General features: G+C 65.9%; 53 protein-coding genes (1 of these 53 running past the window's edge). 40 read left to right on the top strand and 13 right to left on the bottom strand.

What is annotated here, in order from left to right:
- From M3I53_RS03905 to M3I53_RS03895, 3 genes are all read left to right on the top strand, one after another.
- On the top strand, positions 1-742 hold the 3' portion of the coding sequence (locus M3I53_RS03905; RefSeq protein ID WP_254314733.1) for a dicarboxylate/amino acid:cation symporter. It extends 545 nt beyond the left edge of the window; 742 of the gene's 1287 nt are visible here — the last part of the coding sequence; its start codon lies off the left edge, out of view; its stop codon occupies positions 740-742.
- Positions 743-902: 160 nt separating this feature from the next.
- Positions 903-2879 (top strand): ATP-binding protein, encoded by a 1977-nt coding sequence (locus M3I53_RS03900; RefSeq protein ID WP_254314638.1) that lies wholly within the window; start codon positions 903-905, stop codon positions 2877-2879.
- A 32-nt stretch (positions 2880-2911) separates the two neighbouring features.
- Positions 2912-4285, top strand: coding sequence for a sigma-54-dependent transcriptional regulator (locus M3I53_RS03895; protein WP_375542457.1), 1374 nt, complete (start codon positions 2912-2914; stop codon positions 4283-4285).
- A 72-nt stretch (positions 4286-4357) separates the two neighbouring features.
- On the opposite strand, the gene M3I53_RS03890 is transcribed toward M3I53_RS03895, so the two are convergent.
- Positions 4358-4843 carry a TlpA family protein disulfide reductase gene (locus M3I53_RS03890; protein ID WP_375542462.1) on the bottom strand — a complete coding sequence of 162 codons (486 nt, stop codon included), beginning with the start codon at positions 4841-4843 and terminating at the stop codon, positions 4358-4360.
- 244 nt (positions 4844-5087) lie between these two features.
- On the opposite strand from M3I53_RS03890, the gene M3I53_RS03885 reads away from it, so the two are divergent.
- Positions 5088-5636 (top strand): hypothetical protein, encoded by a 549-nt coding sequence (locus M3I53_RS03885; protein ID WP_254314636.1) that lies wholly within the window; start codon positions 5088-5090, stop codon positions 5634-5636.
- 422 nt (positions 5637-6058) lie between these two features.
- On the opposite strand, the gene M3I53_RS03880 is transcribed toward M3I53_RS03885, so the two are convergent.
- Complete coding sequence (locus M3I53_RS03880; protein WP_254314635.1) at positions 6059-7693, bottom strand: YifB family Mg chelatase-like AAA ATPase; 1635 nt, start codon at positions 7691-7693, stop codon at positions 6059-6061.
- A 215-nt stretch (positions 7694-7908) separates the two neighbouring features.
- Positions 7909-8166, bottom strand: a complete 258-nt coding sequence (locus M3I53_RS03875; RefSeq protein WP_028201802.1) for an accessory factor UbiK family protein — start codon at positions 8164-8166, stop codon at positions 7909-7911.
- 526 nt (positions 8167-8692) lie between these two features.
- On the opposite strand from M3I53_RS03875, the gene M3I53_RS03870 reads away from it, so the two are divergent.
- The 7 genes from M3I53_RS03870 to ptsP (M3I53_RS03840) all read left to right on the top strand — a co-directional run bounded on the left by M3I53_RS03870 (position 8693) and on the right by ptsP (M3I53_RS03840) (position 16692).
- Positions 8693-9031 (top strand): P-II family nitrogen regulator, encoded by a 339-nt coding sequence (locus M3I53_RS03870; RefSeq protein WP_028201804.1) that lies wholly within the window; start codon positions 8693-8695, stop codon positions 9029-9031.
- 40 nt (positions 9032-9071) lie between these two features.
- Complete coding sequence (locus tag M3I53_RS03865; RefSeq protein WP_254314634.1) at positions 9072-10589, top strand: ammonium transporter; 1518 nt, start codon at positions 9072-9074, stop codon at positions 10587-10589.
- A 389-nt stretch (positions 10590-10978) separates the two neighbouring features.
- Positions 10979-12268, top strand: coding sequence for a glutamate--cysteine ligase (gene gshA, locus M3I53_RS03860; RefSeq protein WP_254314633.1), 1290 nt, complete (start codon positions 10979-10981; stop codon positions 12266-12268).
- Positions 12269-12403: 135 nt separating this feature from the next.
- Positions 12404-13357 (top strand): glutathione synthase, encoded by a 954-nt coding sequence (gene gshB, locus M3I53_RS03855; protein ID WP_254314632.1) that lies wholly within the window; start codon positions 12404-12406, stop codon positions 13355-13357.
- Positions 13358-13800: 443 nt separating this feature from the next.
- Complete coding sequence (locus tag M3I53_RS03850) at positions 13801-14382, top strand: PTS sugar transporter subunit IIA (protein ID WP_254314631.1); 582 nt, start codon at positions 13801-13803, stop codon at positions 14380-14382.
- Between the two features lie 85 nt (positions 14383-14467).
- Positions 14468-14737: an HPr family phosphocarrier protein gene (locus M3I53_RS03845; protein ID WP_254314630.1), complete on the top strand. Its 270-nt coding sequence runs from the start codon at positions 14468-14470 to the stop codon at positions 14735-14737.
- A 215-nt stretch (positions 14738-14952) separates the two neighbouring features.
- Complete coding sequence (gene ptsP, locus M3I53_RS03840) at positions 14953-16692, top strand: phosphoenolpyruvate--protein phosphotransferase (protein WP_254314629.1); 1740 nt, start codon at positions 14953-14955, stop codon at positions 16690-16692.
- A 78-nt stretch (positions 16693-16770) separates the two neighbouring features.
- On the opposite strand, the gene M3I53_RS03835 is transcribed toward ptsP (M3I53_RS03840), so the two are convergent.
- The 3 genes from M3I53_RS03835 to gpmA form a co-directional block, all read right to left on the bottom strand.
- On the bottom strand, positions 16771-17532 hold the full coding sequence (locus M3I53_RS03835; RefSeq protein ID WP_254314628.1) for a molybdopterin-synthase adenylyltransferase MoeB: 762 nt from the start codon (positions 17530-17532) through the stop codon (positions 16771-16773).
- 174 nt (positions 17533-17706) lie between these two features.
- Entirely contained in the window at positions 17707-19290 is a 1584-nt protein-coding gene (locus M3I53_RS03830) for a S41 family peptidase (RefSeq protein WP_254314627.1), read from the bottom strand.
- A 371-nt stretch (positions 19291-19661) separates the two neighbouring features.
- Positions 19662-20411: a 2,3-diphosphoglycerate-dependent phosphoglycerate mutase gene (gene gpmA / locus M3I53_RS03825; RefSeq protein ID WP_254314626.1), complete on the bottom strand. Its 750-nt coding sequence runs from the start codon at positions 20409-20411 to the stop codon at positions 19662-19664.
- 211 nt (positions 20412-20622) lie between these two features.
- Between gpmA and M3I53_RS03820 the strand changes: the two genes are divergently transcribed.
- From M3I53_RS03820 to M3I53_RS03800, 5 genes are all read left to right on the top strand, one after another.
- Complete coding sequence (locus tag M3I53_RS03820) at positions 20623-21048, top strand: rhodanese-like domain-containing protein (RefSeq protein ID WP_042270087.1); 426 nt, start codon at positions 20623-20625, stop codon at positions 21046-21048.
- Positions 21045-21305 (top strand): glutaredoxin 3, encoded by a 261-nt coding sequence (gene grxC / locus M3I53_RS03815; protein ID WP_254314625.1) that lies wholly within the window; start codon positions 21045-21047, stop codon positions 21303-21305. Before M3I53_RS03820 ends, grxC begins: the two co-directional genes overlap by 4 nt.
- A 226-nt stretch (positions 21306-21531) precedes the next feature.
- Positions 21532-21996, top strand: a complete 465-nt coding sequence (gene secB / locus M3I53_RS03810; RefSeq protein ID WP_042270084.1) for a protein-export chaperone SecB — start codon at positions 21532-21534, stop codon at positions 21994-21996.
- Between the two features lie 46 nt (positions 21997-22042).
- Positions 22043-23041, top strand: a complete 999-nt coding sequence (locus M3I53_RS03805; protein WP_254314624.1) for an NAD(P)H-dependent glycerol-3-phosphate dehydrogenase — start codon at positions 22043-22045, stop codon at positions 23039-23041.
- A gap of 69 nt (positions 23042-23110) precedes the next feature.
- Positions 23111-23656: an O-acetyl-ADP-ribose deacetylase gene (locus M3I53_RS03800; RefSeq protein ID WP_254314623.1), complete on the top strand. Its 546-nt coding sequence runs from the start codon at positions 23111-23113 to the stop codon at positions 23654-23656.
- Between the two features lie 13 nt (positions 23657-23669).
- Here M3I53_RS03800 and trmL read toward each other — a convergent pair whose 3' ends face one another.
- The gene (gene trmL, locus M3I53_RS03795; protein ID WP_254314622.1) at positions 23670-24140 is read right to left on the bottom strand and encodes a tRNA (uridine(34)/cytosine(34)/5-carboxymethylaminomethyluridine(34)-2'-O)-methyltransferase TrmL; all 471 of its coding nucleotides are present in this window, start codon (positions 24138-24140) and stop codon (positions 23670-23672) included.
- Positions 24141-24182: 42 nt separating this feature from the next.
- Positions 24183-25013: a ComF family protein gene (locus M3I53_RS03790; protein WP_254314621.1), complete on the bottom strand. Its 831-nt coding sequence runs from the start codon at positions 25011-25013 to the stop codon at positions 24183-24185.
- Between the two features lie 87 nt (positions 25014-25100).
- Here M3I53_RS03790 and M3I53_RS03785 point away from each other — a divergent pair, with 87 nt between their 5' ends.
- From M3I53_RS03785 to M3I53_RS03750, 8 genes are all read left to right on the top strand, one after another.
- The gene (locus tag M3I53_RS03785) at positions 25101-26090 is read left to right on the top strand and encodes a methyltransferase domain-containing protein (protein WP_254314620.1); all 990 of its coding nucleotides are present in this window, start codon (positions 25101-25103) and stop codon (positions 26088-26090) included.
- 266 nt (positions 26091-26356) lie between these two features.
- Positions 26357-26833: a DUF2244 domain-containing protein gene (locus M3I53_RS03780; protein ID WP_254314731.1), complete on the top strand. Its 477-nt coding sequence runs from the start codon at positions 26357-26359 to the stop codon at positions 26831-26833.
- An 89-nt stretch (positions 26834-26922) separates the two neighbouring features.
- Positions 26923-28590 carry a cytochrome c oxidase subunit II gene (coxB, locus tag M3I53_RS03775; protein ID WP_254314619.1) on the top strand — a complete coding sequence of 556 codons (1668 nt, stop codon included), beginning with the start codon at positions 26923-26925 and terminating at the stop codon, positions 28588-28590.
- A gap of 122 nt (positions 28591-28712) precedes the next feature.
- The gene (ctaD, locus tag M3I53_RS03770) at positions 28713-30326 is read left to right on the top strand and encodes a cytochrome c oxidase subunit I (RefSeq protein WP_028201823.1); all 1614 of its coding nucleotides are present in this window, start codon (positions 28713-28715) and stop codon (positions 30324-30326) included.
- A gap of 137 nt (positions 30327-30463) precedes the next feature.
- Entirely contained in the window at positions 30464-30604 is a 141-nt protein-coding gene (locus M3I53_RS03765) for a cytochrome oxidase small assembly protein (RefSeq protein ID WP_208867222.1), read from the top strand.
- A gap of 40 nt (positions 30605-30644) precedes the next feature.
- Positions 30645-31223: a cytochrome c oxidase assembly protein gene (locus M3I53_RS03760; RefSeq protein WP_254314618.1), complete on the top strand. Its 579-nt coding sequence runs from the start codon at positions 30645-30647 to the stop codon at positions 31221-31223.
- Positions 31224-31266: 43 nt separating this feature from the next.
- Positions 31267-31488 (top strand): DUF2970 domain-containing protein, encoded by a 222-nt coding sequence (locus tag M3I53_RS03755; protein WP_254314617.1) that lies wholly within the window; start codon positions 31267-31269, stop codon positions 31486-31488.
- Between the two features lie 103 nt (positions 31489-31591).
- Entirely contained in the window at positions 31592-32449 is an 858-nt protein-coding gene (locus M3I53_RS03750; RefSeq protein ID WP_254314616.1) for a cytochrome c oxidase subunit 3, read from the top strand.
- A gap of 134 nt (positions 32450-32583) precedes the next feature.
- On the opposite strand, the gene M3I53_RS03745 is transcribed toward M3I53_RS03750, so the two are convergent.
- Positions 32584-32793 carry a twin transmembrane helix small protein gene (locus M3I53_RS03745; protein WP_028201826.1) on the bottom strand — a complete coding sequence of 70 codons (210 nt, stop codon included), beginning with the start codon at positions 32791-32793 and terminating at the stop codon, positions 32584-32586.
- 105 nt (positions 32794-32898) lie between these two features.
- Here M3I53_RS03745 and M3I53_RS03740 point away from each other — a divergent pair, with 105 nt between their 5' ends.
- The 11 genes from M3I53_RS03740 to nagE all read left to right on the top strand — a co-directional run bounded on the left by M3I53_RS03740 (position 32899) and on the right by nagE (position 46029).
- Positions 32899-33693 carry an SURF1 family protein gene (locus M3I53_RS03740; RefSeq protein ID WP_254314615.1) on the top strand — a complete coding sequence of 265 codons (795 nt, stop codon included), beginning with the start codon at positions 32899-32901 and terminating at the stop codon, positions 33691-33693.
- A 103-nt stretch (positions 33694-33796) separates the two neighbouring features.
- Positions 33797-34450 carry a cytochrome C oxidase subunit I gene (locus M3I53_RS03735; RefSeq protein ID WP_254314614.1) on the top strand — a complete coding sequence of 218 codons (654 nt, stop codon included), beginning with the start codon at positions 33797-33799 and terminating at the stop codon, positions 34448-34450.
- Positions 34451-34488: 38 nt separating this feature from the next.
- A complete protein-coding gene (locus M3I53_RS03730) occupies positions 34489-35598 on the top strand; it encodes a heme A synthase (RefSeq protein WP_254314613.1) in 1110 nt (369 codons plus the stop codon).
- Between the two features lie 9 nt (positions 35599-35607).
- Positions 35608-36513, top strand: a complete 906-nt coding sequence (cyoE, locus tag M3I53_RS03725) for a heme o synthase (RefSeq protein ID WP_254314612.1) — start codon at positions 35608-35610, stop codon at positions 36511-36513.
- 4 nt (positions 36514-36517) lie between these two features.
- Complete coding sequence (locus M3I53_RS03720) at positions 36518-37159, top strand: SCO family protein (protein WP_254314611.1); 642 nt, start codon at positions 36518-36520, stop codon at positions 37157-37159.
- A 189-nt stretch (positions 37160-37348) separates the two neighbouring features.
- The gene (locus M3I53_RS03715) at positions 37349-38161 is read left to right on the top strand and encodes a MetQ/NlpA family ABC transporter substrate-binding protein (RefSeq protein WP_254314610.1); all 813 of its coding nucleotides are present in this window, start codon (positions 37349-37351) and stop codon (positions 38159-38161) included.
- Between the two features lie 463 nt (positions 38162-38624).
- Positions 38625-39359: a GntR family transcriptional regulator gene (locus tag M3I53_RS03710; protein WP_133185305.1), complete on the top strand. Its 735-nt coding sequence runs from the start codon at positions 38625-38627 to the stop codon at positions 39357-39359.
- Between the two features lie 76 nt (positions 39360-39435).
- A complete protein-coding gene (nagA, locus tag M3I53_RS03705; RefSeq protein WP_254314609.1) occupies positions 39436-40539 on the top strand; it encodes an N-acetylglucosamine-6-phosphate deacetylase in 1104 nt (367 codons plus the stop codon).
- Complete coding sequence (locus tag M3I53_RS03700) at positions 40532-41539, top strand: SIS domain-containing protein (RefSeq protein ID WP_254314730.1); 1008 nt, start codon at positions 40532-40534, stop codon at positions 41537-41539. Before nagA ends, M3I53_RS03700 begins: the two co-directional genes overlap by 8 nt.
- A 12-nt stretch (positions 41540-41551) precedes the next feature.
- Positions 41552-44146 carry a phosphoenolpyruvate--protein phosphotransferase gene (gene ptsP, locus M3I53_RS03695; RefSeq protein WP_254314608.1) on the top strand — a complete coding sequence of 865 codons (2595 nt, stop codon included), beginning with the start codon at positions 41552-41554 and terminating at the stop codon, positions 44144-44146.
- A 119-nt stretch (positions 44147-44265) separates the two neighbouring features.
- Positions 44266-46029, top strand: a complete 1764-nt coding sequence (gene nagE / locus M3I53_RS03690; RefSeq protein WP_254314607.1) for an N-acetylglucosamine-specific PTS transporter subunit IIBC — start codon at positions 44266-44268, stop codon at positions 46027-46029.
- Positions 46030-46207: 178 nt separating this feature from the next.
- Here the strand turns inward: nagE and rpoH are convergent, their stop codons facing one another.
- Positions 46208-47143, bottom strand: coding sequence for an RNA polymerase sigma factor RpoH (gene rpoH, locus M3I53_RS03685; RefSeq protein ID WP_254314606.1), 936 nt, complete (start codon positions 47141-47143; stop codon positions 46208-46210).
- Between the two features lie 570 nt (positions 47144-47713).
- Between rpoH and M3I53_RS03680 the strand changes: the two genes are divergently transcribed.
- On the top strand, positions 47714-48097 hold the full coding sequence (locus M3I53_RS03680; RefSeq protein ID WP_254314605.1) for a nuclear transport factor 2 family protein: 384 nt from the start codon (positions 47714-47716) through the stop codon (positions 48095-48097).
- A 141-nt stretch (positions 48098-48238) separates the two neighbouring features.
- Here M3I53_RS03680 and leuA read toward each other — a convergent pair whose 3' ends face one another.
- Positions 48239-49885: a 2-isopropylmalate synthase gene (gene leuA, locus M3I53_RS03675; RefSeq protein ID WP_254314604.1), complete on the bottom strand. Its 1647-nt coding sequence runs from the start codon at positions 49883-49885 to the stop codon at positions 48239-48241.
- A 584-nt stretch (positions 49886-50469) separates the two neighbouring features.
- Positions 50470-51432, bottom strand: a complete 963-nt coding sequence (ybiB, locus tag M3I53_RS03670) for a DNA-binding protein YbiB (protein WP_254314603.1) — start codon at positions 51430-51432, stop codon at positions 50470-50472.
- Between the two features lie 255 nt (positions 51433-51687).
- Between ybiB and M3I53_RS03665 the strand changes: the two genes are divergently transcribed.
- Complete coding sequence (locus M3I53_RS03665) at positions 51688-52386, top strand: fumarylacetoacetate hydrolase family protein (protein WP_254314602.1); 699 nt, start codon at positions 51688-51690, stop codon at positions 52384-52386.
- Positions 52387-52429: 43 nt separating this feature from the next.
- Positions 52430-53077: a maleylacetoacetate isomerase gene (maiA, locus tag M3I53_RS03660; RefSeq protein WP_254314601.1), complete on the top strand. Its 648-nt coding sequence runs from the start codon at positions 52430-52432 to the stop codon at positions 53075-53077.
- Positions 53078-53172: 95 nt separating this feature from the next.
- Here maiA and ftsY read toward each other — a convergent pair whose 3' ends face one another.
- Positions 53173-54324, bottom strand: a complete 1152-nt coding sequence (gene ftsY / locus M3I53_RS03655) for a signal recognition particle-docking protein FtsY (RefSeq protein WP_254314600.1) — start codon at positions 54322-54324, stop codon at positions 53173-53175.
- Between the two features lie 282 nt (positions 54325-54606).
- On the opposite strand from ftsY, the gene rsmD reads away from it, so the two are divergent.
- Positions 54607-55251 carry a 16S rRNA (guanine(966)-N(2))-methyltransferase RsmD gene (gene rsmD, locus M3I53_RS03650; protein ID WP_254314599.1) on the top strand — a complete coding sequence of 215 codons (645 nt, stop codon included), beginning with the start codon at positions 54607-54609 and terminating at the stop codon, positions 55249-55251.
- A 108-nt stretch (positions 55252-55359) separates the two neighbouring features.
- Positions 55360-55863, top strand: a complete 504-nt coding sequence (coaD, locus tag M3I53_RS03645) for a pantetheine-phosphate adenylyltransferase (RefSeq protein WP_254314598.1) — start codon at positions 55360-55362, stop codon at positions 55861-55863.
- Positions 55864-55935: the final 72 nt, after the last annotated feature.

Genomic DNA, 55935 nt, shown 5'->3' with positions numbered 1-55935 from the left:
CTCGGGCGTGCTGTTCGGCGTCGTGAAGATCGTCACGAAGCTCGCACCGATCGGCGCGTTCGGCGCGATGGCGTTCACCATCGGCAAGTACGGCGTGGGCTCGCTGATCCCCATGCTCAAGCTCATCGGCACGTTCTACCTCACGTCGATCGTGTTCGTGCTCGTCGTGCTCGGCGCGATCGCGCGCTTCACGGGCTTCTCGATCATCCGCTTCGTTTCCTACATCAAGGAAGAGCTGCTGATCGTGCTCGGCACCAGCTCGTCGGAATCGGCCCTGCCGCAACTGATGCAGAAGCTCGAGCGCCTTGGCTGCTCGCGCTCGGTCGTGGGCCTCGTCGTGCCGACCGGCTACTCGTTCAACCTCGACGGCACCAACATCTACATGACGATGGCGGTGCTCTTCATCGCCCAGGCGACCAACACGGATCTCACGTGGACGCAGCAGCTCACGCTGCTCGCGGTGACGATGCTCACCTCGAAGGGCGCGAGCGGTGTGACCGGCGCGGGCTTCATCACGCTGGCGGCCACGCTCGCCGTCGTGCCGACCATTCCGCTGTCGGGCATGGTGCTGATTCTCGGCATCGACCGCTTCATGAGCGAGTGCCGCGCGCTGACCAATATCGTCGGCAACGGCGTGGCGACGGTCGTCGTCTCGGCATGGGAGAAGGAGCTCGACCGCAACAAGCTGCGCGCCGTGCTCTCGGGCGAGGTCGAAGAAATGAAGGAAAGCGCAGGCGCGTAAGCCGCGCTGGGCGGGCGTGTGCAGGCCGTGAGGCGCGCCGCCCCCCGATGTCTGTTCTCTCGATGTTTCGCGGCCATCGCCGCTGGGCGGCGCGAGCGTTTCCCCTGCGCGAGCGCCGCCCGTTTTTGTTTCTCGTCTGACTTCGCCGCAGTTTGGCTGAGTGGGTCCGAAGCGCATCGTCCGACCCGGACGCCCCGGCGCGGCGCGGCCGTGTGCCACAATCTCCCTCATCCCCCTCGACCGTCTGGAAGCCGCTCACGTGACGCGCCGCCTCATCATCCTTTTCGCGCTCGCAGCCGGCCTCGTCGCGGTCTGCGCGCTGACGTGGGCGCTCACGTGGCAGACCGGCATCGACGCGCTGCGCCGCAACGCCGCCGTGCGCGGCGACCGCACCGCGGCTTCGCTCAAGAGCACGCTCGAGCGCTACGACTCGCTGCCCTATATCGTCGGCGAGCATCCGCTCGTGCAGGACGTGCTGGTCGATCCGAGACCCGAGTGGGTGGCCGCCGCGAACCGCTATCTCGAAGACGTGAACCGTCACGCGCGCGCCACGACGACCTACATCATCCGCGCCGACGGCATGAGCATCGCGGCGAGCAACTGGCGCGACCCCGATAGCTTCGTGGGCGTGGACTACCGCTTCCGGCCGTATTTCATCGACGCGATGAACGGCCGCGTGGGGCGCTTCTTCGGCATCGGCACGATCTCGCACGATCCGGGCTACTACGTATCGCAGCCCGTGCGGCGCGACGGCAAGATCGTCGGCGTGGCCGTAGTGAAGCTCAATCTCGAATGGTTTCCGGGCACCGATGCCTCCGAGCCGCTGCTCGTCACCGACGACAACGGCGTGATCTTTCTGTCCTCGGTGCCCGCGTGGAAGTACCGCACGGTGCGCCCGCTGCCGCCGGCCGTGGTGGCCTCGATCGACGCCACGCGCCAGTACGCGAGCGAGCCGATCGCGCCGCTGCCGACGAGTGTCGAACGCGTGTTGCCGGGCGACGCCGACATCGTGCGCATGGGCGCGGGCATCCGCGCACCGCGTTACCTGGAAACGCGCCGCTCGCTTGGCGAGCCCGACTGGCATCTCGTCACCATGTCGTCGATCGACCCCGTGCTCGAGGCCTCGCGCAACGCGACCATCATGACGGGCTTCGGCTACGTTTCGCTGTGCCTGTTCGGATTCTACTGGCGCATGCGGCGCGCACGCGTGCGAGAAGTGATGCGCAGCCGCGCAATGCTGCAAAAGGCCTACGCGATGCTCAACGAGCGCGTGGCCGAGCGCACCGCCGATCTCTCGCAGGCCAACGAGCGCCTGCAGCGCGAGGTGGCGGAGCGCACGCGCGCTGAGGCGGAACTGCGCGCGACCCAGGACGAGCTGATCCAGGCGAGCAAGCTCGCCGCGCTCGGCCAGATGGCGGCGGGCATCACGCACGAGCTGAACCAGCCGCTCGCGGCGCTGCGCAGCTTCTCGGACAACACGCGGGTGTTTCTGGAGCGCGGCCAATACGCGGCGGCCACCGAAAACCTCGAGGCGATCGGCTCGCTCACCGAGCGCATGGGCAAGATCGTCAATCAGCTCAAGCTGTTCGTCGGGCGTGCGCGGCCGAGGGGCGCGCGTGCACCGGTGGCCCGCGCGCTGCGCAACTCGCTCGCGCTGCTCGGCAAGCGGCTCGACGGCGTGCGTGTCGATCTCACGTTGACGGAAGACGGCGCGCCGACCGTGCCGCTAGACGTGGACGCCGAGTACCCGGACCTGAGCGCGCAGAGCGACGACCTGCGGCTCGAACAGGTGCTCATCAACGTGCTCGGCAATGCGCTCGACGCCGTGGCGGGCCTGCCGTCGCCGCGCATCGCGATCGACGTGCAGGCGAGCGCAGCGACGCTCGTCATCGCCGTGAGCGACAATGGTCCGGGCGTTCCCGAAGATGTGCTGCCGCGCCTTTTCGAGCCGTTTTTCACGACCAAGGAAATGGGGCAGGGGCTCGGCCTCGGACTTGCGATTTCCTCCTCGATCGCACGCGACTGCGGCGGCACGCTCACGGCGAGCAACGTGCCGCAAGGCGGCGCACGCTTCGTGCTGACGTTGCGCCGCGCGCGTGCGGATGCCGAGAGCGCGGCGCGCGCCGCCGGGTTGTGACGCCGGGTTGGGTGGCTGGCTTTTGAATCAGGATGACGAACGAACATGGTGAATGCATGGTCAATACCGCGCCCGGCCGGGTGCTCTACGTAGAGGATGACGAACTCGTGCGCCGCGCGGGCGTGCAAAGCCTGCAGCTCGCGGGCTTCGACGCCGCCGGTTTCGCCAACGCGGAAGGCGCATTGCCGCTCATTGATGCCGACTTCGCGGGCGTCGTGGTGAGCGACATCCGCCTGCCGGGCATGAGCGGGCTCGATCTGCTCGCGCAATGCCACGAGCGCGCGCCCGAGGTGCCGATCATCCTCGTGACGGGCCACGGCGATATCTCGATGGCCGTACAGGCCATGCGCGACGGGGCCTATGATTTCATCGAGAAGCCGTTCGCCTCCGAGCGCCTCATCGAAACGGTGCGGCGCGCGCTGGAGCGGCGCCTGCTCGTGCTCGAAAACCTCGCGCTGCGCCGCGAACTGGCGGGGCATCACGCGCTCGCGCCGCGCATCATCGGCAAGAGTCCGGCGATCGAACAGGTGCGCAAGCTCATTGCGAATGTCGCGCCGACGGACGCGTCCGTGATCATCAACGGCGACACGGGCGCGGGCAAGGAGCTGATCGCGCGCAGCCTGCACGAGCTATCGCCGCGCCACGACAAACCGTTCGTCGCCGTGAACTGCGGCGCGCTGCCCGAACCGATGTTCGAGTCGGAGATGTTCGGCTATGAAGCGGGTGCTTTCACGGGCGCGGCCAAGCGCCGGATCGGCAAGCTCGAGCACGCGAGCGGCGGCACGCTCTTTCTCGACGAGATCGAGAGCATGCCGCTCTCGCTGCAGGTGAAGCTGCTGCGCGTGCTGCAGGACGGCGTGCTCGAGCGCCTCGGCTCGAACCAGCCGGTGCGCGCCGACTTGCGCGTGGTCGCGGCGGCGAAGGGCGACATGAGCGAGCACGTCGCGGCGGGGACCTTCCGGCGCGACCTGCTGTACCGGCTGAACGTCGTGACGATCGCGCTGCCGCCGCTGGCCGAGCGCCGCGAGGACATCGTGCCGCTCTTCGAACACTTCCTGCTCGACGCGGCAGTGCGCTACCAGCGTCCCGCGCCGCTGCTCACCGAGCGCGACCGCATGCGGCTCGCGCAGCGCGACTGGCCGGGCAACGTTCGCGAGTTGCGCAATGCGGCGGACCGCCGGGTCCTCGGGATTCCCGATGATCTGTCGGCCGGCACGGCGACCGGGGAGGACGATGCGTTGCCGCTCAAGGAGCGTGTGGAGCAGTACGAGCGCGCGCTGATCGCCGACGCCCTGCAGCAGAGCAACGGCGCGGTCGCCCAGGCCGCCGAGCGGCTGCAGATGGCGAAGGCCACGCTGTACGAGAAAATTCGCCGCTATGGGCTGGTGGCGCGCGGCGAGGCGTGAAGAAGCATCAAGAGACGTAAAAAAAGCAGCGGTTTTTTCCGCTGCTTTTTTATTGGCTACTCGTATCGCGTTTCAGGTCGCCAGCGCCTTCTGCAGCAACTGGTCGAGTTCCGCGAACTGCGGCTCGCCGACGTAGCGCTTGAGGATCTTGCCGTCGCGGCCGATCACGAACGTGGTCGGCGTGAGCTGGACATTGCCGAACTGCTTTGCCGCCGAGCCGTCGTCCATCGCCACCTTGAACGGCAGCTGGCGCGTTTGCGCGTAGTTGGCGACGTACATCGGCGCGTCGTAGTTCATCGCCACCGCGACGAACTCGAGGCCTTCGCCCTTGAAGCGGTTATAGGTCTGGACCATCTTCGGCATTTCCGCCATGCAGGTGGTGCAGCTCGTCGCCCAGAAGTTGACGAGGTAGACCTTGCCCTTGAGGTCGTGCGTGGAGACCTTCTGGCCGGACAGGAGAGTGAAGGTCGCGTCGGGCACGCGCTGCTGGCTGCCGAAGAACGCGAAGTAGCCGGCCACGGCGATGGCGACGACGACCACCGCCGCGCCAACGCGCATGAGCGCGCCGGAACGCCGGTTCGAGGAATTCGGGGATGCAGCGGTCATGGGCCTTGCCTCGTGCGCCGAAGGACGCGGGTGTTGAGCGCAAATATTGTAGCGCCGAATTTCCCGGCATAGCGGTTGCGAGACAACATCCGGGTATGCGTCGACGGATAATGTCGCGCACCTTTCACTTCCGTGACGAACCGCGCCCATGGTCCTGGACATCCTTCGCCGTGCCCGACTCCCATTGAATCTGCCGATGCGCGCCTTCGTTTCAGCCCGCGTGACGACGCTGGGCGTACTCGCCGCCTCGTTCGCGCTGGCCGCCTGCTCGCCCACGTACGACTGGCGCACGATCTCGAACGACGCGAGCGGCTACTCGATCGATCTGCCGGCCAAGCCCGGCAAGGACGAGCGCCGCATCGACGTGAACGGCACGCCGATGCGCATGCGCGTGCAGACGGCCGAGGTGGCTGGCAACGTGTTCGTGGTCGGCATGCTCGATCTGCCCGACGCGCAGCCCGAGACGCAGCAAAAGGCGCTCGAGTTCCTGCGCGCGGGCCTCGCGCGCAACGTGGGTGCGCCTGCCGAGGCGCACGCGGTGGCGGTGCCGCTCGCGACGGGCGGCTCGATCGAGGGCGTGGAAATGCGCATCGCCGGCAAGGCTGGCGCCGACGGCGAGACGCGCACGATCCACGCGCGGCTCGTCGCAAAGGGCGCGCGCGCCTACCAGGTGGCGATCGTGGGGCGCACCGAGCCGCCGGTCGAGCAGGTCGACCAGTTCTTCGAATCTTTCAAGCTGTACTGAGTTTTGGGACTCAGCAGGGACGCTTTACGCCTTGATGTTTGGCTCCCGCACGGGCGGGCGTTTGCGCGACGAAGTGAAGGTTGCGCTGCAGGTAAACACGCTAATTATCGGATTTGATTGAGGGTTTACCGGTTACCCACAGGAGCTGTGGGTAACTTTGTGGAAAACCATGCCCCGTTGGCTGGAAAGGGCCGTCCTGTGGGCTTTCTGTTAGTTTCGGCCGCTTTTCTGTAAATCCAGAACGGTAGAAGAATCAATAGGTTATGAAAACGGCCGCGGCGTAATGCGAACCATGCTCAGAACCGGGGCCAGCACGACGAAATGTGCATAAGTCAAGTCTTGACTTCGACTTATTGGCGCTATTCACATTCCCCGTGGCGAAAAGCGGCGGCGTTTTCCCGCGAAACCGGCGCTGTGCCTGGCTATCGCTCGGCGAACACGCGCCGGTACTGCACGGCCTCCGCCACGTGCGCGGCGTCGGGCATCGCGGCACCCGCGAGATCGGCGATCGTGCGCGCGACCTTGAGCACCCGGTAGTGAGCGCGGGCCGACCAGCCAAAGCGCTCGCCCGCTTCGCGCAGCAGCGCTTCTCCGGCCGCGTCCGGCTGGCAGACTGCGTCGGTTTCGCGGCCGGTCAATTCGCGATTGGTTTTTCCCTGCCGCGCCAGCTGGCGCTCGCGTGCCGCCTGCACGCGAGCGGCGATCGCAGCGCTCGGCTCGGCGTTCGTGCCCGCGCGAGCGGCCAGTTCGGCGGGCGCCAGCGCCGGAATCTCGATCTGGATGTCGATGCGGTCCAGGAGCGGCCCGGAAAGCTTGCGCAAATAGCGCGCGGCGCTGTCGGGCGTGCAGCGGCAGCGGCCGGCGGGGTCGCCGCGCCAGCCACACGGGCAGGGATTCATCGCGGCGACGAGTTGGCACGCGGCCGGAAAGTCGGTTTGCCACGCGGCGCGCGAAATCGTGATCGCACCCACTTCTAGCGGTTCGCGCAGGGTCTCGAGCACGTGGCGGTCGAATTCGGGCAGTTCGTCCAGAAATAGCACCCCTAAATGCGCGAGCGTGATTTCGCCCGGCTGCGGCGGATTGCGCCCGCCGATCAACGCGGCTGCGCTCGATGAATGGTGGGGCGCGCGAAACGGCCGCTTGCGCCACTGCTGCGGCGTGAAGCCGACCGCGCTGGCGGAGAGCAGGGCGGCAGAGGCTAGCGCCTCGTCGTCCGTCATGGGTGGCAGGAGCCCGGGCAGGCGCGCGGCGAGCATCGACTTGCCGGCGCCAGGCGGCCCCACCATCAACAGATGGTGGCCGCCAGCCGCCGCGACTTCGAGCGCCCGGCGCGCGCCGCGCTGGCCGACCACGTCGGCCATATCTGGAGGCGTGACGCTCGGTGCGTCGAGGGCGCTCGAGCGCACGGGTGCGAGGCGCGCTTCGGGATCGACGCCCGCAAGGTGGGCGCAAAGGGAGCGCAGATCTGCCGCGCCGTACACCGCGACATCGGGCACGAGTGCCGCTTCGGCGGCGTTTTGCGCCGGCAGATAGAGCTCGGGCATGTGTGAGCGTGTGGCTTCGCCAGTCTTAGCATCAGGAATCCGAAGAATGTTGCTTTCGCCTATGGCTTCGCGGCTGAACGCAGGTGCTTCGTCGAAACGCGCTGCGCGATCTCTATGCGCGCGTGCCGTGCCGCAAGCCATGGCGAACGCGCCGCGCATGGGCCGCACGGCGCCGGTGAGCGAAAGCTCGCCCGCGAACTCCCGGTGCGCGAGCGCAGCAACCGGAAGCTGACCGCTCGCCGCGAGAATGCCGAGCGCAATGGGCAGATCGAAGCGGCCGGATTCCTTGGGTAGATCGGCGGGCGCCAGGTTGACGGTAATGCGCCTCACCGGGAAATCGAAGCCGCAGTTCGAGAGCGCGGCGCGCACGCGCTCGCGGCTTTCGCGCACTTCGAGGTCGGGCAGCCCGACGATGGAAAACGACGGCAGACCGTTGGCCAGATGGACTTCGACTGTGACTTCGGGCGCGCGGCCAGCAGCCGGCGCGCGGCTGCGCACCACGGCAAGCGACATGGGATTCTCCGGAAGGCTCGCATGCGGGGAGTGGCGCGCGTCGCTCTACGAAGCTTCGGACCCGGGCTTCGTACATCTTTCGCGCGCCGTGCATGCGCCAGGCTGGTGAGGCAAATGCCCCTTTACGGTTCCATTGCGATCACGCTACGGATCGCTTGCGGCGCTGCGGCAGAGGTGCCGCACTCGATTGCGCACAGGAGTGCGCAAGGAAATGATCAGGAGGACTGGCTAGTCACCGGCAGCTTCTGCTCGAGTTCGGCCACGCGGCGCTCGAGTTCTTCGAGACGCTGGCGCGTGCGCACGAGCACCTGTGTTTGCGCGTCGAATTCCTCGCGCGTGACGAGGTCCAGCTTCGAAAAGCCTTGCGACAACATTGCGCGAACATTGCGTTCGACATCGCGCGCCGGCGAGTTCTTGAGCAGATCGCTCACGCGCGACTGCAGATCATTGAATACGTCGTTTGGTTGCTTCATTCGATTCCCCTTCGCTGCACAAAAGATGTGCAAGTTTTCTTTCGCCTGTGCCCCGCGACGGACCGTGATCGATCTTGGTGCGAACTCGCAGGGCCATGGCCAGTGTGCGCGCAAGTGGTGCGCACCGCGGGCCCAGATGCTTCGCGCCGTGGCGCGGCGGCCCACTTACAGCCGCTACGCGGCGCCCGCGCGGCAGCGATGCCTGAGAGCACTGTAGCAACGTTCCCCACGCCACGCCACCGCGCCCGCGCCACGTTGGCCGTTCGGCCAGGCCCTCGCGCGCCGCGCCCCTCAAGGCGCGGACCGCATTGTCCACGGCTTTGGGCGCGCTTGCATCGAAGTCCATCACCGCGGCTTTGCGCACGGGCTGCAGCAAATTGGCACGGGTGTTGCTAATACTGCCCCGCGCACCGAACGACGGTTGGCTCACGGTGTGCCAGCGACGCGGCGAGGCATCACGCGCCGTTCGCCGGGCGCCCGTTGCAGAAGCACACAAAGGAATGAAGCAAACCACAGCGAGGACTACATGAAACTCATTACAGCAATCATCAAGCCGTTCAAGCTCGATGAGGCGCGCGAAGCCCTTTCGGCGATCGGCGTTTCGGGGATCACGGTGACAGAGGTGAAAGGCTTCGGTCGCCAGAAGGGGCACACCGAGCTGTATCGCGGCGCGGAGTATGTCGTCGACTTCCTGCCGAAGGTGAAGATCGAAGCCGCCGTGGCCGACGACATCGTCGAGCAGGCCATCGAGGCGGTCGAACGCGCGGCCCGCACGGGCAAGATCGGCGACGGCAAGATTTTCGTCACCCCGATCGAACAAGTGATCCGCATCCGCACCGGCGAGACCGGCGCCGACGCGCTGTAAGCCCTAAAGAGACCGAGACAAGAGGAAAGAGGAAACCGAGATGCGCAAACTTTTGATGTCCCTGATGATGGCCGGCTCACTGCTGGCCGGCGGCGTCGGCGCCGCACTGGCGGACGACGCATCCGCGCCCGCCGCGGCCTCCGCGCCGGCCACCACCGCGTCGGCGCCCGACGCATCCGCAGCCGCTCCGGCTTCGGCGCCCGCAGCCGACGCGGCTTCGGCCCCGGCAGCCGCCGCGAGCGCTCCGGCAGCCGCCGCGAGCGCCCCGGCCGACGCATCGGCAGCCGCCGCAGCCGCCGCGCCCGCAGCACCGACCGCGCCGTTCTCGGTCGATTCGTCGAAGATCAACTCCGGCGACACCGCGTGGATGCTGACCTCCACCGCGCTCGTGCTGTTCATGACGATCCCGGGCCTCGCGCTCTTCTACGGCGGCATGGTCCGCAAGAAGAACGTGCTCGCGACGCTCATGCAGAGCTTCGCGATCACCTGCGTCGTGACGGTGATCTGGACGGTGGTCGGCTACTCGATCGCGTTCACGCCGGGCGGCTCGTTCATCGGCGGCTTCTCGCGCATCTTCCTTGAGGGCATGAACTACATCAAGGGCGACAAGGCGACGACGCTCACCGTGAGCCATCTCGCGCCGACCATCCCCGAGACCGTGTACTTCGTCTACCAGATGACGTTCGCGATCATCACGCCGGCGCTCATCACCGGTGCGTTTGCCGACCGCATGAAGTTCTCGGCGATGCTCGTGTTCATGTCGCTGTGGTCGATCATCGTCTACTCGCCGATCGCGCACATGGTGTGGGAGCCGACGGGCTGGCTCGCCAGCGCCGGCATCCTCGACTTCGCGGGCGGCACGGTCGTGCACATCAACGCCGGTATCGCGGGCCTCGTGTGCTGTCTCGTGCTCGGCAAGCGTGTGGGCTATGGCCGCGAAGTGATGGCTCCGCACAACCTCACGCTCACGCTGATGGGTGCGGCCATGCTGTGGGTGGGCTGGTTCGGCTTCAACGCGGGTTCGGCAGTCGCGGCTGACGGCCGTGCGGGCTTCGCGATGCTCACGACGCAAATCGCTACCGCCTGCGCCGCGCTCGGCTGGATGTTCGCGGAGTGGATCGCGAAGGGCAAGCCGTCGGTGCTCGGTATCGCTTCGGGCGCCGTGGCAGGTCTCGTGGCCATTACGCCGGCTTCGGGTTTCGTCGGCGTGCTGGGCGCAATCGTGATCGGCGTGGTGGCGGGCGTGGTCTGCTTCTGGTCGGCTACGTGGCTCAAGCACAAGTTCAACTACGACGATTCGCTCGACGCGTTCGGCGTGCACGGCATCGGCGGCATCATCGGTGCGCTGCTGACCGGCGTGTTCGCGGTGAAGGACATCGGCGGCGCGGACGGCAGCATCATCCTGCAAGCCAAGGGCGTGCTCACGACCCTCATCTACAGCGGCGTGGTGAGCTTCGTGCTGCTGAAGGTGATCGACATGGTGATGGGCCTGCGCGTTTCGGAAGAAGACGAGCGCGAAGGTCTCGACGTGGTTCTGCATGGCGAGCGCGTGGAATAAGCGCGCCGCGCCCGATGGTTTGATTTAGCAGGGCAGCAAGCAGCGACCTGGGCCCGCCGTTTCGGCGGGCCCTTTTCTTTTGCGCGCCCGGGCGCCGGGTGTGGGCCTTGCTGTCGCGCAGGGAGGCGCGTATAAGCACCTCGCCCGCGCGTTCGCGCAGTGCCCCTTCAGTGCGTGGGCCCAATTGCGCCGGGCGGCGCGGGCGGTCCAGAATGGATATCCGGCGTGAATATCCGCGCGGCCAGAACGCCCGATTGACCCTACCGCGCTCAAGGGAATTCGCGGCGGAGTTTCACGTGGGCAATCCCGTCTTGCAACTGGCGCAATCGTCCCCAGATAAACGACCGGTTTTCCTACAATCAAAGCATTTCGTCTGCGAGTCACCCCTTATGGTCCCGCATCTGGTTACGGCGTTGAACGGCCCGCTCCTCGAGCTGGAGCAGCGCATTCTCGAGGCGACGCCGGCCATCGAGCGCTGGTTCCGCCTCGAATGGCAGGAGCACACGCCGCCGTTCTACGCTTCTGTGGACCTGCGCAACGCCGGCTTCAAGCTCGCGCCGGTCGACACCAACCTGTTTCCCGGCGCCTTCCACTGCCTGCCGCAGGAAGTGCTGCCGCTCGCCGTGCAGGCGGCCATGGCCGCCATCGAAAAAATCTGCCCGGACGCCAAGAACCTGCTGGTGATTCCGGAGATGCACACGCGCAACGCGTTCTATCTGGAGAACGTCGCGCGACTCGCCACGATCATGCGCCAGGCGGGCCTGAACGTGCGCTTCGGCACGCTCGACGAAACAATCGCCGGGCCAGTCACGATCTCGCTCGCCGACGGCCAGAAGATCGTGCTCGAACCGCTCGAGCGGTCGCAGCGGCGCCTGGGCCTGAAGAACTTCGACCCCTGCTCGATCCTGCTGAACAACGATCTATCGGGTGGCATCCCACCCGTGCTCGAAAACCTGCATGAGCAGTACGTGTTGCCGCCGCTGCATGCGGGCTGGGCGGTGCGCCGCAAGTCCACGCACTTCTCCTGTTACGACGACGTGGCCAAGAAGTTCGCGAAGATGGTGGGCGTGGACCCGTGGATGATCAATCCGTACTTCGCGCACGTGGAAGGCGTGGACTTCGAGGCGCGCACGGGCGAGGAGCAAGTCGCGACCGCCATCGACGCTGTGCTCAAGAAGATTGCGAAGAAGTACCGCGAGTACGGCATCACCGAAAAGCCCTATGTCGTCATCAAGTCCGATGCCGGCACGGACGGCCGCGGCGTGATGACGGTGCACGACGCCTCGGAGGTCGCGGCACTCACGAAGCGCGAACGTGCGAAGATGTCGGCCACGAAGGACGGGCTCGAAGTGCACGACGTGATCGTGCAGGAAGGCGTCTACACGTTCGAGCATATCGGCGACGAAGTGGCCGAGCCGGTCGTGTACATGATCGACCGCTATGTGGTGGGCGGCTTCTACCGCGCGCACGGCAGCCGCGAGCGCGACCAGAACCTGAACGCGCCGGGCATGCATTTCGTGCCGCTCGGCTTCGAACATACGGCGCTGCCCGACACGCGCGCGAAAGCGGGTGCGGCGCCGCCGAACCGCTTTTACATGTACGGCGTGGTGGCGCGGCTCGGCTTGCTGGCGGCCTCGGTCGAGCTGGAGAAGACCGACCCCGAGGCGATCCAGGTCTGAGCCGGCCGTCATCATCCACACAATCGAACGCAGCGCCCGCCACCGTGCGGGCGTTGCCGTCATGAAAGCAGGCGCCACACACGGCGCCATGCCAGGCGTCAAGCAGCGACAGGACAGGGACAAGGCAGAGACGATATGGACATTCTCTTCATCGCCGATCCGCTCGAGCGGTTCAAGATCTACAAGGACTCGACCTACGCGATGATGGCCGAGGCCGCGAAGCGCGGCCATCGGCTTTTCGCATGCGAGCCTCAGCACCTCGCATGGGTGAACGGCCAGGTGGAAGCCGACGTGCGGCGTTTCACGATCATCGGCGATACGGCGGACCTGCATCGCGCACCGTGGTTCGAAGCCACGGCCGATTCGCGCGCGCTCACCGGCTTCGACGCCGTCGTCATGCGCAAGGACCCGCCGTTCGACATGGAATACGTCACATCGACGTGGCTGCTGGAGATCGCCGAGCGCGCGGGCGCGAAGATCTTCAACAAGCCGCAGTCGATTCGCGATCACTCGGAAAAGCTCGCCATCGGCGAATTTCCGCAGTTCGTCGCGCCGACGCTCGTCACGCGCAGCGCGGCGCGCCTGCGCAAGTTCCATGAAGAGCACCAGGACGTGATCCTCAAGCCGCTCGACGGCATGGGCGGCATGGGCGTGTTCCGCGTGAAGGCGGACGGCATGAATCTCGGCTCGATCATCGAGATGCTGAGTCACGACGGGGCGCGCAGCGTGATGGCGCAGAAGTTCATCCCCGAGATCAAGTCCGGCGACAAGCGCATTCTGCTGATCGGCGGCGAGCCGGTGCCGTTTTCGCTCGCGCGCATTCCTCAGGGCAATGAGGTGCGTGGCAACCTGGCGGCGGGCGGACTTGGCGTCGCGCAGCCGCTCACGGGGCGCGACATGGAGATCGCTAAGGCCCTGGGCCCGACGCTCGCGGCACGCGGCCTGCTGCTTGTCGGGCTCGACGCCATCGGCGACTGGCTCACCGAGGTCAATGTCACGAGTCCGACGTGTTTCCGCGAAATCATGGAGCAGACAGGCTTCGACGTGGCCGCGATGTTCATCGACGCGCTGGAGCGCGCGGCGGCCTGATCCTGCATCCGCCGGGAGTGCGGTTCGAAACGGGGACCGGGCGCATTTGAAGCCCGCACCTGGAGCGCGGACTTGAAAGCCGCGTGTATGGCTGCATTTGCCGGATGTGGACGCCTCGCAGGGTGGGCGCTCCATCGAGACCTTGACTGACGGGCACTTCCGGACCATGAAAGGTCGAGCCAGCACGCGGAGCCTGTGAATGGCGCGCGGCATCTGTCGCCGCTGTGAGCAGAACCGCCTCGCGTGCGCGAAAATGACCCTGCTACAATGCCGCGAGCCCGCGTTCCGGGCTGGCGAGCCTGCGTCGACAAGACGCTCTGGCTGCCGCGCGGCGCGTGTTCCGACCCTGCGAGCTCACGGCTGGCTGCGGGGTTGGCGCTGCAGGACGCGATCTACGGGTCGTCCGAGCATCAACCTGAGCCGTTTTTTGCAATCAAGCTGACATGGCAGGGATTCTGATCATTGCGCACGCACCGCTCGCCACCGCGCTACGCGAGTGCATCGCGCATATCTATGGCGGTTGTCCGGCGCGCATCGGCGCGCTCGACGTGCTCCCCGACAGCGACCCGGCTGAAGTGGTCGCCAAGGCGAATTCGGAGATCGAGCGCCTGCGCGAAGACAACGGCGCGCTCGTGTTGACCGACATGTTCGGGGCCACGCCTTCGAACATCGCGGCGCGCCTCGCCACGGTGCCCGAGGTGCGCGTGCTGGCCGGCGTGAATCTGCCGATGCTGGTGCGTGCCGTGTGCTACCGGGCAACGCCGCTCGACACGCTCGTCGAAAAGGCGCTGGCCGGCGCGAGCAAGGGCGTCCAGACCATCGGCCCGACCATGCCGCCCGTTGCTCCCGCGAGCGAATGCGGCTGCCCGCCCACGCCCTGCACCGAAGCCACTGCCGACACGGCAAAGCAGGCCGCGAATCCGGTAGCGGGCCAGAACGCGAGCCAGCCCGCTGCGCCGACGCGGGCCGAGGCTTGCACCGGCGGCGTTGCGGCGGGCGTGTTCAGGCCGGCTGGCAGCACCTGAACCGGCGGCGCGCCAGCGAAAGCCAACAACAAGGCACACCGAAACAACCCAGTCACACTTCCACGCACCGCGTCCGGATCGACCTATGCTGCAACAAGAAACGACCATCGTGAACAAACTCGGCCTGCACGCGCGGGCGTCGGCGAAGCTGACGCAGCTCGCAGGCAACTATCAGTCGGAAATCTGGATGAGCCGCAACGGCCGCCGCATCAACGCCAAGAGCATCATGGGGGTCATGATGCTGGCGGCGGGCATCGGCAGCACGGTGACGATAGAGACCGAAGGCCCGGACGAGGCCGACGCCATGAGCGCGCTGCTCAAGCTGATCGCCGACAAGTTCGGCGAAGGTCAGTAAGACGCGCGGCAGTCAACGCGCCTTGCCCGGAACGCCGCGGTTTTGCCGCGGCGTTTTTGTTTGGTGCGCGGGGCGTGCTGCACAAGGCCGCAGACGGGCGCGAACACACGCGTATGGCCACATTCGGCCGCGCTGGAATTTATAATCATCGCCGGGGTCTGAGAGAGCGCATTGCAGCGGTTTGCCGCAGCATCAAATAACCAGAGGAGGTGCGCGTGCCGTTCACGCTGCATGGAATTCCCGTATCACGCGGTATAGCCATCGGGCGAGCGTATCTGATCGCCCCGGCTGCACTCGACGTCGACCACTACCTCATCGAGCACGCGCAGATCGAAGACGAAATCGAGCGTTTTCGCGTGGCGCTCCAGGCCGTGGAGCACGAGCTCGACGCGCTGCGGGCCGACCTCGCCGCCGACGCCCCTTCGGAAATGGGCGCATTCATCGGCGTTCACCTCATGATCCTGAACGACGTGATGCTCGTGCAGGAGACCATCGATCTCATCCGCACGCGCCGCTTCAATGTGGAGTGGGCGCTTACCGAACAGCTCGAACGCCTCTCGCGTCACTTCGACGACGTCGAGGACGAGTACCTGCGCGAGCGCAAGGCCGATATCGAGCAGGTCGTGGAGCGCGTGCTGAAGTCGCTCGCGGGCGCCATGCCGCCTACGCTGCACGGCGGCTGCGACGAGATGATCGTCGTCGCGCACGACATCGCGCCGGCCGACATGCTGCAGTTCAAGGGGCAAACCTTCCAGGGCTTCGTCACCGATCTGGGCGGGCGCACTTCGCACACGGCCATTGTCGCGCGCAGCCTCGGCATTCCGGCGGCGGTGGGCGTGCAGCAGGCGAGCGCGCTGATCCGCCAGGACGATCTCATCATCGTCGACGGCGACCACGGCATCGTGATCGTCGATCCCGCGCCGATTGTGCTCGAGGAGTACACCTACCGGCAAAGCGAGATGGCGCTCGAGCGGCGCAAGCTGCAGCGCTTGAAGTTCTCGCCGACGCAAACGCTGTGCGGCGCGAAGATCCAGCTGTACGCGAACATCGAGCTGCCCGACGACGCGCAGGCCGCGCTCGACTCGGGTGCGACGGGCGTGGGCCTCTTTCGCACCGAGTTCCTGTTCATGAACCACAAGAACCAGTTGCCGGAGGAGGAGGAGCAGTTCGCCGCCTACCGCCGCGCGGCGGAGCTCATGAACGGGCTGCCCGTGACGATCCGCACAATCGACGTGGGCGCGGACAAGCCGCTCGAGGCCATGAGCGCGGGCGACGGCTACGAGACGGCCGCGAACCCGGCGCTCGGCCTGCGCGCGATCCGCTGGAGCCTGTCCGAGCCGCAGATGTTCCTCACGCAGTTGCGGGCGATCCTGCGCGCCTCGGCGTTCGGTTCGGTCAAGATCCTGATTCCGATGCTCGCGCACGCGCAGCAGATCGACCAGACGCTCGACTTGATCCGCGAGGCGAAGCGTCAGCTCGACGATGCCGGCCTCGCCTACGATCCCAACATCCAGATCGGCGCGATGATCGAGATTCCGGCGGCCGCGCTCGCGCTACCGATGTTCCTGCGGCGTCTCGACTTCCTCTCGATCGGCACCAACGACCTGATCCAGTACGCGCTCGCCATCGACCGGGCCGACAATGCGGTGGCCGACCTGTACGATCCGCTGCATCCGGCCGTGCTGCAGCTGATCGCGCATACGCTGCGCGAGGCGAAGCGCGCGGGCGTGCCGGTTTCGGTGTGCGGCGAGATGGCGGGCGACCCGTCGTTCACGCGTTTGCTGCTCGGCATGGGGCTCACCGAGTTTTCGATGCACCCGAGCCAGTTGCTCGTGGTGAAGCAGGAGATCCTGCGCTCGCAGCTCAAGACGCTGGAAAAGCCGGTGGCGGAGGTGCTGGCCGCTTACGAGCCCGAGGAACTGGAGGCGGCGCTGCAGCGTGTGGCGCAGGCCTGAGCGGTCGCCCATACTGACGCGAAAATGCAAAAGCCCCGGCATGTCCGGGGCTTTTGCTTGCCTTGGCTCGCGCGGGCCTCAGGCGTGCCGGTGGCGCTCGCCGCACACTGGGCAATCCGGCTGCCGCGCCACGCGCATCGTGTTCCACTCCATGCGCAGCGAGTCGAGCATCATGAGCCGCCCGACGAGCGCCTCGCCGATGCCGCCGATCACGCGCAGCGCCTCGGCAGCCTGCATCGCGCCGATGATGCCAACCGTAGGCGCGAAGACGCCCATCGTCGAGCACGCCACTTCCTCGAATGGCTGATCTTCCGGGAACACGCAGGCGTAGCAGGGCGAGGCGTCGTCGCGGAAATCGAACGTGCTGATCTGTCCGTCGAAGCGCAACGCGGCCCCCGAGACGAGCGGCACGCCGTGCTTCACGCACGCGCGGTTGATGGCGTGGCGCGTGGCGAAGTTGTCGGTGCAGTCGAGGACCACCGTCGCGCCCGGCACCTGCGCGTCGAGCCAGGCATCGTCGACGCGTGTTTGCAGCGCATTCACCTTCACCTCGGGATTCAGGCGCGCGATGGCGTCGCGGCCCGACTCGACCTTCGCGCGGCCGACCGACGCCGTCTCGTGCATGATCTGCCGCTGCAGGTTCGTGAGGTCGACGGTGTCGTTGTCGACGAGCGTGAGCGTGCCCACGCCCGAGGCCGCGAGATACATCGCCGCCGGCGATCCCAGGCCGCCCGCGCCCACGACGATCGCATGCGCGTCGAGAAAGCGCTGCTGCGCCTCGATGCCGATCTCGTCGACGAGGATATGGCGGGAATAGCGGAGGAGTTGGTCGTCGTTCATCGCGATGCGCTGTTCGATGGCGCTGCGATGGACCTCGAGAGCCTGGGTGGCCCTGAATGGGGGAGCGCGCGCCGGGGAAATACCGTGCCGTTATTGTAACGACGCCAGCGGCTGGGGCAGGGCGGCCTCGCGACCGGCGCACGAGGCGCGCGAATCGCGAGGCGGTACGGCGTGTTACTTCGCCGGTGCCGGAGCGGAGGCCGGCGCGGCAGCGGAGCCCGGAGCCGGCGCCATGATGAGGGCGCCCGGCTTCACGGCGATCGGCGCGGAAGCCGAGGTCGGCGGCTTCTGCTGCGCGAGGCGGCGCTCCATCGGCGACTTCGATTCGGCCACCGGCTTGCCCTGGAGCTTGTTCAGCGCCTGCTGGAGCATGAAGTCGTCGGTGGAACCGAACTCGACCGGCTTGCGCTCGCGATCCTTCTGGCGCTGCTCCGGCGTCTTCTTGTCGTTCTGCTCTTCGAGCTGACGCAGCATGTCCATGCGCTCCTGCTCGCGCTGGTCCTGCTCCTTCTTCTCGTCCGGATCCTGCGTGTTGGCGAGGTGGTTCTGGTAGTCCACTTCGCGCGTGACGAGTGCGTCGTCCGGATCGCCGTCGGCGTACTGGTCGACCGCGATATCAGGACGGATGCCCTTGTTCTGGATCGAGCGGCCGCTCGGCGTGTAGTAGTACGCCGTGGTCAGGCGCAGCGCCGTGTCGGCCGTCATCGGGCGCACCGTCTGCACCGAGCCCTTGCCGAACGTCGTCTTGCCGACGATCAGCGCACGCTTGGAGTCCTGCAGCGCGCCCGCCACGATTTCCGAGGCCGACGCCGAGTAGGCGTTGGTCAGCACGACCATCGGCACCGTCTTGAACTCGGCCGCCTCGCCCTTGAGCGGGTCGCCGTCGAACGACGGCAGGCGGTAGTTCTCGTAGGTGTCGCGGTAGACCTGCTTCGAGTCCGGGATCTGGCCGTTCGTCGAGACGACGACCGAATCCGGCGGCAGGAACGCGCCCGCCACGCCCACGGCGCTTTGCAGCAGGCCGCCGCCGTTGTTGCGCAGGTCGAGGATGATGCCCTTGAGGTTCGGCTCCTGGCGCGCGATATCTTGCAGCTTCTGGGCGAGGTCGGGGACCGTGCGCTCCTGGAAGCTCGTGACGCGGATATACGCGTAGCCCGGCTGCAGGATCTTCGACTTCACGCTCTGCACCTTGATGATGGCGCGCGTGATGGTGAGCGGGAAGGTGCGGTCGTCGGTCTTGCGGAAGATCGTGAGCGTGACCTTGGTGCCCGGGTCGCCGCGCATCTGCTTGACGGCCTGGTCGAGCGTCATGCCGCGCACCGGCTTGTCGTTGATGCGCGTGATGAGGTCGCCCGGACGGATGCCGGCGCGGTACGCAGGCGTGTCTTCGATCGGCGAGATCACCTTGATGAGGCCGTCTTCCGACGAGATTTCGATGCCGAGGCCCGCGAAGCGACCCTTGGTCTGCTCCTGGAGTTCCTGGTAATCGGTCTTGTCGAGATACGACGAGTGCGGGTCGAGGCTCGACACCATGCCCTTGATGGCGGCGGTGAGGAGCTTCTTGTCGTCCACCGGCACGACATACTCATGCTTGATTTGACCGAACACTTCGGCGAAGAGCCTCAGCTGGTCGAGCGGCAGCGGTTCTACGACCGTCTGCTGGGTTTGCTGCGCCTCGGCGGAAATCTGCAGGGTGGCAAATACGCCGGTCGCGAGGCCAGCGGCGATCAGGCCGATGTTTTTCAGGTTCTTTCGCATAGAGTATGTTGCGTGCGGTCGGAAAGGCGCGTGGCAGCGTCTATTGGAAAAGCGACGGACAAGTATAACTGCACACCCGCCGTGGCTGTGTATATGGCGCGTACGATGGGACTAAGACAGTGCTGCAGCCGCCTGGTTCGCAAACCGTCTGCCGTAATATCGGTGCTGGCGTGGTGCTGGCACGGTGCTGGCGGGGCGCTGGCAATCCTGCCAGCCAGGCCCGAAAAAAGGCAGAAAAGGGGAATGTGCAACGAATTTCCCGCGTGGCCGCAGGGCTGACCCCGGCACGGCCGCCGGCCCGACGCACCGGCGGCTGCCTGAATCGGCAAGGCATGGCCAGGGGGACAGCCGATGCCGGGCAGCGCCAGACGTCAGCCCGCCTTCTTGCCCTGGTTCGCAACGGCGGCCTGCGCCTTCGCGATGGCTTCGGCGTCGCCCAGATAGTAGTGCTTGATGGGCTTGAGGTTCTCGTCCAGCTCATAGACGAGCGGCACGCCGTTCGGGATGTTCAGGCCGACGATGTCGTCATCGGAGATGTTGTCGAGGTACTTCACGAGCGCGCGGATCGAATTGCCGTGCGCGGCGATCACCACCTTCTTGCCCGCCTTGATGGCCGGGGCGATCGACTCGTTCCAGATCGGCAGCACGCGCGCGACCGTGTCCTTCAGGCACTCGGTGAGCGGCAGGTCCTCGCGCGGCACCTTGGCGTAACGCGGGTCGTTGTACGCCGTGCGCGAGTCGGTCGGCTCGAGCGCCGGGGGCGGGGTGTCGTAGCTGCGGCGCCAGACCAGCACCTGCTCGTCGCCGAACTTGGCTGCCGTTTCGGCCTTGTTCAGGCCCGAAAGCGCACCGTAGTGACGCTCGTTCAGGCGCCACGAGTGCACCACGGGCAGGTACATCTGGTCCATCTGGTCCTGCACGTGCCAGAGCGTGCGGATCGCGCGCTTGAGCACGGAGGTGTAGGCGATGTCGAACGTGTAGCCGGATTCCTTGAGCAGCTGGCCTGCCTGCTGCGCTTCGCGGTTGCCCTGCTCGGTGAGGTCGACGTCCACCCAGCCGGTGAAGCGGTTTTCCTTGTTCCACGTCGATTCGCCGTGGCGGATGAGTACGAGTTTGTACATGAAGATGCCGGTCGGTAGTGAAGGAAGCGGTAATCGGGGACGGAGGACGCAACACGGCAGCAGCGCCATGGCGGCGGTCCAGTCCGGCGGGCTGCACGCCCGGGCTGGGGGGCGGTAACCCTGCGACAAACGGTTATTTTATAATGAGTGGATTGTCCGAATCCGATTTCGCACGATTTCTCCGACTTTCCCTTTTTCCGGCGGACCCTCCGTGACGTTCTTCACCAATTACATCAACCTTGTACTCATCGCGATCGTCCTCATTTCAGGAGGGTTGCTCCTGTGGCCGACGCTCAAGCGCGGCGGGCGCGGCGGGGTTTCCACCGCCGAGGCGACGCAGCTCATCAACCGCCGCAACGCGGTGGTGGTCGACCTGCGTCCCGCAGGTGAATTCGCGAAGGGGCATCTGCCCTCGGCGCGCCAGGTCGAATTTGGCGAACTCGAGACGAAGATCGGCCAGCTCGTGAAGAACAAGAGCAACCCGGTGTTGCTGGTCTGCCAGACGGGCCAGCAGTCGCACAAGGCGCTGCGCCTCGTGAAGGACGCCGGTTTTGCCGAAGTCCACGTGCTGGACGGCGGCGTGAACGCCTGGCAGCAGGCCGGAATGCCGGTCGTGAAACAAGGAGGTTCGAAGTGAGCAAAGTGATCATGTACAGCACCCAGGTGTGCCCGTATTGCCAGATGGCCGAGCGTCTTTTAAAGTCGCGCGGCGTCGAGCACATCGAGAAAGTGCTGATCGACCGGGACCCGGCGCGGCGCGAAGAGATGATGACGCGCACCGGCCGGCGTACCGTGCCGCAGGTTTTCATCGGCGAGACGCACGTGGGCGGTTACGATGACCTCTCCGCGCTCGACCGTGCGGGCGGCTTGATGCCGCTGCTCGAAGCCGCCTGAGGTTACAGGCGATTCAAGGCCTGATTCGCAGCCCGATAGCCGTGCGGCCTCGGTCCGCAGGCGGGCTGCGCAGCGTGACGTAGCGACGCAGGGTTCCGGCCCGCGCGAGCCAGTGAGGCTTGCGCGGGCCTGTTGCCGTTCATTGCCGTAGCGCGGCGCATTTTCGGGACTTCGAGATGTCACGATGATGCCGCCGCGATCCATTCAATCAGGGAAGCCATACACCATGTCTGACGAGAACAACCAGCCGTTCTTCAATATCCAGCGCATTTACCTCAAGGACATGTCGCTCGAGCAGCCGAATTCGCCGGCCATCTTCCTTGAGCAGGACATGCCTTCGGTCGAAGTGGAAGTCGACGTCAAGGCCGAGCGCCTCGCCGAATCGGTGTTCGAGATCATCGTCACCGGCACCGTCACGGCCAAGGTCAAGGACAAGGTTGCGTTCCTGATCGAAGCCAAGCAAGCCGGCATTTTCGACATCCGCAACATCCCGGCCGAACAGGTCGATCCGCTCGTCGGCATCGCATGCCCGACCATCCTGTTCCCGTACCTGCGCTCGAACATCGCCGACGCGATCACGCGTGCGGGCTTCCCGCCGATCCACCTGGCCGAGATCAACTTCCAGGCGCTCTACGAGCAACGCCTGCAGCAACTCGCCCAGCAAGACGGCGCAAGCAGCGCAACGCATTAAAGCGTACGTTGATCGTTTCCACGAACTACCGGTGCGGAGTATCGGAATGAACATCGCCGTTCTCGGCGCCGGAGCGTGGGGCACCGCGCTGGCAGGGCATCTCGCCCAGGCGCATCACACGCTCTTGTGGGCGCGCGATGGCGCGCTCGTCGACACCTTGCGCAAGACGCACGAAAACGCCCGCTACCTCGCGGGCGTCGCGCTGCCCAGGAATCTCGAATACGAAACAAATCTTGCCGCCGCGCTCGACCATGCGTCGGGCGAGGCGGACCTCGTCGTGCTCGCCACGCCCGTGGCCGGCCTGCGCGGCATGCTCTGCACGCTGCGCGACATGAGCCGCGTGCCCGCGCACTTCGTCTGGCTCTGCAAGGGCTTCGAAGCACAAACGCAATTGATGCCGCATCAGGTCGTGGCGGCCGAACTGCCGGGCCACGCGAGCAACGGCGTGCTTTCGGGGCCGAGCTTTGCGCGCGAAGTCGGCGAGGGCCTGCCCGTCGCGTTGACGGTGGCGAGCGCTTCCGCCGATTGCCGCGAGCGCACGCTCGCAGCGTTCCATCACCGCGCGATGCGCATCTATACCGGCGACGACGTCGTCGGCGTGGAGGTGGGCGGCGCCGTCAAGAACGTGCTCGCGATCGCGACCGGCATTGCCGATGGTCTGGGTCTCGGCCTGAACGCACGCGCGGCGCTCATCACTCGCGGCCTCGCCGAGATGACGCGCCTTGGCGTCACGCTCGGCGGGCGCGCCGAGACCTTTACGGGGCTGACCGGCCTCGGCGACCTCATCCTCACCGCCACGGGCGACCTCTCGCGCAACCGCACCGTGGGCAAGCAGCTCGCGAGCGGCCGCACGCTCGACGATATCCTCGCCGCACTCGGTCACGTGGCCGAAGGCGTGCGCTGCGCGCAGGCCGTGCTGGCGCTCGCGCGCGTGCACGGCATCGACATGCCGATCACCCAGGCGGTATGCGCCGTGCTGTTCGACGGTGTCACGCCGCGCGACGCCGTGAGCGCGCTGCTGCGGCGCGACGCGAAGGCGGAGTAGGGCGCTTCGGTCCTGCTGCGCCAGGTTTTGAGCACGCTTTGCGTGGACCGGAGCGCAAAGGAGGACCGTATGCTGACCATCGGAAACTGCCGCATCGAAGCGCAGGCTGTCGACATCACCACGTTGAAGGTCGATGCGATCGTCAACGCCGCGAACGAATCGCTGCTCGGCGGCGGCGGCGTGGATGGCGCGATTCATCGCGCCGCCGGCCCGGACCTGCTGCGCGAATGCGAGACGCTGAACGGCTGCCCGACCGGCGACGCCAAAATCACCGGCGGCTATCGCCTTCGCGCAAAACACGTCATCCATACCGTGGGCCCCGTCTGGTACGGCGGCGGCCGTGACGAAGCGCATCTGCTCGCTTCCTGCTACCGGCGCTCGCTCGAGTGCGCGCGCGAGGCGGGCGTGACGAGCATCGCGTTTCCGGCAATCAGTTGCGGCGTCTACCGTTTTCCTGCCGACGAGGCCGTGACGATCGCCGTCGCGACCGTGATCGACGAGCTATCGAAATACCCGACGCTCGAGCACGTGATCTTCGCCTGCTTCGACAATGCAATGCTCACGCGCTACGAGCGTGAGCTGGCGGCGCGCGGCAAGGCGTCGGGCAACGCGTAACTACGCGCTTGCCTCATTCGCCGCCTTCGAACCCCGCCTGACGCCACGCTTCGAACACCACGACCGCGACCGTGTTCGAGAGATTCAGGCTCCGATTGCCGGGCCGCATCGGCAGGCGCACACGCTGTGGCGTGTCGAAGCGCTCGAGCACCGCATCGGGCAGTCCACGCGTTTCCGCGCCGAACACGAACCAGTCGCCCGGCTGGAACGCATGCGCATGAAAGCGGCCCGATCCGCGCGTCGTGAACGCGAACATGCGCGACGGGTCGGGCGCTTCGTTGGCGATGAAGGCATCCCAGTCGGCGTGCACGTGCATCTGCGCGTACTCGTGGTAATCGAGGCCCGCGCGGCGCATTTTCGCGTCGTCGAGGGGAAAGCCGAGCGGTTCGATCAGATGAAGCCGCGCACCGGTGTTCGCGCACAGGCGGATCACGTTGCCGGTGTTCGGCGGAATTTCGGGTTCGACGAGAACGACGTTGAACATGACGATGAAACTCTCTGTGTGTCTTGAAGAGGGTGAGGCCGATCAGTCCTTCGGCGTGCGCAGCGCGACGAAATTCGTCACGCGCCGTGCGCCGGCGGCCTTGAGCGTATGCGCGAGCGCGTCGAGCGTGGCGCCCGAGGTCATCACGTCGTCGACCACGCCCACGTGCTGGCCGGCAAGCGGCCGCGTGAGCGCGAAGGCCCGGCCGACGTTGCGGCGGCGCGTCTCGCGATCGAGCTTCGATTGCGGCGCCGTATGCAGGATGCGTCGCACGAGCGTGGCGTCCGCGTGCGTGCCCAAACGGCGCGCGAGCGGCCGCGCGATCTGCCACGCCTGGTTATAGCCACGCTCGATGAGGCGCTCGCGCGAGAGCGGCACCGGCACCACGATCTCGGGCATGCCGTGCTCGTCGCACATATTTTGCGCGGCCAGCGCGAGGCGTCGCGCAAACTCCTCGCCGAGTGCGAGGCGCGCGCGAAACTTCAGGCCGAGCGCGAGCAGGTCCAGCGGCGCGCGATAATCGGCGAGCGCGAGCGTGGCGTCGAATGCGGGCGCCGCGTCGGTGCAGGCCTCGCAGCGGTAGCGCGCGCGTTGCGCCGCACCGCGCCTGTGCGCGAGCGGCATCGCGCAGACCGTGCAGCGCAGGCGCGGCTCATTCCAGTACGCGGCGTCGCAGCACACACAGAGCGTGGCTCGCGACAAATTGCCGCATAATGGGCACAGATTGGGCAGCACGAGGTGGGCAAGCTGTGACGGCAGCGCCCGCGCTTTTCGACAGACGCGCGCAACGCCCGCAAGACGAGTGCGGTGCGAAGTGGGCGGTGTGACGCGCGCTGCATTGCGTGCATCACGTGAAGAACGGCGCGGCGGCATCGAAGGACGGCCCGGGCAGCGGGCTCGCGTGACTGAAAGGAAAGGAGTGAGCGAGTATACTTCGCAGACTTCGCCAATACGACCGACATGTCCCTGTCTCCCGCAAGAACTGGCCGTCCGGACTATGAAACCCGGCACCTTCGGCGCATCTTCGATCGCCGCGCGGCGACTTTCGACGACGTCGCCTTCCTGCCACGTGAAATCGCGCAACGCATGCGCGAGCGCCTCGAGTACATCAAGGTGAAACCTGCGGCCGTGCTCGACATCGCGTGCGGCCAGGGCGACGACCTGCCCAGCTTGCGCGAGCGCTTTCCCGAAGCGCCCGTGTTCGGCACCGATCTATCCCTCGCCATGCTGCGCCGTGCCCGCGAGCACGACGCCCCCGACACGAGCTGGCGGCGTTTTCTGCCTGCATCGGTTGGACGCGCGCTCGGCTCGCGCGGTCCGCGGGTTGCGCAGGCCGACTTCGCCGAACTGCCGTTCGCGCACGGCGCGTTCGAACTGCTGTGGTCGAATCTCGCACTGCATTGGCATCCGCGCCCCGATCTCGTGTTCGGCGAGTGGCAGCGCGTGCTTAAGGTGGGCGGCCTGCTCATGTTCAGCACGCTCGGGCCCGACACGCTCAAGGAACTGCGCGGCGCATTCGCCGAAGTCGAAGCTGCGCACGGCGTACCCACGCGCGCGCACGTCATCGATTTCGTCGACATGCACGATCTGGGCGACATGCTCGTCGAGAACGGTTTCGAGATTCCGGTGATGGACCAGGAAACGCTCACCATCACCTACAAGACGCCGGAGAAGCTGCTCGCCGACGTGCGCCGCTGGGGCGCATATCCGTTCGAGCGCAAGGGCGATGGAGCGGGTGAGAACGGCGGCACCGCGCGGCGCCTGCACCGTGCGCTCGTGGCTGCACTCGAGGCGCGCCGCTGCACGGACGGACCGCACGCGGGCACGATCCCGCTGACCTTCGAGATCATCTACGGGCACGCGTGGAAGGCCGTGCCGCGCACGACCGCCGAAGGCCATGGCATCGTGCGCATCGAGGACATCGGCCGGGGTCCTGCAAGGAATCGGTAACGTGGTAAGGGGGCTTCCGTTATGCCTGAAATTAGCGCCGGAAAAGCCCTGAGGAAATACTTGAAAAATCGCTGAAATGCCCGTCTGGTATGGGTTTGCGGGCGGTTATGCGTTGCTTGTGAGGGCTGGGGATCGCGCCTATAATGCGTCAGTTTGCTGCAGGGAAGGGTCCCCAAAATCCATTGTGGCAAGTCCAGATGTTCCCGTAGTTGTGCGAGGCGCGACGCGGCGATAGTCTGACGAGGTTGCAAGTGGGGAAGCGAGCGATGCAGGCGTCTGATCTGCTGGCGAGTCCGGAACCGGTCCTGAAAGACTGGACCATGAAGCGCAACTGTTCGGTTTCGCCCAGGCAATTCGTGTTCTTCTATGTTTCGCTGGCGCTGGTTTCCATCGCGATCGCCGTTCTGTTGTTGATCCACGGCGCCTGGCTGGTTTTGCCGTTTACCGGTATCGATCTGTTGGTAGTAGGCGCCGCTTTTGTCATCTATGCGCGCCATGCTGTCGATTACGAACGTATCAGGCTTTATCCGAACCGGCTGGTGATCGAACAGATGAGCGCCGACGTGCTCACGCAGTTCGAATTCAATCCCCGCTGGGTCCGGGTCGAGCCGGGCGCGACCCCACGCGACCCGGTGCGTCTCGTGTCCCGCGGTCAGGCGGTCGCTGTCGGGTTGCATCTGCCGCAATATCGGCGTGCGCAGTTCGCGCGGGAACTGCGTGCCTGGCTCGCGCGCGCGTCTTGATGCGCGGCGCGTGAGTTCGCCGGTTGGCGGCGAGAGCGTCCCAGGGGGCGCCCTGGTTGCAAAACCTTCCTGCGGGGTCGAGGGTTTGAATGGAAATTATGGGTAAGGAAGCTATGAAAACAATCAAGCGAGCCCTCCAGGGCGTGCTGGCGTGCAGCGGATTCCTCGTCGCCGGCGCGGCACTCGCAGTCGGAGACAGCCCAGGCGGCCCTGCGGTGAACGAGATCAATTTCCAGCCGCCCGTCACGCGCATCGCCGAAGAGCTTTACAGCCTCCACATGATGATGCTGCTCTTGTGCGTCGTGATTTTCGTCGGCGTGTTCGGCGTCATGTTCTATTCGATCTACGCGCACCGTAGATCGAAGGGCCACAAGGCCGCTCATTTTCATGAGAGCACCACGGTCGAAATCATCTGGACGGTGGTGCCGTTCGTCATCGTCGTGCTGATGGCGCTGCCCGCCACCAAGGCCGTCGTCGCGATGAAGGACACCTCCAACGCCGACCTCACCGTGAAGGTCACGGGCTACCAGTGGAAATGGGGCTACGACTACGTGAAGGGGCCGGGCGAGGGCATCAACTTCCTCTCCACGCTCAGCACGCCGCGCTCCGAGGTGAACAACCGCGTGCCGATCACCGACACGTACCTGCAGGAAGTCGACAATCCGCTCGTCGTGCCGGTCAACAAGAAAGTCCGCATCATCACCACGGCCAACGATGTCGTGCACTCGTGGTACGTGCCCGCGTTCGGCGTGAAGCAGGATGCGATTCCGGGCTTCGTGCGCGACACGTGGTTCAGAGCCGACAAGGTCGGCACCTATCGCGGCTTCTGTACCGAACTGTGCGGCAAGGAACACGCGTTCATGCCGGTCGTCGTCGAGGTGCTCTCCGACGACGACTACGCGAAGTGGGTCGATACGCAAAAAGCGAAGATGGCCGCCGCCAACGACGACCCGAACAAGACCTACACGCTGGCCGAACTCAAGGAGCGCGGCGAGAAGGTCTACAACTCGAACTGCGCGGTGTGCCATCAGCCCACCGGCAAGGGCGCGGGCGCATTCCCGGCGCTCGACGGCAGCAAGGTGGTTCAAGGTCCGCTCGCGGGGCACGTGAGCATCGTCCTGCACGGCAAGAACGCCATGCCTTCTTGGGCGCCGACGCTCAACGACGTCGAGATCGCTTCGGTCATCACGTTCGAGCGCAACTCGTGGGGCAATCACACCGGCGACATTCTGCAACCGCGTCAGGTGACCGACGCGCGTAACGGCAAAATGCCCGAGGGCGGCGGCACGACGGCGGCAGCGGGCGAGGGCGGCGCGAGCGGCGCGGCCGCGGCAAGCGGCGCGGAAGAAGCCAGCGGCGCGGCCGAGGCGAGCGCTGCGAGTGGCGCGGCGCCCGCGAGCGGCGCGGATCAGGCGTCGGGCGCAGCGGCGCCGAGCGCGGCCGCGTTGCCGGCGAGCGTGTACTTCGAAGTGGGCAAGAGCACGCTGCCCGCCGACGCGAAGGACGCCATCCAGGCGGCAGCCGACTACGCGAAGGCGCACCCGGACGCGAAGTTCACGCTGTCGGGCTACACCGATTCGAGCGGCAACGCCAGCACGAACGCCGACCTCGCCAGGCACCGGGCGCAAGCGGTGCGCGACGCGATGAAGGCGGCAGGCATTGCCGAAGACCACATCATTCTGAAGAAGCCGGAAACGATCACGGGCGGCGCGAACGCGAAAGAAGCGCGTCGGGTGGAGATCAGCGCGGCGGCCTGAGCTGGCTCGCGCCATAAGAACAAGCAGCAAGAGACGCAAAAGCAATTCGCTTCAGCATTTCAATTGCATGGGGCTGGGGTCTGGCGCCAAAGCGCCAACTCCGGACCGACAGGAGATAAGACATGTCTAGCATCGGACACGATGTAGCTGGCGGGCACGGTCACGTGCACGGCGACCACGCGCACGCCACGCCCCACGGTTGGCGCCGCTGGCTGCTCGCGACGAACCACAAGGACATCGGAACGCTGTATCTGCTGTTCTCGTTCGTGATGTTCCTTTCGGGCGGCGTCATGGCGCTCGCCATTCGTGCGGAGCTGTTCGAGCCGGGCATGCAGATCATGCGCCCCGAGTTCTTCAACCAGCTCACCACGATGCACGGTCTCATCATGGTGTTCGGCGCGATCATGCCGGCGTTCGTGGGCTTCGCGAACTGGATGATTCCGCTGCAGATCGGCGCCTCTGACATGGCGTTCGCGCGCATGAACAACTTCAGCTTCTGGCTGCTGCCCGCCGCCGGGTGCCTGCTGGTCGGCTCGTTCTTCTCGCCGGGCGGCGCGACCGCCGCGGGCTGGACGCTCTACGCGCCGCTGTCCACGCAGATGGGCCCGGGCATGGACTTCGCGATCTTTGCGCTGCACATGATGGGCGCCTCGTCGATCATGGGCGGCATCAACATCGTCGTGACGATTCTGAACCTGCGCGCGCCCGGCATGACGCTCATGAAGATGCCGATGTTCGTCTGGACGTGGCTCATCACCGCCTACCTGCTGATCGCCGTGATGCCGGTGCTCGCGGGCGCCATCACGATGCTGCTGTTCGACCGCCACTTCGGCACGAGCTTCTTCAACGCGGCCGGCGGCGGCGACCCGGTGATGTACCAGCACATCTTCTGGTTCTTCGGGCACCCCGAGGTCTACATCATGATCTTGCCGGCGTTCGGGATCGTTTCGCAGGTGATTCCGGCGTTCTCGCGCAAGCCGCTGTTCGGCTATAGCTCGATGGTGTACGCCACGGCGTCGATCGCGATTCTCTCGTTCATGGTCTGGGCGCACCACATGTTCGCCACCGGCATGCCGGTCACGGGCCAGCTCTTCTTCATGTACGCGACGATGCTGATCGCCGTGCCGACGGGCGTGAAAGTGTTCAACTGGGTCGCCACGATGTGGCGCGGCTCGCTCTCGTTCGAAACGCCGATGCTGTGGGCCGTGGGCTTCCTGATCGTGTTCACGTTCGGCGGTCTCTCGGGCCTGATGCTCGCCATGGCGCCGCTCGACATCCAGTATCACGGCACTTACTTCGTGGTGGCGCACTTCCACTACGTGCTGGTGGCGGGGTCATTATTCGCGTTGTTCTCAGGGTGGTACTACTGGGCGCCAAAATGGACCGGCTGGATGTACAACGAGACGCGCGGCAAGATCCACTTCTGGTGCTCGCTCATCTTCTTCAACCTCGCCTTCCTGCCGATGCACTTCGTCGGTCTGGCCGGCATGCCGCGGCGCTATGCCGACTATCCGGCCCAGTTCACCGACTGGAACCAGGTGATCACGATCGGCGCCTTCGGCTTCGGGCTTTCTCAGGTGTACTTCCTGTTCTTTGTCGCGCTGCCCGCGTATCGCGGCGGGGGCGAGCTGGAAAAGGCCGGCGACAAGCCGTGGGACGGCGCAACGGGCCTCGAGTGGACCGTGCCGAGCCCGGCGCCGTTCCACACGTTCGAGAATCCGCCGACGGTCGAGTAAGCCGTTGAGTCTGTGGCGTCCGGCTGTGCGCAGCCGGACGCGAACGAAGCCCGCGGTCTTCACGCAGTCTTCATCGGGGCACGTACGAGAGGCGATTCACGATGCAAGGAGAAGCCGCGGCCAGCCGCGCTGAACGCATGACCCGGGATCCACAAAAAAGGCGCACGCCTGAGCAGATTCGCGCAGGCAATCTACGGCTCGGCCTCATCTTGCTGGCTGTCGTAGTCGGTTTCTTTGTGGCTGCCGTCGTCAAGCAGGTGTATTTCCCCGGCCACTGACGCGCAGAGCGTTTGCCGGAAGATCGTTCGAGGAAGTTCGATGTCCACGCAAGCTGGAAGTGATCGCGCGTTCAACCGGTCGATGCTCATCAAGCTCGTCGTGGTGGCGCTGCTGATGTTCGGGTTCGGCTTTGCGCTCGTGCCGATGTATCGCGCGATTTGCCAGGTCACCGGCATCAACAACCTGGTGCAGCGCGACGCCACTGAGCGCGAGGCGCGCAACACGCAGGTGGACATGACGCGCACGATTTCCGTCGAGTTCGACGCGAACGCACGCGGGCTGCTCGGCTTCAAGCCAGAGCAGACGAGCCTCGACGTGCATCCCGGCGAAGTCATGACGGTGATGTACGACATTTCGAACAACGAAGGACGCACGATCGACGCGCAGGCCATTCCGAGCTACGCGCCGAAGCAGGCGACGGAGTACTTCCGCAAGATCGAGTGCTTCTGCTTCACGCAGCAGGTATTGAAGGCGAACGAGACGAAGCGCATGCCGGTGGTGTTCGTGATCGACCCGAAGCTGCCGAAGGACGTGAAGACGATCACGCTGTCGTACACGTTCTTCGAACTGAACAAGCCGGCCGTGCCGCCGCCGCCGAAACAATCGGCGGGTGCGTGAGGCTTCAGCGCCGAAGTCAACGATGCCAGGAGGCGAAAGGCGCATGAGCGACGAACGCGGTGGTGCGGGGCCGGCGAAGAAGAAGGGCGGCATCCTGCAGTTGATGAAAGCGGTGGCGTGGTCTTTTCTCGGCGTGCGCAAACGCGCCGACCTCGAAGACGACGCCGCGAACCTGCACCCCGTGCAGTTGATCATCGCGGGCATCATCGGCGCGGTGCTGTTCATCGTCGTGCTGCTGTTGATCGTGCACGCGGTGGTGGGATGAGCGAGTGCGCGCAACGCTGCGCGCGAAGCAGTGAACAACGAGGACACACTCGGACAAATGCAGCCGGCGATGTCCGGAGCAACTGGAAACTGGAGAAACAGGCATGAGCGGCCAAAACGATAGCCCGTACTACTTCGTACCGCACCCGTCGCGGCATCCGATCAGCGCGTCCATTGGGCTTGTGGTCATGCTCGGGTCGCTCGCCTCGTGGATCAACGGCGAGTCGTGGGGGCCGATCGGCGTGCTCGTCGGCCTGCTGTGGCTGCTCTTCACGCTGTGGCACTGGTTCGGCGATGCCATCGCCGAGTCCGAGGGCGGCATGTACGGCAAGCGCGTCGACGTGTCGTACCGCTGGAGCATGAGCTGGTTCATCTTCTCCGAAGTGATGTTCTTCGGCGCGTTCTTCGGAGCGCTCTTCTACGCGCGTGCGATCGCCCTGCATGAACTCGGCAGCCTCGACTACAAGCTCATCTGGCCGGACTTCTCTGCGGTGTGGCCGAACAACGGCCCCGCGGCACTCGTGTCGCACTTCCGCTCGATGACGCCGTGGCCCGTACCGACCATCAACACGGCGCTGCTGCTTTCCTCGGGTGCGACGCTCACCGTTTCGCACCATGCGCTGCGCGACAATCATCGCTCGAAGGCGATCGCGTGGCTCGCCGCGACGATCGTGCTGGGCGTGTGCTTCCTCTTCCTGCAGGCGTTCGAGTACATCCACGCGTACGGCGAGCTGAATCTAACGCTCGCTTCTGGCATCTACGGTTCGACGTTCTTCCTGCTCACGGGCTTCCATGGCTTCCACGTGTTCCTGGGCGGCACGATGCTGACCGTCGTGATGATCCGGCTCATTCGCGGCCACTTCACCGCGGAACATCACTTCGCCTTCGAAGGCGCGGCGTGGTACTGGCACTTCGTCGACGTGGTGTGGCTCGGCCTCTACGTCGTCGTGTACTGGCTGTGATGCGGGGTGCGCCGCGCACGCCGCGGCGCGCGAGACGAGAACGAAACAAGGCGCCGCCCGACCTCGTCGGCGCGGCGCCTTGTGTTTTCCGGAATGCGGTTTGCGCTGCGGTGTTCAGTAACGGTCAGCGGTGCTCAGCGTCCGTAGGGAATCCCGGTGGACTGGATCCAGCCCATCCAGTGCGCGAACAGGATGAACAGAAAGAGCGAGATGGAAAGGCCCACGCGCGTGGCGAGCGACCAGACCATCCGCTTGGTGCGGCCCCGGTCGTGCATCATGAAGTAGAGCGCGGAGATCATGCTCGCGATGATCAGCGCGAAGGCGACGGGGACGAGTATGTGCATGAAGTTCACGGAATTTGGCATGCCTGAAAACGTCTGTCTCATTATCGCACCGCGCTGCGTGGCGCGGGGTACGATCACCGGTATCTCACGCATCGGTCGTGCCCAATGAAAATCCGGCTCGTCCCCACGTTGCTGATCCTGATCGTGATGGCCGTGACGATCCGGCTCGGCTTCTGGCAGCGCGACCGCGCGCATCAGAAGGAGGCGCTGCAGGCGCAAATCTCGCAGTACGAATCGTCTGCGCCGCAACCGGTGGGTGTCGCGCCGCTCGCCCTGAAGGACATTGAGTTCCATCGCGTACGCGCGACGGGCACCTTCCTGCCCGAGCGCGTGGTGTATCTCGACAATCGTCCGTATAACGACCAGCCGGGTTTTTATGTCGTGATGCCGCTTAAACTCGAAGGCGGCGGCTACGTGCTGGTCAATCGCGGCTGGCTGCCGCGCAACGTCGCGGACCGCACCGCGATCGCGCCCTATGTCACGCCGCCTGGGCCGGTCGTCGTCGAAGGCATAGCGCGCGCAAACGCCTCGCGTGCGTTCGAACTCGGTGCGGGTGGCTCTGCAGCGCATCAGAAGATACGGCAGAATCTCGGCGTCGCTTCCTACGCAGCGGAAACCGGGTTGCCGCTGCAATCGTTCGTGATCCAGCAAACCGGCTTCGCGCCGGCCTTCAAGGACGGGCTCGTGCGCGACTGGCCGGTGCCGGATACCGATGTCGAGCGCAACTACGGCTACATGCTCCAGTGGTGGGGCATGGCGCTCGCGGCCCTCGGTTTCGGTCTGTTTGCGGCGCGTAAAGCCGCGAAAAGCGCTGCGACAAATGCGCGCATCGAAGGCGAAGCCGGGCGGCGCGCCGAAGAGCCCGAAGGGCAAGACGCAGGCAGCGCGAAGGACGCCTGATGATCGGTCGGACGAATCGATTCGATCCCGACATGATCCGGACAATGGCGCTGCGCATGCAGCACATGGACAACTGAAGCGACAGAAGCGAGGTTCCACGAGAGTGTCGACGCAATCCCCCCGTTCCGCCCAGGCCGCACAGGCCCCAAAGCCGGCCGCCCCGCCGGCGCAGCAGCACGCGAGGCGGCGTGGCCGCTGGACGCTGCTCATCATCATGCTTATCTGCGGCGCGCCGATCGCGATTTCATACTTCACGTACTACGTGATCAAACCGAAGGGCGGCACGACGAGCTATGGCACGCTCATCGAGCCGCAGCGGCCCATTCCCGGCGCGCTCATGGTGACGGGCGACGACGGACATGAGGTGCCGCTCGCCTCGCTCAAGGGCCGCTGGCTGATGATCTCGGTGAATGGCGGCGACTGCGACGAAGCCTGCGCCACGAAGCTCTATTTCATGCGCCAGGTGCGCGCGACGCAGGGCCAGGAGCGCGAGCGCATCGTCACAGTCTGGCTGCGCACCGACGACGCGAGCGTCGCCGGAAAATTGAAGGGCGCCTATGCGGACACGCGCGTGTTGCGCGCCGATCCGGTCGCCGTCGCCGCGTGGCTGCCCGCAACGCAGACGACGACAGACACCGACCACATCTATCTGGTCGATCCGAACGGCAACCTGATGATGCGATTCCCGGCGCATGCCGATCCGTCGAAAATCAAACAAGACGTCACTAAACTGCTCAAGTGGTCCCGCATCGGTTAAGGTGCGCAGCGCGAGTCTGACAGAGAAGAGTAAGAGAGATGTTTATCCTGGAGCTGGGCCTGATTGGCCTGTGCGTCGCGTTGCTGCCGCTCTCGTGGGTCTGGGTGAAGGCCGACGACAACAAGTTTCGCAAGCTCGTGTGGCTCACGACGTTCATGACGCTCGACCTCGTGATGTTCGGCGGCTTTACGCGCCTGACCGACTCGGGCCTCGGCTGTCCTGACTGGCCGGGCTGCTACGGCACGTCATCGCCGTTCATCGCGCACGCGCAGATCGCCGCCGCGCATCTCGCCATGCCGAGCGGCCCCGTGAGCATGACGAAGGCGTGGATCGAGATGATCCACCGCTATTTCGCCATGGCGATCGGTGTCCTGATCATCGCGCAGATGGCGATCGCCTGGCGCGCGCGCATCAAGCGCCTGCCGCTGCATGTGTCGCCGTGGTGGCCCACCGCGCTGCTCGGGCTGATCCTCGTGCAGGGCGTGTTCGGCGCATGGACGGTGACGATGAAATTGCAACCCATCATCGTCACGACGCACCTCCTGCTCGGCCTCACGCTGCTCGGCTCGCTCGCGTGGCTCGCCGCACGCATGACGCCGCTGCCCGCGTACGAGCCCGACGCCGGGCGCTGGCGCGTGGCCGCGCTGGCGGCGCTCCTGTTGCTCGTCGTGCAGATCGCGCTGGGCGGCTGGGTGAGCACGAACTACGCAGTGCTCGCCTGCACCGACTTCCCGACCTGCAACGGCGCGTGGATTCCGCCGATGGATTTCCATCACGGCTTCCACCTCTGGCGCGCGCTCGGCATGGACGGCAACGGCGACGTGATCACGCAGGACGCGCTCGTCGCGATCCATTGGACGCACCGCACGTTCGCGTTCGTCGTGATCGCTTATCTGTTATGGTTCGCCCTCAAGTTGCGACGCTATGCCTCGCTGCGACGCCCTGCAAACTGGATCATGATCGTGATCTTTATCCAATTTCTGACAGGGCTATCCAACATCGTGCTGCAGTGGCCGCTGCCCGTCGCAGTGGCGCACAACGGTGGCGCGGCGATCCTGCTGCTTTTGGTCGTCGTGCTAAACTTTCGAATTGCTTGTAGCCGCCCCGGCCGCGCCGTTCTCCCTGCGCGCGACACCGCTGCGGTGTGATCCCGCCCTATGGAAAGTACAACCCTATCCCAGACGCCCGGTAGCCGGATTTCCCAATATCTCGCGCTCACCAAGCCGCGCGTCACGCAACTCGCCGTGTTTTGCGCCGTCATCGGCATGTTCCTCGCCGTGCCGGGCATGGTGCCCTGGAAGCAGCTGATCGGCGGCACCGTCGGCATCTGGCTCACGGCCGGCGCGGCCTTCGCGATCAACTGTCTCGTCGAGCAAAAGGTCGATGCGCGCATGCGTCGCACTGCCTGGCGTCCTTCGGCGCGCGGCGAGATCACGAGCCCGCAGATCCTGATCTTCTCGGCGGTCATCGGCGGCCTGGGCATGTGGGTGCTGTACACGTTCGCCAATCCGCTCACCATGTGGCTCACGGTCGCGACTTTCATCGGCTACGCGATCATTTACACGCTGCTGCTCAAGCCGGCCACGCCGCAGAACATCGTGATCGGCGGCGCCTCCGGCGCCATGCCGCCTGCGCTCGGCTGGGCCGCCGTGACGGGCCACGTGCCCGCCGACGCCTGGATTCTCGTGCTGATCATTTTCGTGTGGACGCCGCCGCACTTCTGGGCTCTCGCGCTCTACCGCCGCAAGGACTACGAAAACGCCGGCCTGCCGATGCTGCCCAACACGCACGGCGAGAAGTACACGCGTCTGCACATCCTGCTCTACACCGTGATCCTGTTCGCGGTCACGCTGATGCCGTACATCTCGGGCATGAGCGGCGTGCTGTATCTGGCTTCGGCCGTGCTGCTCGGCGCCGTGTTCCTCGCCTACGCGTGGAAGATCTACGTCGAGTATTCCGACGCACTGGCGCGCAAGACTTTCCGCTATTCGATCGTCTACCTCTCGTTGCTGTTCATGGCGCTGCTCGTCGACCATTACGTACATGCGCTCATCGCGGCGTAACGACATGGCCCACCGCACGCTTGCGCGCTTCGTGCGCGCCACGGTCGTCGCGCTTGCCGCTGCAGGCGCACTCGGCGGCACGCTGGTACTCGAGGGCTGCGGCCAGCAGCCGCCCGCGTTCTCGAACCTCGACATCACCGGCAATACCCAGTTCGGCAAGGACTTCGCGCTGCCCGACACCAGCGGCAAGACGCGCACGCTCGCCGACTTCAAGGACAAGGTGGTCGTGCTGTTCTTCGGCTACACCCACTGTCCGGACGTTTGCCCGACCACCATGGCCGAGCTTTCGCAGGCGCTCCAGCAGTTGGGGCCCGATGCGGCGAAGCGCGTGCAGGTGCTGTTCGTCACCGTCGATCCCGAGCGCGACACCCCGCAGATCCTGGGCCAGTACACGGCCGCGTTCAATCCGACCTTCATTGGGCTGCGCCCGGCCAACGAGGACCAGCTCAAGCAGGTGGCGAAGGATTTCCGCGTGTACTACGCGAAGGTGCCCGGCAATACGCCGGATAGCTACACGATGGACCACACCGCCGCGAGCTATGTGTTCGACACGACCGGCAAGCTGCGCCTCTTCGCGCGCGACGGGCAGGGCGTCACGCCCTGGCTTCACGATCTAAAGATCCTCCTCGGTTCGAATCCCGACTAGGGAACGCTGCGTGTTCGCCTTGAACGGCGAACACGCGCCGCACGCCTCAGGGCCGCGCGGGCATACCAGTATGCGAATTCATTATTTCCCGCAACCGGTGCCATATGAGACGATTTATATCGTCCGGCAGACGGCGCACAACGCCGCGGAACCGGAGCAATACCAAAACCACGCAGGAACATCCTCTTCATGCAGCGCAGAAATCTGATTAAAGCACTCCTCGCCGGCATCGCCGCCACCACGCTCGCAGCGAGCTTCGGCGCACGCGCCGACGACCAGGTCATCAAGGTCGGCACCGTTTCGGGTCCGGACGCGCAGGTCTGGGCCGTCGTCCAGAAGGTCGCCAAGCGCGAAGGCCTGAACGTCAAGGTCGTCGAATTCAACGACTACATCCAGCCGAACGCCGCACTCGACGCTGGCGAGCTCGACGCCAACAGCTTCCAGACTGGCCCATATCTCGACAGCCAGATCAAGCAGCGCGGCTACAAGCTCGTGAACGCGGGCCTCACGTATATCTCGCCCATCGGCGTGTATTCGAAGAAGCTCAAATCGCTGAACGATCTGCCGCAAGGCGCGAAGGTCGCCGTGCCGAATGACCCGTCGAACGAAAACCGCGCGCTGCTGCTCCTGCAAAGCAAGGGCCTGATCAAGCTGCGCGCTGGCGCGGGCGTCAACGGCAACAACGCGACGCCGCTCGACCTCGCCGAAAATCCGAAGAAGATCAAGCTCGTCGAACTGGACGCCGCGCAGCTTCCGCGCGCGCTCGGCGACGTGGACGCCGCCGTAATCAACACCAACTACGCGCTCGCGGCCGGCCTGCAGCCGACCAGGGACGCAATCGCCATCGAGGACATCCACAGCCCGTACGCGAATCTGATCGCCGTTCGCGCCCAGGACAAGGACAAGCCGTGGGTGAAGAAGCTGGTCGCCGCGTACCAGTCGGAAGACGTGCGCCAGTTCATCAAGAGCGAGTTCAAGGGCTCGATGGTTCCGTCGTTCTAAGGAACCGCCGCCTAGCGGCTGCCTGCGTCGAATCGACGCGGAAGCCGCCAGAATCCGAACGCCGTGGCGACCGCCACGGCGTTTTTTTATTGCGCGTGCACTATCGCGGTCTGCGCGATGCTTCCAGTCGAAGAGTCGCGTCTTGGTCCTACGGCGGTACTACGGTGGGCTATGTCGGACAACCTGTTGATGCCACTCTGGTCCCATTGCGACGCCCAAGGAACTGCTCCAGGGTAAATCCTGATGCCCGATTGCACCCCGTTGGAGCCTTGTGTATTCGTGCAATGCTTTGATTTTTAAAGATATTTTTAGACATGCCGCGGCACGTTGGCAGCTGTTGACTGGTCTTATTGTGGTTATATAATGGGCTCGCCTTCACACCGGACCAATCTGCACCACCGGCACTGTCACGCCGCATGCCCGTCCGGCCCCCCACGATCGTCCAACCGCTGGCGCCAAGTCCATGGAAACCCGTTGGTCTGCCCTGATGCCCGATGCGCGCAATGTGACGCCGCTCTATCTGCAGCTGGCGCGCAACCTTGCCACGGCGATTCACTGCGGCGTGTGGTCGGCCGGCGAGGCGCTGCCATCGGAGCGCACGCTGTCGGACGCCATCGGCGTATCGCGCATCACAGCGCGCAAGGCGATCGAGCTGCTCGTGGAGCAGGGACTGATCCGGCGCGCACGCGGTGCGGGCAGCTTCATCACGCCGCGCGTGGAAGACCCGCTTTCGCGCCTCACGGGCTTCACGAAGAAAATGGAGCAGCGCGGCTTCACGCCCGACTCGGTGTGGCTCGCGCGCGAGGTACGGCCCGCGCACCGCGAGGAGATCGTCCAGCTCGGCCTCTCGCCGGGCGCTTCGGTCGCGAGCCTGCGCCGCCTGCGCCGCGCCGACGGCACTGTGATGGCCGTCGAGCACTCGGCGCTGCCCGTATCGATCGTGCCGGACCCGGAAGCCATCGAGGGCTCGCTGTATGCGTATCTGGAGCAGCGTCGCGTGCCCGTGGTACGCGCCCTGCAGCACTTTCGCGCGGTCAACGCGACGGGCGAGATCGCCGCGCTGATGGGCGTCGAGCCGCGCGCGGCGCTGCTCGTCATCACGCGCGTGGGCTTTTCCGCCGATCAGCGCGCCATCGAGCTGACCGACACCTATTGTCGCGACGGCTATTACGACTTCGTTGCGGAGCTGCGCCAGTGACCGCCGCCGCAGTCTCACTCATGCACGTCACCGAAACGTCCTACCGCGCTTCGATGCGCCTCATCGGAAAACTCTCATGCTGAGCGGAAACATACTCACCCCTGAAGGCTGGATCCACGGCACGCTGTCGTTCGAGAACGGACGCATCACCGCGATCACGGGCGAGGCCACCGATCCGGCGAACAACGACGCGCCCTACATTCTGCCGGGCTTCATCGACCTGCACGTGCACGGCGGCGGAGGAGCCGACGTGATGGAAGCCGGCGACGCGATCGAAACCATCGCGCGTACCCACGCCCGCTACGGCACCACGAGCCTGCTGGCCACCACCATGACCGCCCCGCGCGACGAACTGATGAACGTGGTCGCGGGCCTCGGCAACGTTACGCGCAACCGCACGGCGGGCGGCGCGCGCGTGTTGGGCGTGCATCTGGAAGGCCCGTACATCAATCCGGGCAAGCTCGGCGCGCAGCCCGACGCCGCCGTTTCGGCCGTGCTCGACGAAGTGCTCAAGTACCTCTCGATCGCGCCGATTCGCGTGGTGACCGTGGCGCCGGAGATCGCGGGCCATATCGAGATCATCGGCGAGATGGCGGCGCGCGGCGTGCGCGTGCAGATCGGCCATTCGCTCGCGACCTACGACGACGCCGTGGCCGCGCTCAAGCACGGCGCCTGCGGCTTCACGCACCTCTTCAACGCGATGTCGCCGCTGCATCATCGCAACCCGGGCGTCGTCGGCGCCGCGCTCGCGCATGCCGAGTACGCGGAGATCATTCCGGACCTGCTGCACGTGCATCCCGGCGCGATCCGCGCCGCGCTGCGCGCCATTCCGCGTCTGTATGTGGTGACCGACAGCACCTCGGCCACCGGCATGCCCGACGGCGAATACCGCCTCGGCAGCCAGCACGTGACGAAATGCCTTGGCGGCGTGCGTCTCGCCGACGGCACGCTCGCGGGCAGCACCCTCACCATGGACCAGGCGCTGCGCAACCTCGTCTCGATCGGCCTGCCGATCGCGGACGTGTCCGCGCGCCTGTCGCGCTATGCCGCCGATTACCTCGGCATCGAAGACCGTGGCCGCCTCGCGCGCGGCGCTTGGGCCGATGTCAACGTGTTCGATCGCGAGCTGGCGCTCACCGCGACCTACGTCGAAGGAGAATCGATTGTCGAATATGCTTAAGGAAGCGCTGGCCTCGGCCAGCGTCGTCGCCGCGCAGCTCGCGGACACTTCGCGCGTCGAGGCGCTCGCCCGCGCGCTGGAGGCCGAACCGCGCCACGTTGCGCTCACCGTCGCGCGCGGCAGTTCGGACCACGCGGCGAGCTACTTCGCTGCGCTCACCATGAGCCGCATCGGCGTACCGGTGGCCACGCTGCCGATGTCGATCGCAACGCTCCAGCAGGCGCCCTTACGTGTGCGCGGCCAGTTTGCCCTCGCTTTCTCCCAATCGGGTAGGAGTCCTGACCTCGTCGCGACGATCAAGGCGCTGCGCGAAGCCGGCGCGCTGACGGCGGCGATGGTCAACGTCACGGGCTCGCCGCTCGCCGAGGCCGCCGGCACGGAGCTGCCGCTCCTCGCCGGTCCAGAGCTGAGCGTGGCGGCCACCAAGAGCTATATCGCGATGCTCGCCATGTCGGCGCAGCTCGTCGGCTTCTGGCAGCGCGACGCCGCGTTCCTCGACGCCGTGCGCGCGCTGCCCGACGCGCTCGATCGAGCGGGTACGCTCGACTGGTCGAAGGCCGTCGAAGAATTGCGGGACGTGAAACAGATGATTGTTATCGGCCGCGGTCCGGGCCTCGCCGTTGCGCAGGAGGCTGCGCTCAAGCTCAAGGAAACCTCGGGCATTCAGGCCGAAGCGTTTTCGAGCGCCGAAGTGCGCCATGGCCCGATGGAGTTGATCGACCGCGATTACCCGCTGCTCGTGTTCGCCCCCCGTGGGCCGGAGCAGGCGGGTCTGATCGAGTTCGCCCGCGACATGGAAAGGCGCGGTGCGCGCGTGCTGCTGGCGGCGCCCGCCGACGTAGCCGGCGCGGCGCTGCCGCTCGAAACGGCTGCGGATGCGGCGCTCGATCCCATTGCGGCCATTTTGTCGTTCTACGTGATGGCGGCGGGCCTTGCCGCCGCTCGCGGCCGCAATCCTGACGAGCCGCGTTACCTGAACAAAGTCACCGAAACACACTAGATTGGAAAGCGAATGGAACGCATCGAGGAGTCTCGCCTGATGGATCCGCATACTCGCGTCGAGGGGCACATCGTACTGGTCTCTCCGCTCACCGGGCCGGTCGTGCCGCTCGCGTCGGTGCCCGATCCGGTGTTCTCGGAAGGGTTGTTCGGCGACGGCATCGGCGTCGATCCGCTCGTCGGCCGCGTTGTCGCACCGTGCGACGGCATCGTCGTGCATCTCGCGCGCACCGGCCACGCTGTCACGCTGCAGACGGCCGAAGGCGCGCAGGTGCTCGTGCACGTGGGCATCGACACCGTCGAGCTGAACGGCAAGGGCTTCGCGCCGAAGGTCGCGCAGGGCGCGCAGGTGCGGCTCGGCGACACGTTGATCGAGTTCGATCTCGACGTGGTGGCGTGCAATGCGCCGAGCCTCGTTTCGGTCGTCGCCATCGCCAATTCGGATGCGTTCGAAGTGATCGAACGCGCGGGCGCGGGTCGCGTCGAAGCGGGCAAGTCCGCGCTGCTCGTGCTGCGCGTGCGTGACGGCGCACAGATCGCGGCCGCCCACGAATTGATCGCAAACGAAGTGCGCCGCAGCGTGACGCTCACGCATGCGGGCGGCCTTCATGCGCGGCCCGCGGCGCGGGCGCGCGAAGCGGTGCGCGGCATCGACGCGCGCGTCGAGGTCCGCTTTGGCGAGCGGAAGTCCGCTATCGAAAGCGTCGTCGGCCTGCTGGGCCTCGGCGCGGGCGAGGGCGCGACCATCGAACTCGTCGGCATCGGCCTGGAGGCGCAACGCGCCGTGGACGCCGTAGCGAACGAGCTGCTGCGCGAAGCGCCCGGCGAGGGCGGCGAAGCGCCGGCGCGGCAGCAGTCGCCCGCGCCCGTGATGCAGGAAGCCGCGGCCGCCGTGGCGTCCTCCGCCGAGCCGGGTGTGCTCGCGGGCGTGTGCGCGGCGCCGGGCGTCGCGGTCGGCAAGCTGGTGCGCTGGGATGAAGCCGAACTGACGCCGCCCGAACTCGCGAGCGGCCCGTCGGCCGCGGAAAGCCGCCTGCTCGACAAGGCCATCGCCGCAGTGGACGCCGAACTGAACCAGAGCGTGCGCACGGCTTCGCAGCGCGGCGCGATCGGCGAGGCGGGCATCTTCACGATGCACCGCGTGCTGCTCGAAGACCCGACGCTCGTCGACGCCGCGCGCGACGCGATCAGCCTCGGCAAGAGCGCGGGCTACGCGTGGCGCGAGGCAATCCGCGCGCAGATCGCGGTGCTCGGCAAAGTCGACGATCCGCTGCTCGCGGAGCGCGCCGCCGACTTGCGCGACCTCGAAAAGCGCGTGCTGCGCGCGCTCGGTCTGTCGAACGCGGCCGCGCGCACGCTGCCCGAAGAAGCCGTGCTCGCCGCCGACGAATTCACGCCCTCCGATCTCGCCTCGCTCGACCGCAAGCGCGTCATGGCGCTCGTGATGGCGCGCGGCGGCGCGACCTCGCACGCCTCGATCATCGCGCGCCAGGCCGGGATTCCGGCGCTCGTCGCGCTCGGCGACGCGCTGCATGCGGTGCCCGAGGGCACCGAAGTCGTCATCGATGCAGGTGCCGGCCGCTTTGCGTACACGCCGAGCGCGCTCGACGTCGAACGCGCGCGCAGCGAAAAGCAGCGTCTGGCCGGCGTGCGCGAAGCGAACCGCCGCACTTCGCACGAGGCTGCAGCCACGCGGGACGGCCACGCGGTGGAAGTGGCCGCGAACATCGCGACGCTGGAAGACGCCAGCACGGCGGTGGATAACGGCGCGGACGCCGTGGGCCTGCTGCGCACGGAGCTGCTCTTCATCCATCGCCAGGCCGCGCCGACGGTGGAAGAACATCTTCAAAGCTACCAGGCCATCACGGACGCGCTCGCGGGCCGCACGGCGATCATTCGCACGCTCGACGTGGGCGCGGACAAGGAAGTCGACTATCTCACGCTGCCGCCCGAGCCGAATCCGGCGCTGGGTCTGCGCGGCATTCGCCTTGCGCAGGTGCGGCCCGATCTGCTGGACGACCAGCTGCGCGGACTCGTTGCCGTGAAGCCGGCGGGCAAGGTGCGCATCCTGCTGCCGATGGTGACCGACGTGGGCGAACTCGTGCGCCTGCGCGAGCGCATCGACACCTTCGCACGCGAAGCGGGCCGCACGGAGCCGATCGAAGTGGGCGTGATGATCGAGGTGCCCTCGGCAGCGCTGCTCGCGGACCAGCTCGCGCGACACGCCGATTTCCTCTCGATCGGCACCAACGATCTCACGCAGTACACACTCGCAATGGACCGTTGCCAGCCTGACCTCGCGGCGCAGGCCGACGGCCTGCACCCGGCCGTGTTGCGTCTCGTGGCAGCGACGGTCGAAGGCGCGAACCGGCACGGCAAGTGGGTCGGCGTGTGCGGTGCGCTGGCGGGCGATCCGCTCGCCGTGCCGCTGCTCGTCGGCCTCGGCGTGACGGAGCTTTCCGTCGATCCGGTTTCCGTGCCGTCGATCAAGGCGCGCGTGCGCAAGCTCGACTACAACGACTGTTGCGAGCGCGCGCGCAACGCACTCGCACTCGAATCGGCGCAAGCCGTGCGTGCGGCAAGCCGCGAAAGCTGGCCGCTCGATTGATGGTTTCTGTTTCACCCACCCTAAGTAATCCTTAAAACACGCCGGCGTGCGCAGCGATCGCGCGCCGGCTTCTCTCACCCACACACGTCAAGCAAGAGATAGAGACTGGAGGCAGTTCAATGGATGGCAATCCGTTTCTCAAGATTCAAAGCCTCGGCCGCGCGCTGATGCTTCCCATCGCAGTGCTGCCGGTCGCCGGCATCCTGCTTCGCTTCGGCCAGGCCGACATGCTCAACATCAAGATCATCGCCGACGCGGGCGGCGCGATCTTCGACAACCTGCCGTTGCTGTTTGCGATCGGCATCGCGGTGGGCTTTGCGAAAGACAATAACGGCGTTGCCGGCCTCGCGGGCGCACTGGGCTACCTGGTCCAGACCGCCGTGATGAAAGACATCAACGACAAGCTCAACATGGGCGTGTTGTCGGGCGTGGTGGCCGGTGTCGTCGCGGGCATGCTGTACAACCGCTTCAAGGACATCAAGCTGCCCGAGTTCCTTGCGTTCTTCGGTGGCAAACGCTTCGTGCCGATCGTCACGGGGCTCACGTGTCTGGTGCTGGGCATCGTATTCGGCTACGTGTGGGGACCGGTGCAGGGCGTCATCGACACCGCCGGCCACTGGCTCACCACGGCGGGCGCGATCGGCACCTTCGTGTACGGCTTGCTCAACCGGCTCCTGCTCGTCACGGGTCTGCACCACATCCTCAACTCGCTCGTGTGGTTCGTGTTCGGCTCGTTCACGCCGGCAGCCGGCGGCGCGGCCGTCACGGGCGACCTGCACCGCTTCTTCGCGGGCGACCCCACGGCGGGCAGCTTTATGGCCGGCTTCTTCCCGGTGATGATGTTCGGCCTGCCGGCAGCCTGCCTCGCGATGCTGCACGAAGCCCCGAAAGAAAAGCGCGCGATGGTGGGCGGCCTACTGTTTTCGATGGCGCTGACCTCGTTCCTCACGGGCGTGACGGAGCCGATCGAGTTCACGTTCATGTTCCTCGCTCCTGTGCTCTACGCGATTCACGCGGTGCTCACGGGCCTGTCGCTCGCGATCTGCTCGCTGCTCGGCATCAAGCTCGGCTTTACCTTCTCGGCGGGCGCGATCGACTACGTGCTGAACTACGGGCTCTCCACGCACGGCTGGTATGCAATTGCGCTCGGCGTGGTCTATGCGGTGGTGTACTACGGGCTGTTCCGCTTCTTCATCCGCCGCTTCAATCTGCCCACGCCGGGCCGCGAAGCCTCGGCGGGCGATACGGCAATCGCCTCGTCGATGTCGGGCGTTGCAGTGGCTGCTGGCGGCGCGGCAACGGCCGCATCGCTCTCGCGTGCTGCGCGTTATATCGAGGCGCTGGGCGGCGCGGCCAACCTCAAGGTGGTCGATGCCTGCACGACGCGTCTGCGTCTAACCGTGGCCGATCCGGCGCATGTTTCCGAGCCGGCGTTGAAGGCGATCGGTGCGCGCGGCGTGCTTAAGCGCGGCGGCGAAAGCGTGCAGGTCATCATCGGGCCGGAAGCGGACATCATCGCCGATGAGATTCGCGGTGAAATCGCACGAGGCAGTTCCGCGGCTGGCAGGGCGGCTCCCGCGGCACAGCCTGCGGCTCAGGCCGTGCACGCTGCTCAGGCGGACGCGAGCGTGGATGTCGCGCACGGCCCGCTCGATCCGAATCCGTCGCGCTGGCTAGCGGCGTTTGGCGGCGTTGCCAACATCGTCTCGCTCGACGCCGTAGCGGCCACGCGCCTGCGCGTGATCGTGCGCGACCCGGCAGCCGTCGATCGCGAGAAACTCGGCGCGCTCGAAACGGTATGGACTTCGGCGGATACGCTGCACATCGTGGTAGGCGACGCCGCGCGCCGCTATGCACGCGAACTGGCGCTCCAGCCGGCGTAATCGATTCGCCGACAACCAGCATACGGTGTGCTGAGCGCCGCTGCGATTTAGCAGCGCCGGAAACACAAACGCCGCGGCAGGGTGCCGCGGCGTTTTTCCTTGGCGTACAGCGCGCAAAAGAAAAAACCCCGTTCGCTGGAACGGGGTTTTTTGTATGGCGTCGAGACCCTGCGGTGGCTTACGCGTAGTCGGCCAGCGCGGTGCGCATCTTCTTCATCGCGCTCGCCTCGATCTGGCGAATGCGCTCGGCCGAAACGCCGAATTCGTCCGCCAGTTCGTGCAGCGTCGAGCCGCCCGAACCGTCGTCGTCCACGTTGAGCCAGCGCGCCTCGATGATACGGCGGCTGCGTGCGTCGAGCGCTTCCAGCGCGCTCGCAATGCCGTCCGACTGCAGGCGGTCGCGCGAACGCGCAGCGAGCACGGCGCTCGGCTCGCTGTGCGAGTCGGCCAGCCAGGCGATCGGGGCGAACGACTCTTCGCCGTCTTCGGTCTGGCCTTCGAGCGCGATATCGGCGCCCGAGAGGCGCGTTTCCATCTCCACGACCTCTTCGCGCTTCACGTTCAGTTCCTGCGCGAGGCCTTCGATTTCCTCCGGCGTGAACGACTGCAGGCCCTGCTTGTGGCTGCGCAGGTTGAAGAACAGCTTGCGCTGCGCCTTGGTCGTGGCGACCTTCACCATGCGCCAGTTACGCAGGATGTACTCGTGGATCTCAGCCTTGATCCAATGCATCGCGTACGACACGAGGCGCACGTTCTGCTCGGGGTCGAAGCGCTTCACGGCCTTCATCAGGCCGATGTTGCCTTCCTGAATCAGGTCGGCGTGCGGCAGTCCGTAGCCGAGATAATTACGGGCGATCGACACCACGAGGCGCAGGTGCGACAGCACCAGGCGGCGCGCGCCTTCAAGATTGTTTTGCTCGCGAAACTCGGTCGCGAACTGACGCTCTTCTTGCGGCGTCAGCATCGGGATCCGGTTCACGGCCTGAATATAAGCGTCGATGTTGCCCAGCTGGCCGGGCAACAGGGAAGCATTCGCGAGCGCCAATGAGCCCCCGGCCTTGGCCGACGACGGGCTCAGCGTACTCGGAAGGGTCATGGTCATTGCGTTGCTCACGTAGCGAACTCCTCAGGAATCTTGCAAAAGTCAGACACCGACTCCACGGTGGATGTTAGCACTCTGAATCCCCGAGTGCTAATACTTGGAGTCTGTAGGGGCTTCAAGGTTCCTTGATTCCTATCGAAATGGTTGTATCGATAGATTACACTAAACGCCGGCAGGCAAGCAGGGCGGGGCCTGGCGCCCGGCGCAGGCCCGCGCAGGGGCGGGCCGAAGGAACACTCTAGAACGGGGCGCAGTCCGGCGCGAGTGCGCGGGAAATAAAGGGTTGAATCGGCGACGCTCGAAGGGCGGCGCAGCGCCTGGATGCCACGCAGTCTACTAAATAGACATCGGACGAAGACGAAAGTGCTGCGCTGCGACATCCGGGCGCGCCCGTGGATGACGCTGGCGCCAAACGCGCGGTTTTCGCCGGCGCGTGGCGTATGCACCATACATGGAGGCGTTGTCTTTGATCGCAAGTATCCTTGCGCCAAAACCTGGTATAAATTTCAGCCAGACGTATGCAGAAAATCTTCGGCGTCGATCTGCGCTCAGGCGCGGGCCGACGCGCAAGGGGCTCAAGCGATGGCGGCAGAACTAATCGATGCGATTCGCGGACTTGAGCGCGAGCGCTTTCGCGCGATGGTCGACGGCGACGGCACGTCGCTGGATCAGTTGCTGTCCGACCACGCGACCTTCGTGCACACCAACGGCAAACGCGAGACCAAGCAGCAGTTCATCGACGCGATCACGGCGGGCCGCCGCCGCTACCGCCAGATCGAGATCCAGTCGCAGGACCTGCTGCACGTGGGCAACGAGGCCTGCGTGGTCTCGGGCCGTGTGCTCATCGAGATGGAAGCGAACAACGGTGCGCTGCTCTTTCCGATCGCCTATACGGCGATTCAGACACAGGAAGGGGGCCACTGGCGTCTGCTCGCATGGCAGGCGACGCGTTGCGCGATCGAGTGACGACCGGTAAGTCCACTCGCTGAACCGCCGCGTAGGCGCTTCAGGCGCACGCCGACGGCCCGTTTTGCCGCCGGCGCTCAACAATGCCGCCGCTTTCCCTGCTCAAACTCAAGCTGCTTCGCGCACCGCGCGCGGAAGGCGTCAGGCCGCCGCGCGCCGATCCATGTGCGGCCAGGCAGCGCGATTAACCGCGCTGACGACCGCCGCGATACACGCATGGACCGCGTCTTCGCCCACGCCGACGCCGTGGCGCAGCGGCTGGCCGCCCACGCGCGCGCCGACGAACACGGCCGTACCGCCCTGCGAGGTGCGGTCGGTCTCGAACGACGTGATTTCAATGTGCTCGCCGGCGATTGCCGCGATGGCGGCGGCCACAGCTTGCGCATGTGCCTCATCGCTGCTGGCGGCAACCGGCATGGCCACATCGCGGCCTTCCCAGCGCACACGGCCTGAACCGGCGCTGGCAGCCGGCCCGCGCGTTTCGAAGTACTCACGCGCGAACAGCGCGCAGACTGCATCGCCCGTGACTTCTTCGCCCGATGTATCGGCGACGGTCTGCACGGCGTGGCTGAACTCAATCTGGACGCGGCGCGGCGGCGTGAAGCCCATGCCGCGCTCGAGCAGATAGGTCGCGCCACCCTTGCCCGACTGGCTGTTCACGCGGATCACCGCGTCATAGCTGCGGCCGAGGTCGGCAGGATCGATCGGGAGATAGGGCACTTCCCAGACGGCGTCGGGCTGCTGCTGCGCGAAGCCCTTGCGGATCGCATCCTGGTGCGAGCCCGAGAACGCCGTGAACACAAGGTCGCCCGCGTACGGATGGCGCGGATGCACGGGCAACTGATTGCAGCGCTCGACCACGCGGCGCACGGCGTCGATGTCCGAGAAGTCGAGGCCTGGGTCGATGCCCTGGGTGTAGAGGTTCATCGCGAGCGTGACGAGATCGACGTTGCCGGTGCGCTCGCCGTTGCCGAAGAGGCAGCCTTCGATCCGGTCCGCGCCGGCGAGCAGCGCCATTTCGGCAGCGGCCACCGCCGTGCCGCGGTCGTTGTGAGGATGCACCGACAGCACGATGCTGTCGCGGTAGGCGAGATTGCGGTCCATCCACTCGATCTGGTCGGCGTAGACATTCGGCATCGCCGCTTCGACGGTCGCCGGAAGATTCACGATCATCTTGTGATCGCGTGTGGGGCGCCACGTCTGGGCCACCGCATCGCAGACTTCGCGCGCGAAAGTCAGCTCGGTCATGCTGAAGGTTTCAGGCGAATACTGGTAAGTCCAGTGCGTTTGCGGGTTTTTATCGGCATATCCGCGGATGATGCGCGTGCCTTCGACCGCGAGCGCTTTGACTTCCTCCTTGGACTGGCCGAACACGATCTTGCGGAACGAGGGGCAGATCGCGTTGTAGAGGTGGACGATGGCGCGCGGCACGCCTTCGAGCGCTTCGAACGTGCGCGCGATCAATTCTTCGCGCGACTGCACGAGCACCTCGATGGTCACATCGTCGGGAATGCGTTTTTCGTCGATCAGCTTGCGCACGAAATCGAAGTCGGTCTGCGAAGCGGACGGAAAGCCGACTTCGATTTCCTTGAAGCCGATCGCGACGAGCAATTCGAAGAATTCGGTCTTCTGCTCGATGCTCATCGGCTCGATCAGCGACTGGTTGCCGTCGCGCAGGTCGGTGCTCATCCAGATCGGCGCGCGCTCGACGGTGCGTGTCGGCCATTTTCGGCCGTTCAAACGGATGGCGGGGAAGGGTCGGTACTTCTCGGCGGGATTACGCAACATGACGAGCCTCGTTCTTCTGGGTGTCGTTTGCGATGGCGGTCGGCAGCGGGCGGCTGGCGCTCTGGCGACGGAGCACGATGCGCGGAACTTCACGCGTACGGGCGGCAACCTCGGACGCGAAGAAGACGGCCACGGTGACGGCGGTAACCGGCGCGGCGAAAGCGGACGTGAACGATGCCCATGCAACGTGCATTTTGACCTCGCGACTCGTCCGAACGGTAAGCGGACGAATGCAGACGACAGGTTGTAGAGATACAGCGGATTTGGGGTACTGCGAGAACTGCTTTGGGAGGACCGCGGTGACCGGAGGAGAGGTCGTTGCGGCGCTACACCAGCTTTAGGCTAGGCGTAGCGATAGGGCCGATAGTCGGCCGAGGGTAATTCGGAGGGTGTTCGGGTAGAAACGCATTCGTCGAATGTAAATCACGGCGGTTGCGCGTGTCAACAGCGATTTTGCAGATGGGCCGCGTGAAGATGCGTGAAGATCGCCGATGAAGCGTACCGATGGGCCTGGAGAGGAACGCGTGCGTCACCCGCCCCGCGCGGCTCCGGGCGGCTTAGGCGACGTGTTTCGGGTTCGATCGTCAACGCTTCGCGATGCGCTTGATCGTCTCGATCTGGCGCGTGATCGCATGCGGAACCGGCGCTTCGCCGCGCAACACGGCGTCGATCCAGGCGGCCGTAGTGGGCGCGTCGCGGCCTTCGGGGAGATCGACTTCGGGCGCGCCGGGCGACGAGCGCTCCGGTTCGACCAGCGTTTCGCAGATGCCGTCGTGCAGCCAGTCGACCTGCACCTGGCGGCGCGTATCGGCAACGGCTTCGCCCTCGGTGCCGCGCGCGAGCAACGCGCCGCCCACCGCCGCTTCCGGATGCGCCGCGAACAGGGCGCTCAGACTTTCGCGATACGGCGGGTGCGTGTAGTTCACGAGACGCAGGCCCGGCTCCGCGAACGGCTGCAGCAGCTTCACGAGCGTATGCGTGGAGTTGCGCACGCCCATGCGCCGGCGCATCGAGAGCAGGCGCGCGAGTTTGGGCGCGAGCGTTTCGATCGACGAAAACGCCACGCGGCCCGCCGCGAGTTGCGCCTCGATTTCGGCGTGATCGTGTACTTCGGGCCGATTCAATGCGGCGAAGATTTCCGCGCTCGTGACGCGGCCCGGATCGGTGACGACGCCATGCACGAGCGCCGGCACGCCTTCGCGCGCGAGCAGCAAGGCGAGCAGCGGCACGAGATTCGGCTGCTTGCGCGCGCCGTTGTAGCTTGGGATCGACACGGGCCGATAGTCGCCTTGCGGCACCGCGAGCGGCGCGAACGAGGCGTGCGCAGCGCAGAGCATGGCGGCCAGTTCGTCCGCGGTTTCTCCCTTGAGGCGGTAGGCGAGCAGCACCGCGCCCAGCTCCAGTTCGGGCACGCGGCCGTCGAGCATGGCTGCGTAGAGGGCGTGCGTGTCTTCGGACGAGAGCGAGCGAGCGCCGTGCGGTCCGCGGCCGATCTCCTTGATGAAGCGGGCGCACGGGAAGATGTCGGTGGAGTCGGCGGTGATCATGGGCGAGCGCGGTTCGTTCGACGGCGTGCGGCGGGCCGCCGTCGAATTCAAAATGGGGGATGCGGGAAGTATCGCACGAGCACGCGGTGCCTCGCCGGCCGCGCCTCGCCGGCCGCGCCTCGCCGGCCGCGTGAAGGCGGCGCCGCGCACCCCCACCGCAGCGCGTTACACTCGCGATTGTTCCGGCGGCGCAAGCCGTACGATCTACAGGCCCGCGTGCCTCGCGCACGCGCCATTACAAAGACGGAGAACTCCATGACATACGTATTCGAGCCGGCGGCGCTCGCCTCGGTGCCGGTGGCGGGCAGCGATACGCGTTTCCCGGTGCGGCGGATCTACTGCGTTGGCCGCAATTACGAAGCGCATGCGCGCGAGATGGGCCACGATCCGAACCGTGAACCGCCGTTCTTCTTCTCGAAGCCCGCCGACGCCGTGCTCTACGTTGCGCCCGGCTCGACCGCCGAATTCCCGTATCCCGCGCAATCGCAGAACGTGCACTTCGAAATGGAGCTCGTCGCGGCCATCGGCAAGGGTGGCAAGGACATTCCCGTCGCGAGCGCGCTCGACCACGTGTATGGCTACGCGCTCGGCCTCGATATGACGCGCCGCGACTTGCAGGGCGAGGCGAAAAAGCTCGGTCGTCCGTGGGATACGGCCAAGGGCTTCGACCACTCGGCGCCGATCGGCCCGATCCATCCGGTTTCGAAGATCGGCCAGCTCGCGAAGGGCGAAATCTGGCTCGCGGTCAACGGCGAGGAGAAACAGCGCGCCGACATCTCACAGATGATCTGGCCGGTCGCCGATACGATCGCGTTCCTTTCGACGCTCTTCGAACTCAAGGCCGGCGACCTGATCTACACCGGCACGCCCGAAGGCGTGGGCGCCGTGGTCAAGGGGGATCTGATGACGGGCGGTGTGGCGGGGATCGGCGAATTCGCCGTGCGCGTCGTCTGAGGGCGCGCGCTGCATCACGATTCAAGAGGAGCAAGAGAGGAGCATGAAGCTTTACAGCTATTTCCGCAGTTCGGCGTCGTATCGGGTGCGAATTGCGCTGAATCTGAAGAACCTGTCGTACGAGTACGTGCCGGTTCACCTTGTGCGCGACGGCGGCGAGCAGCTCAAGCCCGCCTACCGCCAGGTGAATCCCGACGCGATCGTCCCATCGTTGGTCGACGACGAAGGGCACACGCTACAGCAATCGCTCGCGATCATCGAGTATATGGAAGAGACGCATCCCGAGCCGCCGCTGCTGCCGAAGTCGCCTGTCGATCGCGCTCACGTGCGCTCGCTCGCGCTGCAGGTGGCGTGCGAGATCCATCCGGTAGACAACCTGCGCGTGCTCAAGTACCTGAAGCACACCGTGGGCGCGGACGACGCGACGAAAGACGCGTGGTACCGCCACTGGATCGAGGCGGGCTTCGCGACGCTCGAACAGCGGCTCGCCAGCGATTCGCGCACCGGCAAGCTGGCTTTCGGCGATACGCCGACCGTCGCCGATCTTTGCATCGTGCCGCAGGTCTACAACGCGAACCGCTTCAAGATCGACACGACGCTGTACCCGACCATTCAGCGCATCAACGACTACGCGCTCACGCTAGACGCCTTCGCGCGCGCCGCGCCGGGCATGCAGCCGGATACGGAGTGAGTGTCTGACCGGCTGACGCAGGCCGCGCCAATGAAAAAGGGCGTCGTTCGCGAGAACGACGCCCTTCGTGCATCCAGACCGGCTAAAGGCGGCTTTCAGCTGCCGAGCAGCGCGTCGGTGAATTCTTCGGCCACGAACGGCTGCAGGTCTTCGACCTTTTCGCCCACGCCGATGAAATACACGGGAATCGGCCGCTGCCGCGCGATCGCGGCGAGAATGCCGCCCTTGGCGGTGCCGTCGAGCTTCGTGACGATGAGGCCGGTCAGGCCGAGCGCGTCGTCGAACGCCTTGACCTGGGCGAGCGCGTTCTGGCCCGTGTTCGCGTCGATCACGAGCAGCACCTCGTGCGGCGCGCCGTCGAACGCCTTGCCGATCACGCGCTTGACCTTCTTCAGCTCGTCCATCAGGTGCAATTGCGTGGGCAGGCGGCCGGCGGTGTCGGCCATCACCACGTCGATGCGGCGCGCGCGCGCGGCGCTCACGGCGTCGAAGATCACCGCCGCCGGGTCGCCGCTTTCCTGCTGCACGACCGTCACGTTGTTGCGCTGGCCCCAAATCGCGAGCTGTTCGCGCGCGGCGGCGCGGAAGGTGTCGCCGGCGGCGAGCAGCACGCTCTGGTCGAAGCTTTGCAGATGCTTGGCGAGCTTGCCGATGCTGGTGGTCTTGCCCGCGCCGTTCACGCCCGCGATCATCATGACGAGCGGCTGCGCGCGGCCGAGCATGAGCGACTTTTCGAGCGGCTTGAGCAGGCCGACGAGCAGTTCGCGCAGGGCGTTCTTCACCTGCTGAGCGTCGGTCAGGCGCTCGGCGCGCACCTTCTGGCGCAGCGTTTCGAGCAGATATTCGGTCGCGTCGACGCCCGCATCCGACATCAGCAGCGCGGTTTCGAGCTCTTCGTAGAGTTCGTCGTCGATCTTCGCGTTGACGAAGATGCTCTGAATGTTCGAACCGGTTTTCGAGAGCCCCGATCTCAGGCGCTTGAGCCACGATTGCCTGGCTTCGGGCTCGAGCGCGGGCGGCGGGACGATTTCGACGGTTTCCGGTTCGTCGTCGTCGGCTTGCTGCGGCTCGACCGGAGCGGTCACGGCCGGTGGAGCGGACGGCGCAGGCGACGGTTCGTGCGCCGCGTTGGCACGCGCATCGACGGCCTCGTCCGGCACCTCGAGGGTGGCTTCGTCCTGCGCGTTCTCGGCCGGCGCATTCTCGGCGTCCTTCGAGCCGCGGAATCGTTTGAAGAAACTGAACATGGTCTGGGGTGGGTCAGGCGCGCTGCGGATCGGACCGAGGGGCGGTCAGCGACGGCATAGGAAGAGGTAGCGCGCGGAAAACATGGCATTTTATCAGGCGCGTTAGCTGGAGTCGCTGCGCCGTCGCCGAGGAGCGTGGCGGCGCGCACGCGGCGCCTGCGCGAGCCTGTGGTAACGTGCGCGCATTGGGGGGGCGATGCTAAAGCGTCGAACCCCACAGTCGAGTTCCGCCGGCAGTTTGGCCGCCGGAGGCCAAATGCACGCAGCCGTACTATCCAACGCATGACCCGTTCTTCACCTTCACGCGGCCAAGGCGGCCGCACCCATCAGTCCGATCCGCGCGCACGTGGCGGCGGTGGCGGCGCGCACACGATCCGCATCATCGGCGGCGACTGGAAGCGCACGCCGCTGCCGGTGCTCGACCTCGATGGTCTGCGCCCGACTCCCGACCGCGTGCGCGAAACGCTCTTCAACTGGCTCGGCCAGCGTCTCGACGGCCTGCGTTGTCTCGATCTTTTCGCGGGCAGCGGCGGCCTCGGCTTCGAGGCGGCCTCGCGCGGCGCTGCGCGGGTCGTGATGGTGGAGCGCAGCGCGCGCGCCGCCGCGCAACTGCGCGCGAACCAGGCGCATCTTGGCGCGCGCATGATCGAAATCGCGGAAGCCGATGCACTGCGCCTCGCGGCCAATCTCGCTCCAGGATCGTTCGATGTGGTGTTCCTCGACCCGCCGTTCGGCGACACCGCGCTGCTCGAGCGCTCGCTCGAACTGGCCGCGCCGCTCGTCGCGCCGGACGGCTGGCTTTACGTGGAATCGGGTGAGCGCATCGATCCGGCTGCGCGGCCCGCGCTGGCTGGCTGGAGCGTGGTGCGCGAGGGCCGGGCGGGGGCGGTTCACTATCATTTGCTGCAGCGCGAAAATGAGGAATAATGCGCGTTCGATAAGAAGCGGCGGGCGGCTTGGCCGTCACGCACGCAAGTGTGCATGCGGCGCCACGGCACTGCATTGCGCCCCATTTCTGTTGAGAGGAGAAGTCTCATGGTAGTCGCCGTGTACCCCGGTACCTTCGACCCGCTCACGCGCGGCCACGAAGATCTCGTGCGGCGCGCGTCGAGCATTTTCGACACGCTGGTAGTCGGCGTTGCGGACAGCCGCAACAAGAAGCCTTTCTTCTCCCTGGAGGAGCGGCTCGAGATTGCCCACGAGGTGCTCGGCCACTATCCGAACGTGCAGGTCATGAGCTTCAAGGGGCTCCTGAAGGACTTCGTGCGTACCAACAACGCACGCGTGATCGTGCGCGGCCTGCGCGCCGTGTCGGACTTCGAATACGAATTTCAGATGGCGGGCATGAACCGCTACCTGCTGCCCGACGTCGAGACGATGTTCATGACGCCATCGGACCAGTATCAGTTCATTTCGGGCACGATCGTGCGCGAAATCGCCCAGTTGGGCGGCGACGTGAGCAAGTTCGTGTTTCCGTCCGTGGAAAAGCGCTTGCAGGACAAGGTGGCCTCGATGGGCGCCCCGGTTACGAAGGTGTGAACGCCCGGCCAAAGCAGCGTAAACTGTCGGGCTAAGCAACGTGTGAGCCGGCCTTCGCGCCGGCGGGAAATG

It is taken from the genome of Paraburkholderia sp. CNPSo 3272, from assembly GCF_024206495.1.
In the GTDB taxonomy this organism is placed as follows: Bacteria; Pseudomonadota; Gammaproteobacteria; order Burkholderiales; family Burkholderiaceae; genus Paraburkholderia.
The sequence above is the reverse complement of the archived record's forward strand: the minus strand, read 5'-3'. Positions and strand labels throughout refer to the sequence as shown.

What these genes read in the sequence shown, in the direction of transcription:
- M3I53_RS03895 (WP_375542457.1), top strand. Translation starts at nt 2,912, where the DNA reads ATGACGAACGAACATGGTGAATGCATGGTCAATACCGCGCCCGGCCGG.
- M3I53_RS03890 (WP_375542462.1), bottom strand. Translation starts at nt 4,843, where the DNA reads ATGCGCGTTGGCGCGGCGGTGGTCGTCGTCGCCATCGCCGTGGCCGGC.
- M3I53_RS03885 (WP_254314636.1), top strand. Translation starts at nt 5,088, where the DNA reads ATGCGCGCCTTCGTTTCAGCCCGCGTGACGACGCTGGGCGTACTCGCC.
- M3I53_RS03880 (WP_254314635.1), bottom strand. Translation starts at nt 7,693, where the DNA reads ATGTCGCTTGCCGTGGTGCGCAGCCGCGCGCCGGCTGCTGGCCGCGCG.
- M3I53_RS03875 (WP_028201802.1), bottom strand. Translation starts at nt 8,166, where the DNA reads ATGAAGCAACCAAACGACGTATTCAATGATCTGCAGTCGCGCGTGAGC.
- M3I53_RS03870 (WP_028201804.1), top strand. Translation starts at nt 8,693, where the DNA reads ATGAAACTCATTACAGCAATCATCAAGCCGTTCAAGCTCGATGAGGCG.
- M3I53_RS03865 (WP_254314634.1), top strand. Translation starts at nt 9,072, where the DNA reads ATGCGCAAACTTTTGATGTCCCTGATGATGGCCGGCTCACTGCTGGCC.
- gshA (WP_254314633.1), top strand. Translation starts at nt 10,979, where the DNA reads ATGGTCCCGCATCTGGTTACGGCGTTGAACGGCCCGCTCCTCGAGCTG.
- gshB (WP_254314632.1), top strand. Translation starts at nt 12,404, where the DNA reads ATGGACATTCTCTTCATCGCCGATCCGCTCGAGCGGTTCAAGATCTAC.
- M3I53_RS03850 (WP_254314631.1), top strand. Translation starts at nt 13,801, where the DNA reads ATGGCAGGGATTCTGATCATTGCGCACGCACCGCTCGCCACCGCGCTA.
- M3I53_RS03845 (WP_254314630.1), top strand. Translation starts at nt 14,468, where the DNA reads ATGCTGCAACAAGAAACGACCATCGTGAACAAACTCGGCCTGCACGCG.
- M3I53_RS03835 (WP_254314628.1), bottom strand. Translation starts at nt 17,532, where the DNA reads ATGAACGACGACCAACTCCTCCGCTATTCCCGCCATATCCTCGTCGAC.
- M3I53_RS03830 (WP_254314627.1), bottom strand. Translation starts at nt 19,290, where the DNA reads ATGCGAAAGAACCTGAAAAACATCGGCCTGATCGCCGCTGGCCTCGCG.
- gpmA (WP_254314626.1), bottom strand. Translation starts at nt 20,411, where the DNA reads ATGTACAAACTCGTACTCATCCGCCACGGCGAATCGACGTGGAACAAG.
- secB (WP_042270084.1), top strand. Translation starts at nt 21,532, where the DNA reads ATGTCTGACGAGAACAACCAGCCGTTCTTCAATATCCAGCGCATTTAC.
- M3I53_RS03805 (WP_254314624.1), top strand. Translation starts at nt 22,043, where the DNA reads ATGAACATCGCCGTTCTCGGCGCCGGAGCGTGGGGCACCGCGCTGGCA.
- M3I53_RS03800 (WP_254314623.1), top strand. Translation starts at nt 23,111, where the DNA reads ATGCTGACCATCGGAAACTGCCGCATCGAAGCGCAGGCTGTCGACATC.
- trmL (WP_254314622.1), bottom strand. Translation starts at nt 24,140, where the DNA reads ATGTTCAACGTCGTTCTCGTCGAACCCGAAATTCCGCCGAACACCGGC.
- M3I53_RS03790 (WP_254314621.1), bottom strand. Translation starts at nt 25,013, where the DNA reads ATGCCGCCGCGCCGTTCTTCACGTGATGCACGCAATGCAGCGCGCGTC.
- M3I53_RS03785 (WP_254314620.1), top strand. Translation starts at nt 25,101, where the DNA reads ATGTCCCTGTCTCCCGCAAGAACTGGCCGTCCGGACTATGAAACCCGG.
- M3I53_RS03780 (WP_254314731.1), top strand. Translation starts at nt 26,357, where the DNA reads ATGCAGGCGTCTGATCTGCTGGCGAGTCCGGAACCGGTCCTGAAAGAC.
- coxB (WP_254314619.1), top strand. Translation starts at nt 26,923, where the DNA reads ATGGAAATTATGGGTAAGGAAGCTATGAAAACAATCAAGCGAGCCCTC.
- ctaD (WP_028201823.1), top strand. Translation starts at nt 28,713, where the DNA reads ATGTCTAGCATCGGACACGATGTAGCTGGCGGGCACGGTCACGTGCAC.
- M3I53_RS03765 (WP_208867222.1), top strand. Translation starts at nt 30,464, where the DNA reads ATGACCCGGGATCCACAAAAAAGGCGCACGCCTGAGCAGATTCGCGCA.
- M3I53_RS03760 (WP_254314618.1), top strand. Translation starts at nt 30,645, where the DNA reads ATGTCCACGCAAGCTGGAAGTGATCGCGCGTTCAACCGGTCGATGCTC.
- M3I53_RS03755 (WP_254314617.1), top strand. Translation starts at nt 31,267, where the DNA reads ATGAGCGACGAACGCGGTGGTGCGGGGCCGGCGAAGAAGAAGGGCGGC.
- M3I53_RS03750 (WP_254314616.1), top strand. Translation starts at nt 31,592, where the DNA reads ATGAGCGGCCAAAACGATAGCCCGTACTACTTCGTACCGCACCCGTCG.
- M3I53_RS03745 (WP_028201826.1), bottom strand. Translation starts at nt 32,793, where the DNA reads ATGCACATACTCGTCCCCGTCGCCTTCGCGCTGATCATCGCGAGCATG.
- M3I53_RS03740 (WP_254314615.1), top strand. Translation starts at nt 32,899, where the DNA reads ATGAAAATCCGGCTCGTCCCCACGTTGCTGATCCTGATCGTGATGGCC.
- M3I53_RS03730 (WP_254314613.1), top strand. Translation starts at nt 34,489, where the DNA reads ATGTTTATCCTGGAGCTGGGCCTGATTGGCCTGTGCGTCGCGTTGCTG.
- cyoE (WP_254314612.1), top strand. Translation starts at nt 35,608, where the DNA reads ATGGAAAGTACAACCCTATCCCAGACGCCCGGTAGCCGGATTTCCCAA.
- M3I53_RS03720 (WP_254314611.1), top strand. Translation starts at nt 36,518, where the DNA reads ATGGCCCACCGCACGCTTGCGCGCTTCGTGCGCGCCACGGTCGTCGCG.
- M3I53_RS03715 (WP_254314610.1), top strand. Translation starts at nt 37,349, where the DNA reads ATGCAGCGCAGAAATCTGATTAAAGCACTCCTCGCCGGCATCGCCGCC.
- M3I53_RS03710 (WP_133185305.1), top strand. Translation starts at nt 38,625, where the DNA reads ATGGAAACCCGTTGGTCTGCCCTGATGCCCGATGCGCGCAATGTGACG.
- nagA (WP_254314609.1), top strand. Translation starts at nt 39,436, where the DNA reads ATGCTGAGCGGAAACATACTCACCCCTGAAGGCTGGATCCACGGCACG.
- M3I53_RS03700 (WP_254314730.1), top strand. Translation starts at nt 40,532, where the DNA reads ATGCTTAAGGAAGCGCTGGCCTCGGCCAGCGTCGTCGCCGCGCAGCTC.
- ptsP (WP_254314608.1), top strand. Translation starts at nt 41,552, where the DNA reads ATGGAACGCATCGAGGAGTCTCGCCTGATGGATCCGCATACTCGCGTC.
- nagE (WP_254314607.1), top strand. Translation starts at nt 44,266, where the DNA reads ATGGATGGCAATCCGTTTCTCAAGATTCAAAGCCTCGGCCGCGCGCTG.
- M3I53_RS03680 (WP_254314605.1), top strand. Translation starts at nt 47,714, where the DNA reads ATGGCGGCAGAACTAATCGATGCGATTCGCGGACTTGAGCGCGAGCGC.
- leuA (WP_254314604.1), bottom strand. Translation starts at nt 49,885, where the DNA reads ATGTTGCGTAATCCCGCCGAGAAGTACCGACCCTTCCCCGCCATCCGT.
- ybiB (WP_254314603.1), bottom strand. Translation starts at nt 51,432, where the DNA reads ATGATCACCGCCGACTCCACCGACATCTTCCCGTGCGCCCGCTTCATC.
- M3I53_RS03665 (WP_254314602.1), top strand. Translation starts at nt 51,688, where the DNA reads ATGACATACGTATTCGAGCCGGCGGCGCTCGCCTCGGTGCCGGTGGCG.
- maiA (WP_254314601.1), top strand. Translation starts at nt 52,430, where the DNA reads ATGAAGCTTTACAGCTATTTCCGCAGTTCGGCGTCGTATCGGGTGCGA.
- ftsY (WP_254314600.1), bottom strand. Translation starts at nt 54,324, where the DNA reads ATGTTCAGTTTCTTCAAACGATTCCGCGGCTCGAAGGACGCCGAGAAT.
- rsmD (WP_254314599.1), top strand. Translation starts at nt 54,607, where the DNA reads ATGACCCGTTCTTCACCTTCACGCGGCCAAGGCGGCCGCACCCATCAG.
- coaD (WP_254314598.1), top strand. Translation starts at nt 55,360, where the DNA reads ATGGTAGTCGCCGTGTACCCCGGTACCTTCGACCCGCTCACGCGCGGC.